48 protein-coding genes and 1 pseudogene (2 of these 49 only partly in view) are annotated in these 57,671 nt (G+C 54.0%); 30 read left to right on the top strand and 19 right to left on the bottom strand.

What is annotated here, in order from left to right; all coding sequences use genetic code 11:
- From A3224_RS13150 to A3224_RS13130, 5 genes are all read right to left on the bottom strand, one after another.
- A protein-coding gene (locus tag A3224_RS13150; protein ID WP_231902390.1) for a ferredoxin reductase family protein crosses the window boundary here: on the bottom strand, nucleotides 1–1,027 show its 5' portion. The gene continues 293 nt to the left of window position 1, outside the view; only the first 1,027 of its 1,320 coding nucleotides appear in the window; its start codon is at nucleotides 1,025–1,027; its stop codon lies off the left edge, out of view.
- Nucleotides 1,028–1,477: 450 nt separating this feature from the next.
- A complete protein-coding gene (locus tag A3224_RS13145) occupies nucleotides 1,478–2,362 on the bottom strand; it encodes a polyphosphate kinase 2 family protein (RefSeq protein WP_067155521.1) in 885 nt (294 codons plus the stop codon).
- Entirely contained in the window at nucleotides 2,359–4,920 is a 2,562-nt protein-coding gene (locus A3224_RS13140; RefSeq protein ID WP_231902389.1) for a plasma-membrane proton-efflux P-type ATPase, read from the bottom strand. The genes A3224_RS13145 and A3224_RS13140 overlap by 4 nt, the downstream gene beginning before the upstream one ends.
- A gap of 244 nt (nucleotides 4,921–5,164) precedes the next feature.
- Complete coding sequence (locus A3224_RS13135; protein ID WP_067155518.1) at nucleotides 5,165–6,877, bottom strand: SulP family inorganic anion transporter; 1,713 nt, start codon at nucleotides 6,875–6,877, stop codon at nucleotides 5,165–5,167.
- Between the two features lie 373 nt (nucleotides 6,878–7,250).
- A complete protein-coding gene (locus A3224_RS13130) occupies nucleotides 7,251–8,906 on the bottom strand; it encodes an alpha-amylase family glycosyl hydrolase (RefSeq protein ID WP_067155516.1) in 1,656 nt (551 codons plus the stop codon).
- Nucleotides 8,907–9,315: 409 nt separating this feature from the next.
- Here A3224_RS13130 and A3224_RS13125 point away from each other — a divergent pair, with 409 nt between their 5' ends.
- A complete protein-coding gene (locus tag A3224_RS13125) occupies nucleotides 9,316–10,479 on the top strand; it encodes a hypothetical protein (RefSeq protein WP_067155513.1) in 1,164 nt (387 codons plus the stop codon).
- 8 nt (nucleotides 10,480–10,487) lie between these two features.
- Nucleotides 10,488–11,390: a hypothetical protein gene (locus A3224_RS13120; RefSeq protein WP_156481488.1), complete on the top strand. Its 903-nt coding sequence runs from the start codon at nucleotides 10,488–10,490 to the stop codon at nucleotides 11,388–11,390.
- A 225-nt stretch (nucleotides 11,391–11,615) separates the two neighbouring features.
- Here A3224_RS13120 and A3224_RS13115 read toward each other — a convergent pair whose 3' ends face one another.
- Together A3224_RS13115 and malT are read right to left on the bottom strand one after the other, a co-directional pair.
- Nucleotides 11,616–13,517: a 3'-5' exonuclease gene (locus tag A3224_RS13115; RefSeq protein WP_067155508.1), complete on the bottom strand. Its 1,902-nt coding sequence runs from the start codon at nucleotides 13,515–13,517 to the stop codon at nucleotides 11,616–11,618.
- Nucleotides 13,518–14,651: 1,134 nt separating this feature from the next.
- Nucleotides 14,652–17,381, bottom strand: a complete 2,730-nt coding sequence (gene malT / locus A3224_RS13110; RefSeq protein WP_067155505.1) for an HTH-type transcriptional regulator MalT — start codon at nucleotides 17,379–17,381, stop codon at nucleotides 14,652–14,654.
- Nucleotides 17,382–17,639: 258 nt separating this feature from the next.
- Between malT and A3224_RS13105 the strand changes: the two genes are divergently transcribed.
- The 9 genes from A3224_RS13105 to A3224_RS13065 all read left to right on the top strand — a co-directional run bounded on the left by A3224_RS13105 (nucleotide 17,640) and on the right by A3224_RS13065 (nucleotide 24,188).
- The gene (locus A3224_RS13105; RefSeq protein WP_067155502.1) at nucleotides 17,640–18,533 is read left to right on the top strand and encodes a hypothetical protein; all 894 of its coding nucleotides are present in this window, start codon (nucleotides 17,640–17,642) and stop codon (nucleotides 18,531–18,533) included.
- Nucleotides 18,534–18,568: 35 nt separating this feature from the next.
- The gene (locus A3224_RS13100; protein WP_067155499.1) at nucleotides 18,569–19,219 is read left to right on the top strand and encodes an MBL fold metallo-hydrolase; all 651 of its coding nucleotides are present in this window, start codon (nucleotides 18,569–18,571) and stop codon (nucleotides 19,217–19,219) included.
- Between the two features lie 7 nt (nucleotides 19,220–19,226).
- Nucleotides 19,227–19,787, top strand: coding sequence for a DUF2799 domain-containing protein (locus tag A3224_RS13095; protein WP_067157997.1), 561 nt, complete (start codon nucleotides 19,227–19,229; stop codon nucleotides 19,785–19,787).
- A 58-nt stretch (nucleotides 19,788–19,845) separates the two neighbouring features.
- Nucleotides 19,846–20,271 carry a hotdog fold thioesterase gene (locus A3224_RS13090; RefSeq protein WP_067155496.1) on the top strand — a complete coding sequence of 142 codons (426 nt, stop codon included), beginning with the start codon at nucleotides 19,846–19,848 and terminating at the stop codon, nucleotides 20,269–20,271.
- Nucleotides 20,271–20,978 carry a M48 family metallopeptidase gene (locus tag A3224_RS13085; protein WP_067155494.1) on the top strand — a complete coding sequence of 236 codons (708 nt, stop codon included), beginning with the start codon at nucleotides 20,271–20,273 and terminating at the stop codon, nucleotides 20,976–20,978. The genes A3224_RS13090 and A3224_RS13085 overlap by 1 nt, the downstream gene beginning before the upstream one ends.
- A 42-nt stretch (nucleotides 20,979–21,020) precedes the next feature.
- The gene (gene rlmD, locus A3224_RS13080) at nucleotides 21,021–22,385 is read left to right on the top strand and encodes a 23S rRNA (uracil(1939)-C(5))-methyltransferase RlmD (protein WP_067155490.1); all 1,365 of its coding nucleotides are present in this window, start codon (nucleotides 21,021–21,023) and stop codon (nucleotides 22,383–22,385) included.
- 79 nt (nucleotides 22,386–22,464) lie between these two features.
- A complete protein-coding gene (locus A3224_RS13075) occupies nucleotides 22,465–22,833 on the top strand; it encodes a DUF2750 domain-containing protein (RefSeq protein ID WP_067155485.1) in 369 nt (122 codons plus the stop codon).
- A 59-nt stretch (nucleotides 22,834–22,892) separates the two neighbouring features.
- Complete coding sequence (locus A3224_RS13070; protein ID WP_067155482.1) at nucleotides 22,893–23,264, top strand: VOC family protein; 372 nt, start codon at nucleotides 22,893–22,895, stop codon at nucleotides 23,262–23,264.
- 12 nt (nucleotides 23,265–23,276) lie between these two features.
- Nucleotides 23,277–24,188 carry an SDR family oxidoreductase gene (locus A3224_RS13065; protein WP_082817526.1) on the top strand — a complete coding sequence of 304 codons (912 nt, stop codon included), beginning with the start codon at nucleotides 23,277–23,279 and terminating at the stop codon, nucleotides 24,186–24,188.
- Between the two features lie 344 nt (nucleotides 24,189–24,532).
- Here A3224_RS13065 and A3224_RS16970 read toward each other — a convergent pair whose 3' ends face one another.
- Nucleotides 24,533–24,784: a hypothetical protein gene (locus tag A3224_RS16970; protein WP_139223206.1), complete on the bottom strand. Its 252-nt coding sequence runs from the start codon at nucleotides 24,782–24,784 to the stop codon at nucleotides 24,533–24,535.
- Between A3224_RS16970 and A3224_RS13060 the strand changes: the two genes are divergently transcribed.
- A complete protein-coding gene (locus tag A3224_RS13060) occupies nucleotides 24,783–26,633 on the top strand; it encodes an SLC13 family permease (RefSeq protein ID WP_067155480.1) in 1,851 nt (616 codons plus the stop codon). The genes A3224_RS16970 and A3224_RS13060 overlap by 2 nt on opposite strands.
- A gap of 55 nt (nucleotides 26,634–26,688) precedes the next feature.
- Here A3224_RS13060 and A3224_RS13055 read toward each other — a convergent pair whose 3' ends face one another.
- Entirely contained in the window at nucleotides 26,689–27,135 is a 447-nt protein-coding gene (locus A3224_RS13055) for a CBS domain-containing protein (protein WP_231902388.1), read from the bottom strand.
- A 493-nt stretch (nucleotides 27,136–27,628) separates the two neighbouring features.
- On the opposite strand from A3224_RS13055, the gene A3224_RS13050 reads away from it, so the two are divergent.
- Nucleotides 27,629–28,102 carry a hypothetical protein gene (locus A3224_RS13050; RefSeq protein WP_067155475.1) on the top strand — a complete coding sequence of 158 codons (474 nt, stop codon included), beginning with the start codon at nucleotides 27,629–27,631 and terminating at the stop codon, nucleotides 28,100–28,102.
- Nucleotides 28,103–28,244: 142 nt separating this feature from the next.
- Nucleotides 28,245–28,796: a SixA phosphatase family protein gene (locus A3224_RS13045; protein WP_067155472.1), complete on the top strand. Its 552-nt coding sequence runs from the start codon at nucleotides 28,245–28,247 to the stop codon at nucleotides 28,794–28,796.
- Here A3224_RS13045 and cobB read toward each other — a convergent pair.
- The 3 genes from cobB to A3224_RS13030 all read right to left on the bottom strand — a co-directional run bounded on the left by cobB (nucleotide 28,732) and on the right by A3224_RS13030 (nucleotide 32,134).
- Nucleotides 28,732–29,469, bottom strand: coding sequence for a Sir2 family NAD+-dependent deacetylase (gene cobB, locus A3224_RS13040; RefSeq protein WP_067155470.1), 738 nt, complete (start codon nucleotides 29,467–29,469; stop codon nucleotides 28,732–28,734). The genes A3224_RS13045 and cobB overlap by 65 nt on opposite strands.
- Before the next feature lie 142 nt (nucleotides 29,470–29,611).
- Nucleotides 29,612–30,919 carry an NAD(P)/FAD-dependent oxidoreductase gene (locus A3224_RS13035; RefSeq protein WP_067155467.1) on the bottom strand — a complete coding sequence of 436 codons (1,308 nt, stop codon included), beginning with the start codon at nucleotides 30,917–30,919 and terminating at the stop codon, nucleotides 29,612–29,614.
- A gap of 72 nt (nucleotides 30,920–30,991) precedes the next feature.
- Nucleotides 30,992–32,134, bottom strand: a complete 1,143-nt coding sequence (locus tag A3224_RS13030; protein WP_067155464.1) for an FAD-dependent oxidoreductase — start codon at nucleotides 32,132–32,134, stop codon at nucleotides 30,992–30,994.
- A 971-nt stretch (nucleotides 32,135–33,105) separates the two neighbouring features.
- Here A3224_RS13030 and A3224_RS13025 point away from each other — a divergent pair.
- From A3224_RS13025 to A3224_RS12990, 10 genes are all read left to right on the top strand, one after another.
- Complete coding sequence (locus A3224_RS13025; protein WP_067157992.1) at nucleotides 33,106–33,552, top strand: hypothetical protein; 447 nt, start codon at nucleotides 33,106–33,108, stop codon at nucleotides 33,550–33,552.
- Nucleotides 33,553–33,730: 178 nt separating this feature from the next.
- Complete coding sequence (locus A3224_RS13020) at nucleotides 33,731–34,909, top strand: dsDNA nuclease domain-containing protein (RefSeq protein WP_067155461.1); 1,179 nt, start codon at nucleotides 33,731–33,733, stop codon at nucleotides 34,907–34,909.
- Nucleotides 34,909–35,388 (top strand): hypothetical protein, encoded by a 480-nt coding sequence (locus tag A3224_RS13015; RefSeq protein WP_067155458.1) that lies wholly within the window; start codon nucleotides 34,909–34,911, stop codon nucleotides 35,386–35,388. Before A3224_RS13020 ends, A3224_RS13015 begins: the two co-directional genes overlap by 1 nt.
- Entirely contained in the window at nucleotides 35,385–37,169 is a 1,785-nt protein-coding gene (locus A3224_RS13010; RefSeq protein ID WP_067155455.1) for an AAA family ATPase, read from the top strand. Before A3224_RS13015 ends, A3224_RS13010 begins: the two co-directional genes overlap by 4 nt.
- A gap of 197 nt (nucleotides 37,170–37,366) precedes the next feature.
- Complete coding sequence (locus A3224_RS16965; RefSeq protein WP_156481487.1) at nucleotides 37,367–37,672, top strand: hypothetical protein; 306 nt, start codon at nucleotides 37,367–37,369, stop codon at nucleotides 37,670–37,672.
- 87 nt (nucleotides 37,673–37,759) lie between these two features.
- On the top strand, nucleotides 37,760–38,002 hold the full coding sequence (locus A3224_RS13005) for a hypothetical protein (protein WP_156481486.1): 243 nt from the start codon (nucleotides 37,760–37,762) through the stop codon (nucleotides 38,000–38,002).
- Between the two features lie 145 nt (nucleotides 38,003–38,147).
- Entirely contained in the window at nucleotides 38,148–38,378 is a 231-nt protein-coding gene (locus A3224_RS16960) for a VOC family protein (protein WP_156481485.1), read from the top strand.
- A gap of 108 nt (nucleotides 38,379–38,486) precedes the next feature.
- The gene (locus A3224_RS13000) at nucleotides 38,487–38,975 is read left to right on the top strand and encodes a hypothetical protein (protein ID WP_156481484.1); all 489 of its coding nucleotides are present in this window, start codon (nucleotides 38,487–38,489) and stop codon (nucleotides 38,973–38,975) included.
- A gap of 406 nt (nucleotides 38,976–39,381) precedes the next feature.
- Nucleotides 39,382–39,699, top strand: a complete 318-nt coding sequence (locus tag A3224_RS12995; RefSeq protein ID WP_067155446.1) for a hypothetical protein — start codon at nucleotides 39,382–39,384, stop codon at nucleotides 39,697–39,699.
- A gap of 159 nt (nucleotides 39,700–39,858) precedes the next feature.
- Nucleotides 39,859–40,467 carry a hypothetical protein gene (locus A3224_RS12990; protein ID WP_067155443.1) on the top strand — a complete coding sequence of 203 codons (609 nt, stop codon included), beginning with the start codon at nucleotides 39,859–39,861 and terminating at the stop codon, nucleotides 40,465–40,467.
- Nucleotides 40,468–40,716: 249 nt separating this feature from the next.
- Here A3224_RS12990 and A3224_RS12985 read toward each other — a convergent pair.
- Nucleotides 40,717–41,705 (bottom strand): annotated as a pseudogene (locus A3224_RS12985) (transposase).
- A gap of 279 nt (nucleotides 41,706–41,984) precedes the next feature.
- On the opposite strand from A3224_RS12985, the gene A3224_RS12980 reads away from it, so the two are divergent.
- Together A3224_RS12980 and A3224_RS12975 are read left to right on the top strand one after the other, a co-directional pair.
- Entirely contained in the window at nucleotides 41,985–42,461 is a 477-nt protein-coding gene (locus A3224_RS12980) for a hypothetical protein (protein WP_082817524.1), read from the top strand.
- The gene (locus A3224_RS12975; protein WP_067155440.1) at nucleotides 42,458–42,724 is read left to right on the top strand and encodes a hypothetical protein; all 267 of its coding nucleotides are present in this window, start codon (nucleotides 42,458–42,460) and stop codon (nucleotides 42,722–42,724) included. Before A3224_RS12980 ends, A3224_RS12975 begins: the two co-directional genes overlap by 4 nt.
- 287 nt (nucleotides 42,725–43,011) lie before the next feature.
- Here A3224_RS12975 and A3224_RS12970 read toward each other — a convergent pair whose 3' ends face one another.
- A complete protein-coding gene (locus A3224_RS12970; RefSeq protein WP_197462989.1) occupies nucleotides 43,012–43,683 on the bottom strand; it encodes a hypothetical protein in 672 nt (223 codons plus the stop codon).
- Nucleotides 43,684–44,119: 436 nt separating this feature from the next.
- Between A3224_RS12970 and A3224_RS12965 the strand changes: the two genes are divergently transcribed.
- On the top strand, nucleotides 44,120–44,593 hold the full coding sequence (locus A3224_RS12965) for a hypothetical protein (protein ID WP_156481483.1): 474 nt from the start codon (nucleotides 44,120–44,122) through the stop codon (nucleotides 44,591–44,593).
- A gap of 192 nt (nucleotides 44,594–44,785) precedes the next feature.
- Here A3224_RS12965 and A3224_RS17560 read toward each other — a convergent pair whose 3' ends face one another.
- From A3224_RS17560 to A3224_RS12950, 3 genes are all read right to left on the bottom strand, one after another.
- Nucleotides 44,786–45,082 carry a hypothetical protein gene (locus tag A3224_RS17560; protein ID WP_067155433.1) on the bottom strand — a complete coding sequence of 99 codons (297 nt, stop codon included), beginning with the start codon at nucleotides 45,080–45,082 and terminating at the stop codon, nucleotides 44,786–44,788.
- A 13-nt stretch (nucleotides 45,083–45,095) separates the two neighbouring features.
- Nucleotides 45,096–45,494: a hypothetical protein gene (locus tag A3224_RS17555; protein WP_067155430.1), complete on the bottom strand. Its 399-nt coding sequence runs from the start codon at nucleotides 45,492–45,494 to the stop codon at nucleotides 45,096–45,098.
- 875 nt (nucleotides 45,495–46,369) lie between these two features.
- Nucleotides 46,370–46,951 carry a hypothetical protein gene (locus tag A3224_RS12950; RefSeq protein ID WP_067155428.1) on the bottom strand — a complete coding sequence of 194 codons (582 nt, stop codon included), beginning with the start codon at nucleotides 46,949–46,951 and terminating at the stop codon, nucleotides 46,370–46,372.
- 1,160 nt (nucleotides 46,952–48,111) lie between these two features.
- Between A3224_RS12950 and A3224_RS12940 the strand changes: the two genes are divergently transcribed.
- From A3224_RS12940 to A3224_RS12930, 3 genes are all read left to right on the top strand, one after another.
- Nucleotides 48,112–53,340 carry a DUF748 domain-containing protein gene (locus tag A3224_RS12940; RefSeq protein ID WP_067155422.1) on the top strand — a complete coding sequence of 1,743 codons (5,229 nt, stop codon included), beginning with the start codon at nucleotides 48,112–48,114 and terminating at the stop codon, nucleotides 53,338–53,340.
- 94 nt (nucleotides 53,341–53,434) lie between these two features.
- Entirely contained in the window at nucleotides 53,435–55,381 is a 1,947-nt protein-coding gene (locus A3224_RS12935; protein WP_067155419.1) for an aconitate hydratase, read from the top strand.
- Nucleotides 55,382–55,637: 256 nt separating this feature from the next.
- Complete coding sequence (locus tag A3224_RS12930; RefSeq protein ID WP_067155416.1) at nucleotides 55,638–56,249, top strand: hypothetical protein; 612 nt, start codon at nucleotides 55,638–55,640, stop codon at nucleotides 56,247–56,249.
- Nucleotides 56,250–56,556: 307 nt separating this feature from the next.
- Here A3224_RS12930 and A3224_RS12925 read toward each other — a convergent pair whose 3' ends face one another.
- Nucleotides 56,557–57,375 carry an ABC transporter permease gene (locus tag A3224_RS12925; RefSeq protein WP_067155413.1) on the bottom strand — a complete coding sequence of 273 codons (819 nt, stop codon included), beginning with the start codon at nucleotides 57,373–57,375 and terminating at the stop codon, nucleotides 56,557–56,559.
- Nucleotides 57,372–57,671, bottom strand: partial view of an ABC transporter ATP-binding protein gene (locus A3224_RS12920; RefSeq protein WP_067155409.1) — the 3' end only. 300 nt of this gene lie beyond the right edge of the window; the window shows 300 of its 600 coding nt (coding positions 301–600); the start codon falls outside the window, past its right edge; it ends in the stop codon at nucleotides 57,372–57,374. The genes A3224_RS12925 and A3224_RS12920 overlap by 4 nt, the downstream gene beginning before the upstream one ends.

Raw genomic sequence — 57,671 nt, 5'->3', positions numbered from 1 at the left:
ACTGTGCCAGATGTTTCATTTTCGCGATAAAGGGGGTAATCCCGATACCCGCTCCGATCCATATTTGCCGCGGTTGATCGTCATTAAAATCGAAGCAACCGTACGGGCCCTCCACGGATACAGGTGTGCCCACCTTCAATGACTGTCGCAATTGACTGGTCCAGTCTCCCAGCGATTTGACAATAAAGGTGAGACTAGGATCATCCGGGTTCCAGGCTGAAGCGATGGTGTAAGGATGCGCACCTTCAGTGGTTTTTGAAGTGACAAACGCAAACTGTCCGGGCGAGTGCCTCTTCCAGCCTTCGCTAAGTTGTATGCGCCCTTCGATAACCTTTACGCCGGGATAGGATTCGAGTGCACTGATATTTCCCTTAACGGTGCACTTTTTCCCGACCCTGCCAGCCAGTACCAGCAGAGCCGATATGGTGCCGCAAAGTAGCAACAATGCCGTGACCCAGCCGATGGGCTGGGACCAATATTCCGACTTGATCAGAACAAGACTGTGGTAAACCAGAACAAGATAAACAGCTGCCAGCCATTTGTGTGTTTTTCGAAACAGGTGATAGGGAAACCATTTAATCAGGGCCAGGGCAATCAAGAGTACCGCGGCATAAAATGCCCATTCGCCAACGGATTCGGCCGTTCCTCTTTGATCATGCAGCCACTGCTCCAGCTGCGAGAGCGCCTCGCCAGAAGGGCCATGGCGCTCCGGACGTTGCAGCCAGCCCCACCTGACCATCCACTTGGTACCTTGAGCCCACCACCAATGGAGTGTGGCAAAGATCAATGCGGTAATACCCAGCCATTTATGCAGGCGGTACATCTTGTCGAGCCCGTTTAATGGCTGTTCCATCCACTTCGGGCGCACTGCCAGCAGCATCGCCACACTCATTGAGCCTATGGCGATTATTCCAGAATACTGCGTGAATACGGTGCGGAAGGAAAAGTAGGAGAATGGAGTGGGAATGAAAGTATCTGCGAAAAGCCAGGCTCCGCTGAGTAACAGCAGGAGCAGCCAAAATGTCACCTTTATATACTTCAACTTAAAATGACCCTTCGGAGGAACCTCTGCTTGATTTGCTTGCTGGAGGTATAGCGACTTTGCGATCTGATAAGAAGCTCAGGTGATGGAATGGGCATTGCCTGAGTGTCCCGCAATTAACCGTGGCGTTCATGGGAATTCATCAGAGGTTCCTTAGACGCTCCCAAGACTAGCCGCTAATTGCGGGGTGTTACGGCTGGTGAGCTATAACACCTCGGTATTCTGTACCATTTATACAGGCTTGGCAAAGCGCAGTGGCGACTTGCCGGTCCCGGTATTTCCTCTGTTGCAAGAGGGCGGTTGAGAATACGAGTTTGACGAAAAAAATACCGGTAAAAAGAACTATTCTCATCCCGTTTTATCCCGTATTTGGAGAGAAACTCGGAAAATACGGGAACGAGAATCATTGTGTTGCAGCTATGGCAATTGCGTCGGTTATTTTTTCTTCTTCGGGCTCTTTTTTTCTCCGGAAATCAGTCCTTTCTTTTGTTCTCTCTGATCGAGAGAATGATATTTCTTTTTGATTTCGTCGATATTTTCCGTGGGCTTCGGGAATGCCATGTCCAGCGATTCCATTGCCTTTGCCACTATGTGGGAGATTGCCAGATTGCGGAACCATTTGTGATTCGACGGTATAACAAACCAGGGTGCGTAATCGGTGCTGCATTTTTCCAGCGCATCCTGGAATGCGCCGGTGTACGCATCCCAGTAGCAGGCTTCTGTATAGTCACTTTCGCTGATTTTCCAGTGACGGGTTGGATCGTCAATGCGCTTCTTGAAGCGCGCGAGCTGTTCTTTTGCGTCGATATGCAGATAAAACTTGAGAATCAGAGTGTTGTTGTCGGTGAGCAGTTTTTCGAAGTTGTTGATATGGTCGTAGCGCTTTGACCAGACCTCTTTTGGCACCATTTGGTGCACCCGCTGAACCAGCACATCCTCGTAGTGGGAGCGGTTGAAAATAGCCACATTGCCGCGCCGGGGCACAGCCTTGTGGCAGCGCCAGAGAAAATCGTGGTCCAACTCTTCCGCGGTGGGCTGCTTAAATCCGGTTACTGTACATCCCTGTGGGTTCATGGCACTGAGTACGTGATTGATAGTGCCGTCCTTGCCGGCGGCATCGCGCCCCTGGAGGCAGATCAGCAGGGAGTGCTTGTGTTCGGCGTACATCAGGTATTGCAAGTCGCGGATCTTGCGGTTGTAGTCTTGGATTTCTGGTAGCGCAGAGCGATGATTTTCGTGTTCACCCTTAAAGGATGCATCGATATTATCCAGATGAACTTTGCTTCCCGGTTTAACCCGGAATTTTTCATAGTAATTCATGATTTTTCACCGCGAGCGTAAGTGGACTTTTGTTGGTGCCGATAGAGAATTCGTTTCACCAGATCCAGGACAAACATCCAGGCAATCATATACAGCCACACCAGGCCGATAATGGCCCAGGGAATGGCGGGCACCAGCCAGCCGAAGCCGCACATCAGCACGGTCAGCACCTGGGTGCCGACGATAGCACCGAACAGCCGGGATGCCGGCCAGGGACGGGAGAAGAAAGCACCGCGGGCGCGCACGACAAACAGTAACAGGTGGCCGCCAGCCACTATCTGTAAAAACACTACTGTCTGAATTTGATCTTTTGAAAGCGGAATCCACGACTGCCACTGTGGATTGCCCAACCACTCCATGCCGATCAACAGCAGTCCCAGGGATTGCGCGATGGAAAACAGGCCGATAATGCTGGCCCCCAGCAGCAGCTGGCGCATCTGCCAGTGTACCGGTTTGGATGGCACAAGGGTGTTGTCGTAGGCGATGGTCATAATGGGGACGTCGTCCAGCAGGGCGATTAGGACAATCATAATTGGTGTGAGCGGAGGGAAGCCGAAAAAAACGGTGGCAAAGACAACCACCACCATAATGTCTAGGGTCATGGAAACCCGGAAGAGCACATAGTTAATGATGCGCTCAAAAATTTTGCGCGCTTCGTCGATGGCATCGATGACGGTGGAAAGCCCCGGTGCTGTCAAAATGATGGCGGCGGCTGCACGGGCTGCATCGGTCGCGCCGCTCACCGCAATGCCGCAGTCGGCCTGTTTTAGTGCGGGGGCATCGTTGACGCCGTCGCCGGTCATGGCGACCTGGTGCCCGCGTCCCTGCAGTGCTTTGACAATGGCGTATTTGTGTTCCGGGAATACCCGCCCGAATCCATCCGCCGTCTCCACACAATCGACCACTCTGGCCGGCAGGTGATTCATGTCCTGGTTTTTACTGAACAGATCGCCGGCGGCGCGAATGTTTGTCCCTATGCCCACCTGGGAGGCGATTTCTTTGCCGATGGCCACGTCGTCGCCGGTAATCATTTTCACCTGCAGCCCGTGATCGCGCGCTCTGGTGATTGTCTGGCGGGAGTCGTCCCGGGGAGGGTCTTCGAGGGAAAGGATGCCGAGAAAAGACCAGCTATGCCCCTGGTCTTCGGACCGGGCCACGCCGAGCGCGCGCAGTCCGCGCGCTGCCAGATCGCTGACACAGGCATCCGCCTTATCGGCCGTGTCCCCGGAAAGCTTGCACAGGGCGGCAATCGCCTGGGGCGCGCCTTTGGAAAAAAGCAGTGTCTTTCCGCTGCTGTCGGTGACCTGGGCCTGGGTGCGTTTGCTCACCGGATCGAAGGGCGTGAACTTGTCTGCGCGGTAAGTATCGAGGACTTTCTTGTCCCCCAGCCCGGCGAAGACAGCTTTGTCGATGGGATCGTCGGAATCCGGCTCGGACGCCAGTGCCGCGGCCTGAATCAATGTGGCCTTGTCCTCGGCGGCAAACAGTTGGGGATCGTGCAGGGTGAGTTGATTTTTGGTCAGGGTCCCTGTCTTGTCGGAACAGAGAATATCGACCCCGGCCAATTCCTCGATCGCTTCCAAACGCGAAACGATGGCTTTTTTCTTTGACAGCGTCAGTGCACCCAGGGCATTGGTGACAGTCATCACCGAGGGCATGGCCACGGGAATGGAAGCGATCAACAATACCAGCACCAGGCGCAATATGTCCAGCACATCGGACCAGTGCCAGTCTTTGGCGATGACAATATCCCGGTAGAGTTCACTGCCCACAAGAAACAACGCCAGAAACAGGCAGAGCGCGATAAGGAAGTCACCGATTTGTGTGACGGCTTTTTGCGAGTGAGACGGCCCCCTGCCTGCGCCCGCAACCAGTTTGGCGGTGCGCCCGAAAAAGGTATTCCGACCGGTGCCAATAACGACGGCGGTCATTTCTCCGCGTTTGGCGATACTGCCGGAGTAACCGAGATCGCCGATTTTTTTATTGACTGGCAGGGATTCTCCGGTGAGCGCCGCCTGGTCGATACTGATGGAGTCGCCGCCCACAAAGCGCACGTCCGCCGGTACTACCTGACCCAATTTTATGCGGACGATATCGCCGGGTACCACTTCGGCGGCGTCGATGGTGGTGAATTCGCCATCCCGCAGTACCTCCGCCTTCGGCGCCATGCCCGCCTTAAGTGCCGCCAGCGCGTTAGAGGCTTTGCGCTCCTGCCAGAAACCGGCGATCGCGTTGTACAGTAACAGCAAGCTGATAATGGCGAAGTCCGCCCAGTGGCCGATCAGTGCGGAAAGGAGTGCCGCAGCTTCGATCATCCAGGGTATAGGGCCCCAGAAAAAGCGCAAAAATTTGCGCAGTGCGCTCTCTTCTTTTTCGGTGATGGCGTTGCGGCCATACTTTTGCAACCTATTTGCGGCCTCGGTTTTGCTTAACCCTTTGGTGGAAGTTTTCAGGGTGGCATAGACGGAATTCAGATCCGCTTTTTCCAGATCGTCTCCACCTGCTTTGGATATCGTTGCCGTGGAAGCATTGCTCGATTGCTGCGATGTTTGTTGCACGTGAAATCCTTTTCTTGCCACAGTGTTACCGGGGCGGTTCCGGTGCGGGTTGTTGAAGGCCGCGCTGATGCGTTCGAGTGGTTGCCGTCGCTGCTTTCGGGGCACGCCATCACCTGAGCTTCCCATTTGGCAGAGGGGCTTCTACAGCGAACGAATCAGAGATCCATTAACAATCTAGCAGCTCGCCAGTCGCTGCAGCTGGTTCCATCGGCGTTCGCTTGGTGGAATATCAATGGCGGAGGCTTTACTCCGAGTGCGCGCTGCGCCCCTCTGCCTTTTTGGTGTCGGCGACTACAGCCTCCAAATTTTTGTAAAGGGCTTTGTCGTCAAAAAGCGCGCGAATTTGCGCCGGCGCGTTGGCGGAGGTGCCGCTCATGACCGCGGCAAATACCAGACGGATACCCCGGCGGGACAGGTATTTGTGCAATTCTCGCAGCGTCTCGGCAGCGGTAAAGTCAATATCATCCACTGCGGAGATTTCGATGCAGAAATAGTGTAGTGGCGGGTCGGCGCTGGTGGCCAGGTGGGTGACTTCGTCTGTCAGCAGCTGCGCATTGGCATAGTAAATACTGTGGGTGAAGCGGTAAATGATCAGGCCCGGTGCGGCCTGGGTGCCACTGCTGACCGGGCTGGCCTGCCAGCCGCCGGAAGCCGAGGGTCTCAGCAGCGCATTCCTGGGTTTATAACCGTGGCGGGTGTGCACAACCAGGGAAAGGGCCAGCGCAAGCATAATACCCTGCTCGACGCCGACCAGGATTACCGTCCCCGCCGTGGCCACCGCTACCCAGAACTCCGAGCGCCGCGCCGCGTAGATGGCGCGCATCCCGCGCAAATCGACCAGCTCCAGCCCAATAACAAAAACGACAGCCGCCAGTACCGCATCCGGCATATGGTGCAGTGTTTGGGTCATAAACAGCAGCACCATTAAGGTGATCATGCTGGTGACGACCATACTGAGCTGGGTTCGGCCACCGGCACTGTTCACGATTTGTGTTTTTGTGGGGCTGCCGTTTACGACGAAGCTGCTGCTCAATGCGGCGCCCAGGTTGGCAACGCAGAGCGCGCTGAGATCGGCATTTTCATCAAAGCGCTCGCCATAGCGGGTTGCATAGGCCCGCGCGGTGGCGGCACTTTGCGCGAGGATAACGATAAATATGGCGAATGCGGTCGGTGCAAGATCCACGATCAGCTGTGGGTGCCAATCGACCTTGGGCAGGCTCAGCTCCGGCAGCCCGGCAGGTAGCGTCCCCAGCACTGGTAGCTGCGTATCCAGATCCATTGCCCAGGTGGTTAGGGTGGCTGCCACTACTGCTATCAGGGCAGCGGGAATATGAGGCGAGCACTTTTTACAGCTTGCGATCAGCAAAAGCGCGCTCAGGCTAATGCCCAATGCATAGTAGTTGGGAGACTCCAACTGTTTCACGTATTGCCAGATATTCTCCCAGCCGCTGTATCCGGTTGGCTCCAATCCGAACATAGCCGGCAGCTGCCCCAGTGCCACCTGAATGCCGACGCCGGTAAGAAATCCGATCAGTACCGTGCGCGAAAGAAAATTGGCCAGAAAACCCAGCCGCACCCAGCGGGCCAGAAGCAGCAGCGCGGCGGCGAGTAAGGCGGTGAGCCCGGCCAGCGCGATATAGTGGTCAGTCTGAGGTGCCGCCAGTCCGGTGAGGCCGGCGGCGAGAATGGCTGCGGTCGCCGAATCTGCTCCAACCACCAGGTGGCGGGATGAACTCAGCAGCGCGTAGGCGAGTATGGGGATAAACAGCGTATAGATCCCGGTGACCACGGGCATACCGGCGATTTTCGCGTAACCCATCACTTCCGGTATCGCAAGCGCGGCGAGGGTGGCGCCAGCGAGAATTTCCCTCGGCAGCTGGCGCAGCGTCAACGGCAGAATCCCACGCAGCAGGGGCCGGGACTTGCGTAGAGTGGCGTGATCGGGTTGTTCGGACATCGTGACGCTGGCTGTGAAGGGACACCTGCAGCGGGTAAATGAACCGCATCCTTACAGCATAGCAACCGGGGCGGATGTGAAGCTCAGGTGATAGGACGGGCATTTCGAAACCGTCGGATACAGGGATGTATCCGTCGGAGCTACAGGGAAGTACTTGTGCGTTTTCGTAATGTCCGTCCTATTGCCTGAGCGCCCCGGAAGCTACCATAGTGTTCACGCGAATTAATCAGAGGCTCTAAAAAAAGGCCGGCACTAGGCCGGCACCGGAAGCAGACGTCGAAAGGAAAGACGTTCCAAAATCGTGTGACAAACGCTTACATATTTCGGGACAGGGCCCCTGAGCCGTTTTGCACTCAGCGGCGCTCAACAAAGTTTACTGTTTGCGCAGCAGTACTCGTGCTCCAGCGGGTGGCAGTGTTAGCTGTTCGCCGTTGCGCTCGCCGGCAAACAGCGTCGGTGTAATATCCTCCGCGCTGGAAAATTCGGACGGCAGTGCAAAAGTCTCCGCATCTTTGCCTAAATTCAGGGCAACGAGATATTCCCGCATTTCCCCCCGGCGGAAAAACACCAGCAAATCGTTTTGAGTGTCCACAATTTCCTGCGCGGCGGTTGCCAGTTCCGATGACTGGTTCTTGTGCCAGTCGAGCAGAGCGCGGAAACGGTTCAGCATCGATTGCGGATTTTTTTCCTGCAGGCTGACCGCCTTGTGGCAGTGCTCTTCTGGCACCGGTAGCCAGGGTTTCACCGCGGAAAAACCGGCATTGGGTTCGTCGCTGTTACTCCAGGGCATGGGGGTGCGGCAACCGTCGCGCCCTTTGAAGTCCGGCCATAGATTGATGCCATAGGGGTCCACCAGATCCTCAAAGGCGAGCTCCGCCTCTTCGAGACCCAGCTCCTCGCCCTGATACAGACAGACGCTGCCGCGCAGGGTCAGTTGCATCAGTAAAAACAGCGGCGCGCGGGCCATGGCCTGCTCGGTATCGAAACCTTTATTCCAGCGGGTAAAAGAACGGGGAACATCGTGGTTGCTGATGGACCAGCAGGGCCAGCCCTGTTCGATTACCTCGCGGTTCTTTTCCAGAGTGTCGCGCAGGAATTTAGCGCTGCTCTCCTCGGTCAACAGATCGAAGGAGTAGGCCATATTCAGGCGCTCGCCGGTGGTGTACTCCGCCATGATCTTGTGGGTGTTGTCATCGCCCACTTCGCCCATGGTCACGGTGCCGGGATACTGGTTCATCAGCTGGCGGACCCGCTGCAGGAACACCAGGTTTTCCGGTTGGGACTTGTCGTGAATGTGCCACTGATAGTTGTAGGTATTTACCGGCGGCAAGCCCTTCTCGTCCAGTTCCAGCGGGCGCGGCGGATTGTCGGCCAGGGACTGATCGTGGAAGGCGTGGTTGATGGCATCCAGGCGGAAGCCGTCCACGCCCCGGTCGAGCCAGAATTTCAGGTCGGACAGCAATTGTTCCTGAACTTCCGGATTGTGCAGATTCAGATCCGGCTGCTCTTTGAGGAAGTTGGTCAGATAGTATTGGCGGCGGCGGCTGCACCAGCGCCAGGCACTGCCGCCGAAATTGGACATCCAGTTATTGGGCGCGCTGCCATCCGGCTTGGGATCGGCCCACACGTACCAGTCCGCCTTGGGGTTGTCGCGGCTGGAACGGCTCTCCTCGAACCAGGGGTGCTGGTCGGAGGTGTGGCTGAGAATCTGGTCGATAATCACGCGCAGACCGCGCGCGTGCGCCGCTTCAATCAGGCGATCGAAATCGTCCAGTTTGCCGAAAATCGGGTCCACATCGCGGTAATCGGACACGTCGTAACCGAAGTCCGCCATCGGCGATTTGAAGAACGGGGAGATCCAAATGGCGTCCACCCCGAGGGACTGTACATAGTCGAGCTTCTCAGTGATGCCTGGCAGATCGCCGATGCCATCACCGTTAGCGTCGCAAAAACTGCGCGGGTAAATCTGGTAGATCACACCGCTGCGCCACCAGTCCCCGCTTTTGTCGCTGAAGGGCTTTCCGCTCATGCCTTGAGTCCGTTGGGTATTCATTAGGTTAGGGTGAGTATGGCGATGCTGGCTGGGTGCTGCCTCCTCCCCGGGCAGGGGGGAGGGAAAGGATTGGCCGGGTTGCTAATTAGTGGATTCAGGACTCTCCCGTATGAAATGGTGTGACCCAAAAGCATCAAATGGTCTCACAAGTTGGGATTGGTTAGGGCTGATATTTTGCATCATTGCGCCTGGTGCAAGCGGAAAGGGAGGGCAGGCAGGAGGTGCTCTTTGCGATGTAGTTTGCAGGTGAGTCGAGACATTTTTCACAGTTAATTGTGACTGGTACGTCTGCACTTTCAATAGTTCGGGCGGGGGCTTGAAGGGCTTTGGAAGGTCTCATTATGATCCTCGCCCGCACATGGAGTGACAAACAACAGGGAGTAAAATGAGCACTACACAGAACCTTCCTCTGATCGCCGGACAGCGTGCCGGCAAACCCATCCGCTGCATTACAAAACTCGAACCGGTTTTCCAGCGCCTGCAACAGGCAGCCCGCCGCAACCACTATTGGGCTACCATCGCCGTTAAGGAGCTCAATGCACTGACCACTGGCGTACTGGGCAAGAACAATGTCTACGTGCGCCCTGGCAAGTCGCGTACCAAGAACAGCAACGAACTGTATTACGTCTTTCTGCCGGGCCTTAAGGCCACAGTGGTGCGGTGGCCGGATGATCAGTTCTGTATTACTGAGTTGAACTTGGATGACAATTATTTTCGGGCGACGGAGTGGAGTGATGATGCTACTCGGATGGGGCTTTATCGAGCTCGTGAAGATCGGGATCGAAATGCATGGAATGTGGAATTAGTTCCGAATGGAAAGATCCATAAACAACCTGGGAGACTGATTGCGGTGGCTGATGCCCGCTATAAGCAGGCCAGTGACGCTGCCGCCGATGCAGTCCCCAGGGCTGTGGAATTGTTGGGAGTGGGGGCCGCACATGTGTCTGCTAATGGCGCAGACCTTCATTTTACACCGGGACAAAAAGCACTAGGGGGGCTGGTGTGTTACAACCCCTTGGCTGTGGATAAGGCCCGGAAATCTGCGGTTCTGCTGGCGAAAGCCATGGCGGATGCGCGGGATATCGAGGATGTAACCTGGATAGCAGACTCCGGTGGCTCTGCCGTTCTCACCCAGGCCATGCAGATACTGGCGGACAAGGGAATCACCCTGGAGAAGCACGGTGTGTATCTGTATAAGCCCCGTACCTCACCGGCAAGGGCTCTGCGCCTGGCGCATCAACTCAAGCTGCGTTTGAACCAGCGCTTTGCCGATACCGGTTACAGCGTACACGGCGCTCTTAGTCAGTACAGCGTAGCCGGTTTACGTCTGAAAAATAACAAAGATCCTTACAATAAGGGATATCACGCCAAGGCATGGTTAAATGGTGCTCAGAAGGTTGCTGCCCCGGCAGGTATACTGGCGGCCGCTATTGGCGGTCAAGCGGGGATGGCTATGGCCGCTATTGCAACGGCGATTACCGGAGCCGGGGTTTTACAGGATTTAGCGAAAGGTGCGACAGAGCGCTTTGGCTATAAGTTCAGAAGGTAGGGAGAAGCATGTTCAACTTTCTAAAATATCTCCCGTTGGAATGGCGTATTCGCGACGATAATTACTGTGTTCCCCGGGGGCCTTCTTTTTCTTTTGCATCAAAAGTCAGTTTTACGCTTGCCGGCAGTAGATTACAGTTACGTGCTCCGAGGCATAAGCCTCGGAGAAAATCAGTTAAGGAAAATAGAACACTGCCGAATTACGATGTTTTACTGGAGAACGATCTGGGATGGATTGGCTCCAAAGGTGTTATGGCCAATGATTACTGGGGCGCTATTGGACTATTTTCTCGCAAGTGGGCCTTTTATGGCCCCTGGATGACCGGCTGTAAAGGTGAGTTAAGTCTGAGTATTGCCGTAATTGGTCGTTTTGAAGAGCATGCTTTCCCTAATATTTCATTTTTCAATCCAAAAGCATTTGAAATGGTGCTGATGCATTATTTGAACGATCGCTATGGCCACAGGAATTGGGGGGAGGATTCTTCTCATATTCCGCGCTATAGCGGCCCGATAGACTGGCAGCGTCACCATCATCTCCCGGTTCCTAGTGCAAGCTTTAAAATTAGCCGTAGTGCTGATCCCACACAGTTGGTTAATCCCGATTGTCTTTTTATTTTTCCTATAACTAAAAAACATTTTATAGAGGTTTTCTTTAAACAAGATATTTATAGTTTTGATAAAGATCATAAGCCAACTTTTGATATATCCCCTATTCAGGAGCTACAGAAAAATATCTTTAACAGTATTAGCCTGGAGTTAGGACCGGAAACACAGGCGGCTTACGATAAAGTGAAAGCTGAAGTAGAGGATATGCAATTGAGCGAGGAATTTGCACCGCTGAAGTGGCCCACGAATGTGTATCCGCCGGAGCCAGTCAGTGAGATGCAGCAGCGGTTGCGGGCTGGGAGTTAAAAGGTTCTCTGATTAATACGCCTTATCTCGGTAAAATTTCCAGGGCCAAAGATAAGGCGTTCAGCTGCAGGTATGAATATTTCAAAATCATCGGATAAATGGCGGTAGCCGGTGGGGCTACCGGGACTTCGCGCACTTTTGGAATGCCCTGCCCATCCCGCTACTTGAGTACCCCGAAACTGGCTAGAGGCTGAAAATTCTATTGTGGAACGGTTCATGTTCCGACTACCCGCCAATCCGCTCTACAAACCAATTCTCTCCACTCCCTGTTAACAACAACTGCTTCCGAGCCCGTGTCATCCCCACATATAGCAGCTTTACTTCACTCTCCAGGTTTTCCTCGTCATCCTTCAATCCTCCCAACCCGGCCAGAACCACGGTATCGAACTCCAATCCCTTGCTGCTTTGCCGGGTAAGTAGGGCGATACGATCCGCATTAGCGTCATACGCTTTCTTGCTCGCACTGTCTTTCAACCAAGCGTGCGGGATCGCCACCGCTTTCAATACCCTTTGTAAGGTTTCGGCCTGTCGGGTGTAGCCGTAAATCACCGCGATGTTATTGAGCGGTTGGCCGTTCTGGTGCCATTTGCGGATGCAGCGGGCAATGTAATGGGCTTCGTCATTAAAGTTGTCAAACTTGCGGAATTCGGGCGCTGGGCCACTGGTGCCGGCCACTTCCGGGGCAATGAGGGGAATGTGGTCGTCGTCGGCGTCCTGCGCTTGCAAAAAGTCTTTGGCGAAATCGTAGGCGTAACTGAGGATTTCGCGGGTATTGCGGTAGTTGAGTTTTAAAATCGTGGTGCGGCCACGGGCCTGAATCCCGGCGCTGGACAGGGGGAACTTGAGGCTGCGTTTCTTATAGATGGATTGGGCATCGTCGTAGAGTAGCAGCAGGGAGTTGGTGTTCGGGTCAATCATCTGCACGATAAGGGCAAGCCAGTCCTGTTCGAAGTCGTGACCTTCATCGATCATCACTGCGCTGTACTGGGCGCGGGGGATCTGGCCTTTGTCCACGGCGTGTATCACGGTGTCCACCTGCCGTTCCCAGTATTGTCGGCCGGGCGTGGCGGGGAGGAGGTCCACGTTGTAGGTTTTCAGTTGGCGGCCGCACCATTCATGGAAGTGATGCACCTGCACTTTTTCCTCGATGCCCTTTTCGACAATAAAGCTGCGCAGCCGAGCGGCCAAGGTGATATTGAAGCACAGCACCAGGATCGGCTTGGTGACGGCCTGGGCCAGATGCTGACAGCGGTAGCAGAGAATCAGCGTCTTACCGGACCCGGCCACCCCGTGAATAACCCGGTGACCATCGCCCATGCTGCGAGCCAGTTGTTCCTGCTGTAGGTCCATGACGCGGACGATATCGGGAATGCTGTTGTAATCTGCTTTGTTCTTGGCCGCGCTCTTGTCATCCGCACTCGGTCCCGGCCCGTTTTCAGCATCCGCGTTCTCATCGCTATCGCCGTCATCAAACAGGCCTTTCTGCGGTGTATTGATGCGGATTTCCGGGAACAGATTCCAGCGGATGCGATCGATCTGCGGCAGGCTTAGTTTGTCCCCAAAGGTGTAGTCGAACATGCCCCACAGCCGCTCCTGAAACACTTCCGGGTCGGCGGTGGCAGTCATTTCATCCTTGCAGATCAGCCGGTGTGGCGGCAGCACCAGCTCCTGATCCTCCTCACTGATGGCTTCGTTCCACTGCTTGCGGGTAATGTTGGGAAACACCACCCCGTAGCCCCACGGGAAACAGAGCTTGCCTTTGTACTGTGAGGAGGTTTCTTGTAAGTGCTTATCGCGCTGCAGTTTGTTGATGGCGGTGAGAGCGTACTGGCGGGCCTGCTGCAGGGGATTGCTGACGGTCTTGAGACCATCCGGGGTGTGTATTTCCACATCACGTGGAGTGATTTGTTTGAGGGTATCCAGCTTCCAGTCCTTCACCTCCAGAAACAGCAGTCCGCGGCCAGGATGGAGAATGATGTAATCGGGATAACGCCGGTTCCGTCCCACTGGGGTGTCGTACCAGACGATGTAGTCGTCCTCCAGTAGGCTTTCTAACCGCTGCCCCAGGCGGCGCTCACCCGGCGTCATGCCGCGAAGGGTGCTGAGGTTTGGGATAATAGTGGCCATGGTGGATCATCCTCTTAATCTCACAAGCCAGAACTGGAAAACCCCCGATATTCCAGATGTCCAACGGCGTTATACTACCGAAATAATCCTTAATAAAGGACATCCATAAAATAGAAGGTGTAGAGCCAGCTCTTCTGTATAAATATTGGCGCAATCACAGAGCAATAAGTGTGCGAAGCACGTATTAGTATTGCTGGGGCGTTGCCAAGCATTTGACTTGATGAGAGTAACTGGCGGTTGAGAGCGCTATAGTCACTGAAATTGTTTAAGAAACCTCTGATTAATTCGCGTGAACACTATGGTAGGTTCCGGGGCGCTCAGGCAATAGGACGGATATTTCGAAAACGCACGAGTACTTCCCTGTAGCTCCGACTGATACATCCCTGTATCCGACGGTTTCGAAATGGCCAGCCTATCACCTGAGCTTCTCATCTGGCTCCAAAGAGTTTTAACCATCAGGAAGTGAATTAATCAGAGGTTCTTTAACTGTCAAAAGGAGCGACAAGTAACTGTTTTTTTAAATCAAAAAAAATCGTTGGATCTTCAGTAAAAAATATGAGGAAGTAGGTGATGAATCCGTGGATAGTTATCATTGGGGCGGTAGTTAGTTGGAACTATATTGATCTCAAGTCAGATTCAGAATTTAACAGCGTTTTTTGCCCTATTATTTTCGCCGTGTTCGTAATTGTCGGTCTTGTGAAGTTGATTAGGTCTAGTTTATCCGATAGTCATCGGGGTAGTGGCTCTAGTGGTGGTTCTAGTTCTAGCGGCGGCTTCTTTGATGGTGGTGACTGTGGCGGGGGCGGTGACTGTGGTGGGGGTGATTGATGAACTCCAGCATTATTTAACAGGCTGCTTGAATTTGTTAAGGAATCTCTGATTCATTCGGGTGGGCGCTGTAATTGATCCCGAGGTGTTCAGGTGGTCTGGAAGTATCTTCACCTTCAGGAAGCGAATTAATCAGAGGCACATTAAGGGCGGAAAAGTGACGCCTCCGTCGGAGCTACAGGGAAGTACTCGTGCGGTTTCGAAATATCCGTCCTATTGCCTGAGCGCCCCAAAACCTACCATAGTATTCACGCGGATTAATCAGAGGTTCCTTAAAGGTAAATACAGTCTTGTGAGGCAGTGTCCTCAAGGCTTGTCCTGCACCGAACGCAGCATCTGCTCCGCTAACGCAATAGCTTCCTGGCGGTCTTTTACGTCCAGCTTTTGGTAGAGGCTGCGAATGTGGGTTTTGATGGTGCTGGGCGCCACTTTGAAGTGACGGGCGATGCGCTCGTTGGAGAGGCCCGAGTGAATGGCGTTTAGCACTTGCCATTCCCGCGGGGTTAACGGTGAGTGACGCAGGAAGTCCGGCACTGCATCACTCTGCAGAATTTCTTTGATAATGGTTTCGTCCAGCTCGATGCGGATGCCGCCGTCGAGCTCCGGTTGCTGCTGGGCCAGTTTAATCAGTTCGCGGGCCCGATCGGCTTCCGCTTGGCTCAGCTCACCTTTTTCGTCTTCTGACTCCAGGGCCGCTTTTAAGATAACGATCAGCGGTTTGCCAATTTGCAGGAAGCTGGCACAGAAGCCGCGATCGACAGCAATGGCGAGCGCCTCGCGGATGGCTTTGACTGAGCCGTCGCGCTGCTCGCGCAGCCATAGCAGATGCGCTTCCAGCACCAGGTTGCGGAGGCAGTCGGTGACCAGTCCGCAGTCTTGCGCTACCTGTTGCAGGCGGGCGAGCAACCGCCCGGCATCGGACCAGCGGTGCAGTTCGATCATTGCGCGCACGTGGTTGCGCCCGTGGCATTGTTCGAAGTGGTTGCTGGGTCTGTCCACTACCGGCTCGGCCTGTTCCAGCCAGGCTCCAATGGCTTCTTGGTTGTTCAGGGCGCGCCAGGCGCGCATGCGCGCGGCGTCGGCGTTGGCCACCCAGTCGCGGTGGTAGCGCTCGCCGGTCATCAGGCGGTCAATGCGCGCCAGCCATTCCAGGGATTCTTCTTTTTCGCCGCGGGCTTGGGCCACTTTCAGCAGCAGGGTGTATTCCGGCAGCAGCCAGCGTTCGCCCACTTTGCGGTTGATGCGCATGCCGAGGCGGGCACAGGCGGCTGCGGCATCCAGGTCGCCCCGCTCCCATTCCAGGTGGCCGCGCAGGCGGCAGATAAATTCGGAGATGGGTTGGCCGCTGAGGTGGTGTTCCTGTATCAGCAGCTGGGCGCGCTCTTGCAGGGCTGTGGCTTTCTTTAGCAGGCCCTGGGCGATGGCGATCTCGGTCTGCTGGCAGATTGCCCAGGCGGCGCTGGGGTAGTCTTGTTCAGCCAAGGCCAGAGTTTCCACCTCGCGCATATGGGCGTCGGCTTTTTCCAGCTGTCCAAGACAGAAGTTGGTCTCCCCTGTAACCAGGAGGGCGGCGATGCGTTCGCCGGCCTGATTGTCGCGCAGGAGCTGCAAGGCTTCCTCCGCGTACTCCTTGGCCTGTAGTGTCCGGCCCCGGGCCACAGCAGCCTGGGCGCGAGCGGCGGCGAAGGCGCCCTCGTACTCGTGCCATTGGCCCGGGTCTTCACGCTGCAGCCAGCTCTCCGCGGCGGCGAGGAGTTTTTCGCAGCGGTTGTGTTCGAAGTTGTCCCGAGCCATACGCGCTGCCAGTAGGGTGAAGCGGGGGTTTTGTTGCAGCTCGTCTGCGCCGAGCCAGTCGAGGCAGTTTTTCACCACCCGGGCCTGCCCCTCGCGCAGCAGCTGTTCCCCGTGGGCTTCCAGCAGTTGCCGCAGGCGCGTCGGGTCTTCTGCCGCCAGCGCATGGTGCAGTGCTTCCTGCGGTTGCTCCAGCTGCTGCCAGGTATCGCAGGCGGTGCGGTGCAACGCCTGTAGGCGCGAGGGATCGGTGAGTTGGCGCTGAAGAAAGCGGGCGAATACGGGGTGGTAGCGGAACCACCGGCGGCTTGAGTCCTGCGCCTGCAGGAACAGGCCGCGCCGTGCTACCTGTTCCAGCAGCTGTTGGCCGCCTTCGAGCCCGCTCAGTTGTTCCGCCAGCCGGGCGTTGACGCGGTTCAGTATTGAGGTGCAGGCGAGCAGTTCGCGCAGTTGCGGTTCCAGCCGCTCTAGCACCTCTTCGGCCAGATAATCGAGGATGTGACTGTGGCCGCGCTCCAGCTCGCTTAGGTAGCGGTCCACTTCGTCGCGGTCGCGCACGGATAGGGCGAACAACTGTACCGCCGGTGGCCAGCCCTCGCTCAATTGATGCAACTGTTCGGCGCGGTCGCTGTCGAGGGGAAAAGGCAGGCGCTGCTCGAGCAGTTGGCTTATTTCCTCGGTGGTCAGTGCCAAATCGTTGCTGCTCAGTTCCAGCAGTCGGCCAGCTACCCGCAGTGAGGCCAGTCCCAGCGGCGGCTGACTGCGGCTGGTGAGCACCACGCCGATGCCGGCGGGGGCGTGGCGCAGTAGGAAGCGCGTGGTGTTGTGCACCACTTCGTTGTCGATCTGATGGTAGTCATCCAGCACAATGCGCAGTTCGCTGGGGAGGCCGCGCAGCTCCGCCAGCAGTTGGCTGATAACCAGCGATGGATCGGGGTTTCGTTGCGCCGCGAGCAGCTTGTGGGTTTCGGGCACGCCATTGCCAGTGGCGCGGTGTACGCTCTCCACCAGATAGCGGCAGAACTGGGCTGGTTGGTTGTCGCTCGTATCCAGGGAGTACCAGGCCACCGGGTTGTCCTGTCCCGCGGCCCAGGAAGAGACCAGAGTGGTTTTTCCATATCCCGCCGGCGCGGTCACCAGCAGCAGCTGGTCGCTGTGGCTGCCGTTCAGCAACGACAGTAGGCGCGGGCGCGCCAATGTGTGTTCCGGGCAGTCCGGCAGGCTGTATTTGGAGGTCAGTAGCATCGCTGCGGCGGGTTATCTTTTGGTTGTTTTTTGTGCAAGCAGGGCAGTGCACGTCTCAGGTGATGCAATGACAGGGTCGTTACACCCCCTTCTCAACGCATAGGCTACTGCCTTCTTCATAAATTTTCGACTGCAAAGCACTTTTTCAACCGCTCGGTAAATGTTAGTTTCGACGGATTCAGCGGTGCCCATTCACAAAAATGAGCGGCGCGTGAGGCGATTCTTACGCAACGCCGAAAAAATAATCAGGGGCTGAATATGGCCGATATAGTAATCCTGGCGGTGCCGGGTATGGGGGTGGCGGACGAGGAATTCGCCGAGCCGCTGTTCGCGGCGCTGCGCGAGGGACTGGGAGACGACTGGTCCCGCTTACATTGCGATACCGTTCTTTGCCAGGTTCACTTGCAAACAAATATCGAGCGGACCTTCGAGGGCATGCAAAAGCGCGATATGGATTTCCTGCGCGCGCGTAAGTTCATGCTCTACGGCATGGCGGAGAGCGCCGCGCAGCTGGGGGATATCCACCAGCGCGGCGGCAACTACGAAAAGGCCCAGCAGACGATCTATAACACGCTTGAGAGGGCGGCCAAGGCCGCCTCTGACAGCGCGCCGGTGGTACTGCTGACCCATTCGGTGGGCTGCGTCACTCTCTCCAACTATTTGTGGGATGCACAGAAAACCAGCCTGGGTCACGGCATCTGGCGCGATGGCGGCCCCCGCGGTGTACACAAGGGCTCGGCCCGGGATCTCTTCCTGCGTCTGAAAACGCTGAGCCATTGGTACACCCTGGGGGCCACCAATCCGCTCTGGTGCGCGGGTATGCCGCGGGATCAGATACAGGCGGTGACCTCGGCCACGCGCGGCTACAACTTCCGCTGGAAGAATTTCTACCACCCGGACGACCTGTTCGGCTGGCCTTTGAAGCCCCTCAGTCCCTCCTACAATCAGGCGGTTTACCGCGACTACGAAATCTGTCCACTGTCTGACTGGAGCGCGTCCCACTGGGGGCCACAGCTGGTTTCCCACAACGGCTACTGGCGCAGCGAAATGGTGTATCAACAGCTGCTGGAGGATTTGCGAGCGCTGCTGAAAAGTCACCGCGGCCGCCGCCCGGCGGCGCCGGTGCGGACTGCGGCGGCGGCCGCGCTATAATCCGCGGCACAATTTTCGAAGTATTGGTTTTTTGTATGTCGTTGCAATTCCATACGGTTCCGGTCACGCCTTTTCAGCAAAACTGCACCCTACTTTGGTGCGAGAACAGCAAACGGGCGGCGGTGGTTGACCCCGGTGGGGACCTGGAGAAGATTCTGGCCGCGGTGGATGAGCGCGGTTTGCAGTTGGAGAAAATTCTGCTGACCCATGGCCACCTGGACCACGTCGGCGGCACCGCCGCGCTGGCCCGGCAGTTGCAGTTGCCGGTGGAGGGGCCCCATCGCGACGATGAGTTTTGGATAGCCCAATTGCCGGTGCAGGCACAGATGTTTGGCTTTCCACCCGCCGAGACCTTTACCCCCGACCGCTGGCTGGCTCAGGGCGACACTGTAACCGTGGGTGAAGAAACACTGGAAGTGCATCATTGCCCCGGCCACACCCCGGGCCACGTTGTGTTTTTTCACCGCGCGGGCAAGCTGGCGCTGGTGGGGGATGTCCTCTTTGCCGGCTCTATCGGCCGTACGGATTTCCCCAGGGGCGACCACGACACCCTAATCCGTTCCATCACTGAAAAACTGTGGCCGCTGGGCGATGATGTGCGCTTTATCCCCGGTCACGGCCCAATGTCCTCCTTTGGCCAGGAGCGACAGAGCAATCCCTTTGTCGCTGACAAGCGCTTTGGTTGATTTTGCCATGAATCCCGCGAAGAGCCTTCTGTTACTCTTGACCGCGCTGCTCGCGGGCTGTGCCGTGATCTCTGAGGAGGCGTGTCAGGCCGGTCTCTGGTACGAGCGCGGTTTGCAGGACGGCGCCCGCGGGCGCGGCCAGTCGCTGGTCTACGATATCGCGCGGCAGTGCCGCGAGTACGGCGTGCGCGTGGATACGGAGGCCTGGCTGCGCGGCCACGAGGAAGGCGTGGCTTATTTCTGCACGCCAGAGAACGGATACCGCCAGGGGCGCCTCGGCAACAGCTACGAAGGCGTGTGCACCGGGCCCGGTGCGGATTTGTTTTTGGCGGAATACCATCGCGGTCTCGCCGATTACCAGGTGGAGATGGAGTACCTGCAGCTGGCCCGTCGCTACGATGACCTGAGGCGTCAGCTCATAGCGGTAAACGCCGCCTTGGCCAGCGCGGGGGAGGAAGAGCAAATCCGGGCGCTGCAATTGCACCGCAGCGCCCTCAGGCGGGAACTGGATCTGTTGGATCTCCAGCTGCGCGGCTTCGGTTTTGTCGGCTTCAGCCGTTTTTATTGACCCCATATTCGGGCGCCGGTAGATACCCCCCACGACATTTCAATCAGGAAGTAACTCAATGGCAATCTGGCACAGTAACCCCACTCCGGAGCAATTAAACGAAAATGCCGCCGGCTGTATGCCCGGTCATATCGGATTGAAAATTACCGAGGTGGGTGACGACTATCTGGTGGGAACCCTGCCGGTGGACCAGCGCACCCGACAGCCTTTCGGCATATTGCACGGTGGCGCCAATGTGGTATTGGCGGAGACCCTCGGTTCCATGGGGGCCAACCTTGTGGTGGACCCGGAAAAATACTATTGCGTCGGTCAGGAGATCAACGCCAATCACCTGCGCCCGGTGGCCGAGGGCGAAGTCACGGGTACGGCAAAACCCGTACATATTGGCCGCAGCAGCCAAGTGTGGGAAATCCGCATCACGGCTCCCAACGGCAAACTGAGCTGTATCTCCCGCATCACCATGGCGGTGGTTGCGCACGGCTAATGAGCGAGGCGCAGACCTATACCTACGAGGATATCGCCTACCGGCTGGTGCGTTCGCCCCGGCGCAAACGCCTGGGTTTGGTTCTGGTGCCGTCTGGTGTCGAAGTGCGTATTCCCGAGCGCTGTGCGGCGCGTTACGGCCACCAGTTTTTGCGGGACAATGCACACTGGGTACGCAGCCAACTGTCGCGCGCCCGTGAGCGTGCGGCCCAGGTCCCCGTCTACGAGTATGCCTTTGGCGAGCGTTTCCCCTGGCTGGGGCGCGCGTTGCCGCTGGAACGGGCTGGGGCCAGTAGTGCCAGCGGTATTGGCGCGGATGCCATAGCGCTCTATACCCGTCAGCGCCAGCCGGATAAGAGGCAAGTACAGGCGGCGTTGCAGCGGCTCTATCAGCGCGAAGCCCTGGCACTGCTTACGGAAAAGTCAGCGCGGTTGGCGGAGCGGCTTGGGCTCGCTTTTTCCTCGGTGCGCGTGCGCCGCACCAAGAGCAAGTGGGGCCATTGCACCAGTCGCGGCGAACTGCAGTACAACTGGCTAGTGTGCCAGGCCCCTGAGCCGGTGGTGGATTACCTGGTGGCACATGAGGTTTCACATCTGCGGCATCACAATCACAGCCGCGCTTTCTGGTCTCTGGTAGAGAGTGTCTGTCCGAGCTACAAAGTGCTGCGGCGCTGGTTGCGGGACAACGGCCATCGCCTCACCCTCTGATTTGTTTTTCTCCCAGCACAACCTGTTTTTCCCTGTAAGTTTATGGCTAAAAAGCCCCGTTTCTTTTCAGCGCCGAAACCCGCCAGAAAAAATCTGCCCGCGGGCGCCGAGGCGGAGATCGAAAAATTCAGCCACGACATGCGCGGTATTGCCCGGGTGAGCGGCAAGGCGGTATTTATCGATAATGCACTGCCGGGAGAAAAGGTGAAATTCCGCTATTCCGCGCGGCGCTCGAAGTTTGACGAGGGGGCGGCGCAGGAGGTGCTGCAACCATCCCCGCAGCGCTGCGAGCCGCGCTGTGTCCACGCGCATCTGTGCGGTGGCTGCTCGCTGCAGCATTTAGTGCCAGAGGCACAGATTGCAGCCAAACAGAAGGTGCTGCTGGATCAGCTGGCCCGCTTCGGTGGTATCGAGGTCCCGGAACTGCTGCCGCCCCTGGTGGCCGCTCCCTTCGGATACCGGCGCAGAGCGCGTATTGGCATCCGCATTGTCGGTAGGGGAGCAAAGAAGACGCTGGTGTTCGGATTCCGTCAGAAAGGTTCCAACGATTTGACGGAGATCGACGAATGCCCGGTGCTGCACCCGCTGATCGCGGCTCAGATACCGCGCTTGAAACAGCTGGTGGGCGAAAGTGATGGGCGCGCCTATTTTTCACAGCTGGAAGTGGTGGTTGGAGAAAGCGCCGCAGCCATTGTCCTGCGGCACCTGAAACCAGTGACGGCCGCGGACCGCGAGCGCTGGCTGGCGTTTGCCGCCGAGACCGGTATTCATCTGTACTTGCAGCCAAGGGACGCGGCCAGTGCCCACAAAATCTGGCCCGGCGATGGAGAAGATTATCTGACCTACGACTTGCCGGAATTTGATTTGACATTGCGCTTTCATCCGCTGGACTTTGTCCAGGTCAATGCCGTTATCAACCGGCAGATGGTGGCGCGGGCAGTGGAATTGCTGAATCCGCAGGCGGGTGAGCGACTGCTGGATCTGTTTTGCGGTCTCGGTAATTTCACTCTCCCTCTAGCGCGCCGCGCGGGCGCTGTAGTGGGGGTGGAAGGCGAGGGCGGACTCACGCAAAGAGGCGTGGATAACGCCGCTTTGAACGGACTGCGCAATGTTAGTTTTCACGCCTGTGATCTGACGCAGTCGATCGAGTCGCACCCATGGGCCGCCGGTGGTTTCGACGGTATTCTCCTCGACCCGCCGCGCAGTGGTGCCCTGGAAGTGGTGCGGCGTCTTGCGCGATTTGACGCCAAGCGAATCGTCTATGTGTCCTGCAATCCTGCCACTTTGGCCCGGGATGCCGGTGAGCTGAAATCTCTTGGCTATTCACTGGTTAAGGCGGGCGTTATGGATATGTTTCCGCACACAGATCACGTGGAATCCATCGCGCTTTTCAAAAAAACACGATGAACCCGATTGCGGCCGGTGAGGCCGTTGGTGCTCCTGTCAATCTGGCGTAAACTGCGCACAAATCCTGGAGAGTCCGCCCATGCAAATCGAACCACTGAGTGACGATTTCGAACATAACTGCGCGCGTTTTTTGCCGGAAGCGGCTGCGCAGGGCTGTGTCTGGGCGCTGGAGGGCAATGAAGGGTTTGCCCTGTGCGAGTCGGTCAAATACCCGCAGACAGAGGTGATGCCCTTCTGGTCCCAGCGCGAGTTTGCCGAAATACACGTCGAGGGGGATTGGGCCGAATACCAGGTGGTGCCTATCGACCTGGAAGAGTTTATGGACGACTGGCTCACTGGCATGCACGAAGATGTACTGCTGGTGGGTATCAACTGGAACCGCGAGCTCGAAGGTATCGAGATGGAGCCGCTGGATCTGCTCGAGCAGCTGGAACAGGAGCTGCGCTAACCTTTCCGCTTGCGGCTGTCTTGTGCGGACACCAGCGGCGGTATCGACAGGAGCCTGATATGGGGCAGTTTCTCGGTTTGCGCACTGTGATCTACGGGGTCACCAATATCGCTGAAGCAAAAGACTGGTACAGCCGCCTGCTGGAGCAGGAGCCCTATTTCGATTCCGAGTGTTATGTGGGCTTTAATGTCGGTGGCTACGAGTTGGGGCTGGACCCGGACGCGCGCAATGTGATCAGCCGCGCCGACGGTGTAGTGGCCTACTGGGGCGTGCGCGACATAGATGCCCAGGTAGAGCGCATCAACGCCCTGGGCGCGCGCCAGCACAGTGATATAGTGGACGTGGGCGAGGGCATACGCATGGCGACATTTCTCGACCCCTACGGCAATATTTTTGGCATTATCGAAAACCCTCACTTCAAAGCGGAGTAGCTGGAGTTCCCCGTGAACAAACCGCCGGCATCGAGGTTTCGCCCTTCAGATCGCTCGTTCGCCGCCGAGAGCCTGGCGAAAATCGGACGAGGTTATGTGGTGCCGGACCGCGTGGCACTGATTACCGGTTGTTCCAGCGGCATCGGGCGCGAGCTGGCGCTGGCGCTGCACCGCCGCGGCACCATCGTCATCGCCACCGCGCGGCGCCCGGAAAGCCTGCAGGAACTGGCGGACCTGGGCATTGCCACTGAGGCCCTGGATGTCAATTCCCAGGCGGATATCAACCGCGTGGTGCATGCGCTCAAGACCGCCTATGGACGCCTGGATATCCTTATCAATAACGCCGGTTTTGGCCAGATGGGGCCGTTGCTGGAGCTTGATACCCGAACCCTGGAAAACCAGTTTCGCACCAATGTGTTTGCCCCCATGGCGCTGATTCGCGCCTGTGCCCCCCTTATGAAATCTGAGCGCCGCGGCCTGATCTGTAATATCGGATCGGTATCCGGTGTCATGCCCACCCCGTTCTCCGGCGCCTACTGTGCCTCCAAGGCCGCACTGCACACTTTATCGGATGTGCTGCGCCTGGAACTGCGGCCTTTCGGCATCCGCGTGATGACGGTGCAGCCCGGCGCTATCGCCTCGGAGTTTGGCCGTCATGCGGAAGTTTCTCTGCGCGGCCTGCTGGCCCCGGACTCCTGGTACAAGCGGCAGGAGGAAGCAGTGCGCGCCCGTGCTCTGGCGTCGCAACAAAATGCCACTCTGGCGCGGGATATGGCGAAACGTCTGGTGGCGGAACTACTGAAAAAGCGTCCGCCGGCATTGGTGCGCATTGGCAACAAAAGCCGCCTGTTGCCCTGGATGGCCCGCTGGTTGCCGCGGCGGCTGCGAGACTGGCTGCTTGCGCGGCGATTCAAATTGCGCTGAGCATAGAGGCGTCCCAGCGCGCTTCACGGACTGCGGCTGCCAGCCAGCCCGGCACTTCGGCAAAACTTCCGCACAACACTACTTCTCCACTGCTCCACGTCATCAGGTACTCTTCGAGCAATCTGTTCACCACCGGGATATAGGCTTAGGGAGCACCTGATTAATCCGCGTGAGCACTATGGTAGGCTCTGGGACGCTCAGGCAATGGGGTGGATATTTCGAAAATGCACGAACACTTCCCCTAGCCCCGACGGATACATCCCTGTATCCGACAGTTCCTAAATATCCATCCTGTCCCCTGGGCTTCTCATCCGCCCCCAGAAAGTGAATTAATCAGAGGTTCCTTAGGCATGGCCTCCTGCTGTCGGCTGGCCTGCACCTCTATTGTCTCTACAATCAGCACCTGCAGCGCCTGATTGGTCGCCGCTTTCTACCAGCGGATAGTCGATGCCCTTCGCGCGCACATCGAGCAGCGGGATATTGTTGAGGAATAATTTTTTAGTAATCAGCGGTGTTCTGGCGCAACGTCCGTCTCTTGAATAAGCACCGCAGTGTAATCTGAATAACGGCGGTAAAGCAGGGGCGCTATTTTTCATGACAATGGATCAGCTGGCCATTCTTACTATTCTCGCGGTCACCATCGGTTTGTTTATCTGGGGACCCTGGCGTCATGACATGGTGGCATTGGCGTCGTTGCTGGCCTGCGTTTTTACTGGCCTGATTCAACCTGAAGATGCCTTTAAAGGGTTTGGTCATCCCGCTGTGGTAACCGTGGCCAGCGTGTTGATATTGAGCCGCGGGCTGCAGAATACCGGCGCCATGGACGCGCTGGCACATCGCGTGGTGCCCACGCGGGGTAGCGCCACTTTGTCGATCGCTGCTCTGACCGGACTCGGGGCTCTGATGTCGGGGTTTATGAACAATGTGGGTGCCATGGCGCTGTTGATGCCGGTGGCCTCCGAAGTGGCGGACAAGCAACAGCTGCCACCGGGTAAGGTGCTGATGCCGCTTTCTTTCGGCACCATCCTCGGCGGTATGACTACGTTGATCGGCACGCCGCCAAATCTGATTGTTTCCGGTTTCCGCGCCAGCGCCGGAGCCGGCAGTTACGGCATGTTCGATTTTACCCCCGTGGGTTTGGCGGTGGCCCTGGTGGGGGTGATGTTCGTATCCCTGATCGGCTGGCGCCTGGTGCCTGCTCGTACCCAGGCGGGGGCGGCGACTTTTGATACCGGCACTTATCTGACCGAAGCGCTGGTGGAAGAAAAGAGCGCTGCGGCGGACAAAAGTCTGCGTGAGATCATGCATATTTTGGAGCGTGAGGACGCCCAGGTGGTGGGCGTGGTACACAACAATGCGCGAGTGTCTCCAGCCATTCCCTGGCAGCGGGTACACGCCGGCGACATTCTGGTGCTGGAAGCAGAACCCGAAGCCCTGTCGACGGCGATTTCCAGTCTGGGGTTGAAATTGGCCGGGGAGCAGGAAAAAGAGGAAGAAAAAACTCGTGGGAAAGATGGCGCGGGGGACGGGCGCGAGCAGGAATCGCCCGCGCCGAAAAAAGAAAAGGAAAAGTCCGGCACAGTGCACGGCGATGTACAGCTGCGGGAGCTGGTAGTGATGCCGGACTCCTCGCTGGTGGGCCGCACGGCGCAGTTTCTGCGGCTGCCGACGCGCTACGAAATCAACCTGCTGGCCCTGTCGCGCCAGGGGCGTCGCTCGATTCGCCGGCTCAAATCCACGCCCTTGTTGGCCGGTGATGCGCTGCTGATGATGGGAACGGACGAGGCCCTCAGCACCTTTGCCCACGAGCAGGGCTGCGTACCGCTGGCCCAGCGGGATATCAGCATTCCCAATAAAGAAAAGGCCGCGGTGGCGCTAGTGGCCATGGCCATCGCTGTGGGCGGTGCCGCCTTCGGCTTGCTGCCCGCGGCCATTTCCTTCGCCACCTGCGCCCTGGCGTTTATGGTCTTGAAGGTGGTGCCGCTGCGGGGGTTTTACGAGTCTATCGACGGTTCGGTGATCGTTTTGCTGGGTACGCTTATCTCGGTTGCGGAAGTGATGGAATATACGGGGGCGGCGGACCTGATTGCCCAGGGAGTGCTCGATACGATCGCCCAGGGCAGTCCGGTGATTGCGCTGGTGATACTGCTGGTGGTGACCATGACCCTGTCGGATTTTATGAATAATGCGGCCACCGCGGCGGTGATGTGTTCCATCGCTCTGTCCACGGCGGCACAACTGAATGCCAATCCTGACAGCTTTCTGATGGCGGTCGCCATCGGCGCTTCCTGCGCCTTCCTGACCCCGGTGGGCCACCAGAACAATACCTTGATTCTGGGGCCGGGGGGATTCAAATTCGGCGATTACTGGCGAATGGGACTACCGATGGAGATTCTGGTCATTCTGGTCAGCGTTCCCGTGTTGCTGAAAGTGTGGCCCTTGTAATGCTGGTACTTCGCAAAAGGGAATCGAAGTGCCGTGTTGAAAGTGCCGTCCGCCCTCAGGCCACGGAATCGTCCACCGGCTGTGTCAGCTCCGCCAGATATTCGCCGCAGAAACGCAGGGCATCGGTCACCGTTACTATGCCCGCCAGCTCCCCTTCGCGCATCACCAATACCGAGCCTATGCCGGTTTCCGCCATTGCCAGCAGTATTTTGTCCAGCGGGTCGTGGATATCGGCGATATAGGGCCGGCGGGCGCAGAGATCGTGAACATACAGCTGTTGTTCTTCCAGACGATGACCCGGCGCCCGGGCGCGTTCAATATCCCGCCGGGAAATGACCGTTTCCAGGTCACCGTCGCGGGTGACCGGCAGGTGGTGCACCTGGTGTGCCTCCATCTGAGCCAGGGCTTCCTCCACGGGGGCGTTGATATCGATATGGTAGGGGAAAGGGGTCATCAGCGCCGCAAGAGTCGGCATATGATGAATATCTCGGGTCTTGGACATGGAACTGAATCCGCTTCTAGACTGTCATGAAATGATTATCTCGATCTTCCCGCCGTCATCGTTTAATCGAATATGACCGGGAATATGCATTGGTACAATATAGCAATAAGTTGTTGATATTTGCCGGTGAAGTCTTATTATTCGCGACCTCGGTCGATTAATATGAACGACATTGCGGTTTGGGCCCGTTTCTAGGCCCTTTTCCGGCTACTCTTATTTCCTGTACTGGCTATTATTGGCGCAGTGTCCGGCTGCGTTACGGCTGGCGGCAGGCAGGTATCGTCGTTTTGTAAACGCATTTTTGTGCCGCGCACTATCGTGTAATACAGTTATTCGCATCGATATATCGCGTAAGCGCTATTGAGTGAGTACAGGTTGCAACGCTGTTTATATCGGCCGGGCAGCGTATGTCACAAAGAGATCTATCGCAAACTCTGTGCTGATAACGGGCACTGGTTGTGTATTATCAATAACAGTTGTAGAGGTTTATTGAATGTTTCACGAGTACGAACAGATAGAACAGCAAATAGCTGAACACCAGGCCAAAATCGAGGAGCTGCAGCAGCAGATGGCGCTTGTGGAGCGCAAAAAACAGGGCGCAATTGCCTTTGATAAGGCACTGATCAACCTCGCTGCCGAGTACGATATGGTGGAAGAGGAATTCTTCGTTGTACGCGGCAAGGAAATCGTCGAGTGGCTGGTTAGCCAGTTAAACGACGAAAATGCTCCGGACTTTGTTCACACCCTGAAGTCCCGGGTTGCCCGCGTGCTGAAGAAGGAGAGCGATACCCCCCGCCGCACCCGCCGCGCCACGGCCAGCAAATCCAGCGAGCCGAAGTTGGAAACCGGCCACTACCGCAACCCCTATACCGGCGCCACTGTGGAAAAGAAAAAGCGTAATCCTAAACAGTTGAGTCAGTGGATTGAGGAGCACGGCCTGGAAACCGTAAAAGAGTGGAAAATCTAATTCCGCATTGATCGAATCCCGGTATCGAAAAATTCGTTACCGGGATTATTTTTCTCTTTATTTTCCTCCATCGGTTCACCGCTATCCATATCGGCGCCGTTTGTCACTTGTCAGGCCGCTGAATTAAACAGGATTCTCGTTGATGCTACGTCTTGTCAGTATTGTAATGGTGCTTCTTGTGGGCGCGCCCTGGTCTGCGGCTCAACAGCTGGCTGAACAGGTGGAGCCCCAGGTGATTTACCTGGTGCGCCATGCAGAGAAAAGTGCAAGCGGCGACCAGCGCGATCCCGCACTGGCCAAGCTGGGCCGGGAAAGAGCGCGACACCTGGCTTATGTTCTGGGCGATGCCCGTATTGAAAAGATATTTACAACGGACTACGCGCGTACCCGGCAGACCGTTGAGCCCCTGGCGAACCAATTGGGATTGACCCCAGAAGTCTACGATCCGCGTGTGCTGCGGGAATTTGCACAACAGCTGCTGCAAACCGGCGGGCGCAGCCTGGTGGTGGGGCACAGCAACACCACGCCGCAACTGGTTGCCCTGCTCGGAGGGGATGCCGGCGCGGCGATTGACGAAAAATCAGAATTTGATCGTTTGTATATCGTCATCCGCGACCGTGGCCATGTAACTACAATTCTGCAGCGCTATGGTCGCGAACCTGCCCTCCTAAAAGTTCGCGAACAAACTCCGTAACAACTTGCGAAGCCGGGCCGTGGCGGTGCTCGGCAAAGGCATCGCCGACACTGCTGCGCTCCAGGTTCAGTTCCACGCTGTGGGCGCCGGCCCTGTTGGCGCACTCGACAAAACCCGCCGCCGGATAGACATTGCCGGAGGTGCCGATGCTGACAAACAAATCGCAGTCTGCCAGCGCTGAATAAATCCGCTCCATTTCCAGTGGCATCTCCCCAAACCAGACAACGTGGGGTCGCAGCGTTCCGCTCCGTTTACAGCAGGGGCAGACCGCTTCCACGTGCAGGTCTTCGCGAATAGAAAAGCACTGGCCGCTGATAGCGCACCGGGCCTTCAGCAATTCACCGTGCATATGGATCAGGTTGCGGCTGCCGGCGCACTCGTGCAGATCATCGATATTCTGGGTTACCAGCAGAAAATCCCCGGGAAAATGTTTTTCCAGTTGCGCCAGGGCCCGATGCGCGGCGTTGGGGGTAATTTCCGGTGAAAGCAATTGCCTGCGGCGCTCGTTATAAAAGCGTTGTACCAGCTGCGGATTTTTCGCAAAAGCCTCTGGGGTGGCTACCTCTTCAAGGCGGTGGTTTTCCCACAGCCCGTCGGCACCGCGGAAAGTGCGGATACCGGACTCGGCGGATATACCGGCCCCCGTGAGTATTACGATACGGCTGTATTTCATTGGGGAATCTCTGATTAATTTATGTGAACGCCGGAATTGGTTCCGAGGTGCTCAGGCCTCGAAGTGTTTTTACCTGCCGGAAGCGTATTAATCAGCGCTTCCCTAGACCTTTTTCCTCATCCCTCCCTAGCCGGGAGGTTCCTCAATGCATTTTCAACGGCGGTTTGACAAAGCGGTTCGCTTTTCCCACCAGATAAATAAGCATGGCCTTGCTCCATCCATGTACCGCAGCCAGGTGCATGCGGTATAGCGAACGATAGGCCAGACCGGCAATCCGCCCCTCAATGGTGAGCCTGCCCTTGACCAGGGTTCCCATCAGGTTGCCCACCGCCGTGTGCTGGCTCAGAGATACCAGAGAGCCGCGGTCGCGGTAGCGGAATGGTTTTAACGGGCGACCTTCGATTTTCGCAAGCAGGTTATATTCGGCCACGCCCGCCATTTGCTGGGCTGCCTGGGCGCGTGGCGGCACTTTTTGCCCAACCGCGTCGATACAGTCGGCGCAGTCGCCAAGGGCGAAAATATTATCATCGTCTACCGACAGAAGATCTGGTTTAACCTTAATCTGATTGATTTGGTTGACGGTGAGGCCGTCCAGCTGGGCGAGGAAGTCGGGTGCCTTGACGCCAGCGGCCCAAACGCGGATGGTGGCCGCAATCTTATCGCCATTTTGAGTGATCAGTCCGTCGGCCGTGGCTTCCGCTACAGTGCAGCCGGTGAGTACACGCACTTCCAGCTTGCGCAGCTCGCGTTCCGCATTTTTACCCAGGCGGGGCGGCAGCGCCGGCAGCAGGTGTGGGCCCGCCTCAATCAGAGTGATATCCAGGGCGTTACGGCGGATATGGCCGTAGTTTCCCATTTGTCGGCAGGCTTCCACCAGTTCCGCAGACAGCTCCACACCAGTAGCGCCACCGCCGACGATAGCGATCTGCAATTTTTTTTCGGTGTGTGTTTCCAATTGCAGAAAGCGATCCAGTAACAGCCGATGGAAGCGCTGCGCCTGTACACTGCTGTCGAGAAACACACAGTGCTCGTGTACGCCGGGGGTGTGGAAATCATTGCTGCGGCTGCCGATACACAATACCAAGTAGTCGTACTCGAGTTCTCGCGCCGGCACCAGCTGCTGGCCTTTGTCGTCTTCGACTGGCGCCAAGTGAATCACCCGGCGCTCGCGGTCCAGCTTCTGCAGACTGCCTAGCTGAAAAATAAAACCGTGGCTGCGCGCATGTACCTGGTAATTGAGCGAGTCCAGGCTGGAATCGAGGGCGCCAGTTGCCACTTGGTGCAGCAGAGGTTTCCAGATGTGTGTGCGGTTCTTGTCGACCAAGGTGACCTGTGCGGCGGGGGATTTGCGTCGGCGTTTGAGGTAGGGGGTGAAACTGAAATAGCGCCCCAATCGTGTGGCCAGTTGCAGGCCCCCCGCACCGCCGCCAACAATGATAATCTTCTTCATACTCACTTCTTCCTCTGCTTTACAACAACAGCGCAGGCGCCTCGTATCTACTCTGTGCTTTAGCCGTAAGTGTCACGAGGGCAGTGGCAGCTGGCTAAAGCGCCGCATAAATTTTCGGTCGATATGGTGTTTCAAGTGCCACAGGCTGGTACCGGCCAGGGCGAAGCCGTTGCGCACCGCGATGGCGCGCTTGTCTCCGCAGGAGAGCAGGCTCAGGAAATGCTTCTGTGGGCGGAAATCCCGGAGTCTTTTACCAGACAGAGCTGCGCGCAGATTGTGGAAAAGCACCGGTCCCTGGCGCACTGCATAAACACCGGCCTTGGGCAGGGGATTGTCAGAGAAGCTGGCGACATCGCCCGCCGCAAAAATATTTGGGTAACCGGGAGCGCGCAACTTTTCATCCACCCGTATAAATCCCCGCTTGTCCAACGCCAGCCCGCAGTCCGCCAGCCAGGGGGGCGCGGCGGCGCTGGTGCACAGTAATACATGATCCAGCGCCAGTCGTTGTCCCTCGGTGCTGCGCACGCCAGATTCACTGATCTCCCCAACCGGCCAGTTGCGGTGTAGATGCACGCCGAGCCTGTTCAGCTCCCGCGCCACAAGATCGCGGGCTCGCGGCGGATAACCTTCCGGCACGCTGTCACCACTGTGGATTAAGTGTATCTGAACGCGGTGTGAACGATGTTGTGTTTTAAGCGCGTAGGCCATGGCCATTGCCACTTCACAGCCGCCGGCGCCGCCGCCGATTACCCCCAGTGCCAGGGATGTGGAGCTTTCACGCAGACGCTTTTGCAGCTGTTGCCAGTGGTGGTGGAACTGATCTATGGGCTTGACCGGAATCGCCAGCTCCGCTCCGGGCAAATCGCGTGCAGGCGTTGCGCCCACATCCAGAGACAGCAGGCCGTACTCCAAATCCGGATGCCCCTGCAAGAAGATCCGGCCCTCGCAGGGATCGATGCGGTGGGCGCGGGCCTGCACAAAGCGAGCACCGGCGGCGCGACAGAGACGCACCAGGTCGATATGGATTTCATCGGGCCGGTAATGCCCCGCAATGAGGCCCGGCAGCATACCGGAATAGGCGGTATCAACCTTGGGGGAGACCAGCGTCAGCCGCACACCGGGCAGAGGATCTTCCGCCCACATCCGCAGCACCACGGCATGAGCGTGGCCGCCGCCGACCAGGACGATATCGCGACAATTGGACTGCGCTTGCATAAGTTACCGCTGTATTAATTACAGGATCGTTTATGGCAAAACCAGTGATCGAGGGTGCCGCAGGAGCGGGATAAATGCCAGTGCTTAATTTAGTCGTTGCTGCGGTGGAATTCTTACGGAGGACTTCTGATGAATTTGCTTGCCGACAAATGGGTATATCACTCCTCCAAATTATGAGTGCCTATAAGCTAGGGAACCTCTGATTACTTCGCGTGAACACCATGGTGGGTTCCGGGGCGCTCAGGCAATAGCATGGATTTTTCGAAAACGCACAAGTACTTCTCTGTAGCTCCGGCGGATACATCCCTGTATCCGACGGTTTCGAAATATCCATCCTATCACCTGAGCTTCTCATCCGCCCACGAAGAATCTCTGCCACCAGAAAACGAATGAATCAGAGATGCCCTGGCTGATTATGTATGCCGCATCTCCTTTGACCAGCTCCCTGTGTCCATCGCAGCTACACAGGAATGCGCGGCGCACCCAGGAGAGACACAACAATAATAGAACGTAGTATCGAGAGAGATCAGTGCTTGGCACTGGTGTCTCATTTGGGTCATAGACATGCCTGTATATGTAAACAGTCTTGTCCGTGTAGTAATAAATATTGCAATATGACTGGCGTCAAAAGCGTTTTGCTTTGTGGGTGCTCACAAACTACCTGTTGCGGAGATAGTTATATCAAGTCCGTGCTCAGTAGCCAGTGGCTCTTGTTCACCGATGAGCCGCCGCTAAGTCGTTTACTTTAAAGGGTGTAGTGACAAAAATTGAGCCACATAAATAAAAAGATAACTGAGCGTCTGGCTCGTTTAACTCCTGAATTTAAATCGAGCTGTAGGTTATCTCATTGATTTTAACGGCGATTTTTCAGTATGTGGCATTAGGCGCTTGTGGGCAAGGGGCAGGGTGATATAGGGCCACTGGCTTTTGAATAAAACTGTTAGGCAGGCGCAACTGATATGGAGTCAGGAATGGAAAATGAACCTTCTTTGTCTGGCGAAGAGATAAAAGAACGAGTGCTGAAAAAATTCGAGGAATACAAAGGGCTGAGCCATTTAGAAAATTATGCAATGTTCATGGGGAAAGCCCAGCTCCTTGAAATGGCATTAAAGTCCTTACTTACAAGAAAGTACAATGTCCCGGAAGAGTCGATGGAAAGATGGACCTTGGGGCGCGTAAAAAATGAATTGAGAGATAAAGGGTTGCGTCCTGACTTCATCGCTTTTCTTGAGAGAGTGGTTGATCACAGGAACTATATTGCACATGAGTTTTTAGCTAACAACGCTATTACACGAAGCATGGCAAATTTTAGTGACCGAAAGCTATACGGAGATCTTTTCCGAGCAACTTATGAGCTTGAGCAGGTCATCATTCTTTATGATTGGTGCGAGGAGCACAATGGTTGGGATCAAAACTAAAATGCCTAACAATCGTAGGCACGGCGACGCCTTTTTCGTTGCGGCTTCGCCTTCACTACAAAGCCGCGCGTGCTGCGGGCGTTATACGGTGGTTACACTGAATTACTATCAAGAATCAATAAAAGGATCGGGAAGTGCGTATCATAAAGCGAAGAATTTTTCCTGAAGGAAGATAAGCGTGGCAGGAAAAAATAGCGGCAGTCCAAAGCTTCATGAGGTTGAGCCACGGGAGAACGTTGGAAGGGAAACCATTGCCCGTTATCAAGCTCAGTTTCGCGGAGCGGCTTTCGAGTGTTTGTCTTTGTTGGAGGATGAGGCGCTAGATCGGGTTTATTGTGATTACCAAGACGATTTCGTGTCTCGCCTCAATGTAGATGGGAACTATGTATATAATTTCTTTCAGGTCAAAACTAAGGGTAAGTTGAATTACCAATGGTCTGTAAATGATGTCTTAGGGATGAGGAAAGGTGCTAAGACATGCGAACCAGCCAAGATTGCTAATAGCTACGTTGGAAAGCTCCTTATCCACACTATCAGATTTGAGAACTCCTGTGGTAATGTTGTTTTTCTCACAAATATTCATTTGAACGACGATTTAGAAGGGCTGCGTGATGCAATACAGGACGATAGCGATAACAACTATTATAAATTACTGCTTGAAAATTTTAATGAAGCTTTAAGCCCAGAAACGCCAATAGAAGATCAAGATATTATAGAGCGTATTAAGAAGCTTCAGCTTAAATCAAATCTTGCATATTTGAATCCATATGATGATAAATTCTTCTCTGAAGCAAGAGAGACTATCTATAAATACAGCGAAATAGATTTGCAGCGTTCAGAGTGTGAGGAAATCCTTAACAGTCTTATATCCCTTGTTGAACGGAAATCGTTTGGAAAATTACTAGAGGAAATCGATGAAGAGGACCTCGATGATATAGCGGGCGTTAGTCTTTCCGAAATGCTCGATATTTTGAGTATATCCAAACCAGCATATAAGAGTTTAAGAGATGGCGGCGATTCACAAGCAATCAAGAATGCTTCGATTATTCATAGGATAATGAGTAAGGCTGGTGCGTCAGAACGAATGATAGAGTTCGTATCTGACTGCAAGGTGCGGTGGGATATATGGTTTAGGGATAAACGTCATACTATTCCAGAGTTCGATCTGAACTTTATTCTTGAAGAAATAGAGAAAAATGCTGATGAGTGGGTTAGATCTGGAGAAGAGCTGAAAATTCTTCAAGGTCGAATTGATAAAGTATTGTCAAAATTGGTTAACGAAGACTTGTCTGGCACTCTTGATCGTGAACTCCTTCTCGGCGCTGTTTTCTCATTTTTAGTTAGAGGAAACGCGTAATGGATTACGAAGAATTCTTCCAAGAAGCATCTGAAAGAGAAATTGTATTGCCTCTAGATGAATTCAGCGCTTCAGTAACTCATCGGCTTAGTAATGAGGCGCTGTTCCATCTTCCCTTACTCGCGATGACTATCCTCTTGTTGTCTAAAACACGCCGTAAGCCTAAGTCAGACGAACTAGGTCAGTTAATTGGTGAGTGTTTTGAGAGAACGTTTTCAGGCTTTAAAGGTTCATCCCAACACTTGGGATGGTCGGCAAATCTCAGGATGAGGACAGTTAAGGCGCTAACCTTTCTTGAGGCAGTAAGCCTTGTTGAGGTTGACCGCCATGATTCCCGCATTAAAGCTACTGAGTTTGGGAAAAAGGTCGTATCAAAAGCGGTAGATGCCCAATCAGACCTCGGTTATACGCTCCAGCTAATTGAAAGAAATTATTTTGACTTACAAATAGAAAAACAAATTGCAATGGATTTGGAATGAAACTCGTCAAATTAAAAATTCATCCTTCAGGAAAGGACGGCTGGGGTTCGAAGGACCTCGTGTTTGCTAGTGATATTACCCAGCTATATGGTCCGAACGGCGCAGGTAAAACGCCTGTCATTCATTCTATTGCCTTCGCACTTGGATACCCTGTTCGGTTCAGGGACGATATTATGGCGAAATGTTCGTTAGTGAGCTTGACTGTGGAGCATGAAGGGAGTTTCTTTACTTTCGAGAGGTCATTTTCTGATAAGTTTTACATAGAAGTTTCGGAAAAAGATTCCAAGGAAGCACGCATATTCTATAACGAACAAGAGATTTCTGAGTACCTATTTTCGAGGCTTGGGCTATCATCGCTCGCGTTGACGACCAATAATAATGAGCCTACTTATCCGTATATCTCAACATTCCTGCCGCTCTTTTATATTGACCAAGATGCTGGTTACACGAGTGCATACAAGTCGCCAGGTAGTTTCATAAAAGATCAATACGCGGAGATGATAAGGTTGGGGCTTGGAATTGCTCCAAAACACTCGTTCGAGGCTAAGCGTTTTCTCATAGAAAAGAAAAGAGAGCTTGATTTAGTAAATATTCAAATCGTCGATACTGAGGAATTCATACGTAAACTTGAAGAACAATCCGATATTGGCAACATTTCTGTTTCGGAGGTTGAGGAAGAGCTGGAGCAGTTGAGGGGCGAGTTCGAAGAGCTCCGTAATAGTTTTGATGCGACGAACGATGCCGATTATGTGCTACAAAGGCTAATTCGCGAGAAGCAGAATGAACGGCTTAATCTCTTGGCTTCAATCAAGAACCTAGAAAGCCGGATATCAGGATTCAATAAGATAAAGAACGAAATAGAGATCGAAATTAATACGTTGTCTCTTAACGAAGAGTCTAGACGGCTGTTCAGTTCTTTTAAAGAAATTTGTGCAGCACCAGGTTGTGGTCTTTTTACATCAAGTTCTGATTCCTACGGAAAAAATTTGCTTTATCTTCGTGATCAAATCAAAGACTTAGATAGAAACACAAAATTTCAAGAAATAAGGTTGGATGAATATACATCGAGCTTAAGAAAGATCGATGAGGAAATTGCGTCCCTTGAATCCAATTTAACGAAGGATGAGGAGAATTCTCAAACAACGTCTTTGATAGCTGCAATAAGTGCATTAACACGATCAATAATTGATCGCCAAAGCAAAAAGGATGTACTGGAAAGAATCGAATCCGAAAAGCATAATTACGTTCAGCTATTGAATAAGCGTAGAGGCCTTCAGGGCGATATCTCTTCTTTGGGAGGTGGAGCGGGTTCGGGTGATATCAGAATTCTCGAATTCAGAAACGCTTATCGTAAGAAGATTATCGAATGGCTTGATGTTCTCAGTACAAAGAACGTTTCTAGGGAAATTACGGTCGATTCTGATTTTAATGTTTTGTTTGGGGCGGAAAAATTATCCCAATTCAGTGGTAGTACACTTTTGCGAACAGTCCTTGCTCTCAGGGCTGCCTTCTTTGAACTGTTTGTTTCCATGGGGTGTACCTCCATAGAATTCCTGATATTTGATACGCCACGGCAGCATGATATTGAAACCAAAGATTTTGCAGCATTTATCACCAGATTAAAAAATATCTGCAAGGATAATCGAGCTCAGATAGTTTTCTCTACTACAGAGTATCGCTACAACCCAGTAGAAGGTGACATAGAGTGGCAGCCGGAGTTTTCTGGCTTTGAACAGCCAATGTACTTAGGAGTAATTGATAATAATCAAGTGCCTAGCTAGACCCTGTGACGGCAGAGTATGAAATTTTGAAGGTGGGAATACCATAAAAGTCGAATAAAATGTATGTCACCTTTTTGCCGGATGTGGGAATGGTCATGATGGTTCAGATTACGTATAACAAGCGCAAGCACACGGAACAATTTTCCGCTTCGCTGAAAATTGTCCGGTGTTGCGAGCGTTAGCAGCTAGATCTCGTGATGAAAAAAGAATTAGTATTTAGCTTTACTCTAGGTTGCTTATGCACACTTTTACTTTTTATTTTCATGGCAGGGCTCATCGAAATTCAGGAAAGTGGAGCCGGTAACGATATGAAGTTTTTTGCCCTAGATGACGGCGTCATTTGCTCCTTTCCTTTGCTGTCTGAAAGAAATTTAATAGATGAGCCATGTTCTTGCTGGTTTTTAGGGGAAGGCGAAGGCTTTAGAGGCTGGGGTAACGGCTGTAATGCGCTTCACTTAAGTAGTGAAGAGTTGGGTAAGCTACCCAAGTGTGGTGCCAGATAAGGCTGTTAACAGGTCAAAGCAATCGGACGCATCAGGGTTGCGCCGGTGTTTGAGGCATTAATCATTCTTAGTCTGGAGAGAGAATTCGTGGAAGAAGTAATTGGCAGTGTATTTAGATTTATCGGTCGATTGCTTGTTGAGATAGTCTTCACTGCTATCTTCGAGGTAATATTTCGATTTCCAGGAAACATTATCTGCAAGCCTTTCACGAAAGACGGTGAGGAACCAAATGGTTTTCTTGTGATGATTTCCAGTATTTTGTTTTGGGCGTTGGTTGTTGCTTTGGGCTACTTTGCATATCTTGCGCTTTCTAGTGACCCCAATGTTTAACAAACGCAAGCAGGATGCTACGGCCCTTCTGGCCTCCGCGGGACGCCCAATGCTATGCACGTTTTGTGCGGGTCGTTGCGCTCCCAATTTTGCACAAAACGTGCATAGCATTGGTCGCCAGTGTTGCGGGTGTTAAGAGGCAATAATGCCAAATATCAAAGTAGCACCATGTAGTGGTATATATGATGACCGTTTGCTGGTTGATAGGCTTGTTGAAATTGGTATATCTATTTCAGAGGCTAATGAAATGGCTGAGATCGTGGCATGTGAAATGGGCCATGGGTTTGGTTTGAGAGCCAAGACTGATGAACACGCAGAAAAATTGGTAAATGCACTTAGGGCTACAGGTCTTGAGGTAACGTGGGCTCATGGCTAAGTATATTCTTAACTGCCAAGCCGATCTTAACAAGCGCATGTTGTCGGACTGGCTTTACGCTACACTCCAAGCCAGCCGCGAATGCGAGCGTTATGTTCCTGAGGTGTCATGAGAAATTTAATACTTTTTTTAGCAATTTTTCCAATGTTTTCAGCTGCTTATGACACAACCAAATTGCATTCACATTATGTTTATGTGGAGGGCGTTCTCCCTGAACCATATAAGAGTATTTCTGTAAAAATAGATCTTGATCCGGAAGATGATGATCTAAAAGATATTGCTCTGAGCGTAGATGGGAAGTTGGTGAGTTTCTCGGAGTCAGAGAAGGCAAAGCTTACTGACCTTGATCTACAAACAATGGAAATTGAGCACGGTATCTTTAGTGCTCATGATAAAGAGATGGGTGATTTTCTCTATATAAAAATTGCAAAAGGAAAGAGAAAATCAATACAATGCAATTTTGATAAAGAAGATCTAAACCATGGGGTTTACGATGTCGCATTGATTCAGTACAACTTCGAAGACCCACCGATTGTGCGGTTGGATAGTCCGTACAAGTACTATCGGGACCGTTTCCTGTGGTGCTTCGAGGGATGAAAAACCATAACAATCAGCGGCAGAGCGACAGCCAACGCTACGCATCTTTTGTGTTACTCGCTGGCGCTCAAATATTAACACGAAAAGTGCTCCGCGCTGGACGTTATAAATCGAATGAGTAAAAAGAGCGTGAATAGGCTATCTGAGGAAGAAATCGCAAAGCGCTATCCGAATGAAAAATACATCAGAGATTACTCAGCAGTTTCACCATCCTTTCTGTTATGGCTCTCTGTCGGTCTACTTGTGCTCGTTTGCGCTCTTCAAGAGTTAGGTGTGTTAGATCCTCTTCTTGTTGAGGTTAAGGAGATATCTAGTTCAGGTAGGTTCGGAGTTCGGTGAAAATTTATAACAAAACCTGGCAATTCGCTCCGGGCCGACGGCCCTCCGAGAAACATCGTTAAGTTCCATGAGTTCCGAAGATCTAAAAAATCTAGCTACTGTCGGTTTTCTCGCTTTTGTGATCGCTCCACTTGTTGTGAGAAAATTGGCTCTAGACATTCTGTGTGCATTCTATGAACCAAATTATCCTGGCGACTACTGGCTAGATTATGTAGAAAAAGGCAAGTTTCATTCTTCTCACAGTGATTTTGAGAAAATTTTGATTAAAGTGTATCTTCGCCTAGACAAGATTTTGATAGAGAAGATCAAAAGTATTCCTATTCTAGTAGTCGTGTTTTCAGGTTTCTTGGCGCTGTGGTTAATCTGGAAGTTTGTAGGAACTTAACAATCACGGGCAGTGAAGCTGCGGCCCTTCGGGCCTCCGCGGGACGGCTTATCTTATGCACGTTTTACGCGGGTCGCTTCGCTCCCATTATTGCGCAAATCGCGCACAAAGTAAGCTGCCCCTGCCGGCGGCGTTACGCGTACAACGGATTTTATTTGCATGATTAAGCTGTTGATAAACAATTCGGATTCAGCCGAAATGAGCGAAACCTCTTTTGGTGGGAAGCCGGTCAAAAATATAGGTGAAGATTTTCATTGGCCTAAGTGTGCTTACTGCAAACTTCCAATGCAATTTTTGGCGAAGCTATCAATTGATGAAAAATTATATCAAATATTCATGTGCCAAAACGATCCCGGAATGTGTGAAGAATGGGATGCTAATGGCGGGAGCAATGCTGTAGTCGTAATAAAGCCCTTCGAACTTGAACTTGTCCAAGAACCATCAGAAGGTGAAACTCTAAGGGAAACAGAGCACTCAGCGCAGGTGGTTTCGGTCGATGGTGATAACTACGAAACAGCAAGAATTGAATGGGCAGAAAAGAATGGCGTTAGCCCTCGAGAGGTTTTAGGTCAAATTTCTGGTGAGCCCTCATGGATTCAGGGTAATGAAACACCAAATTGCACCACGTGTAATAAACCAATGGAATTTGTAGCTCAATTGGAGCAAGGGCCAGACTGGAAAACTGAAATGAACTTTGGAGGCGGCGGGGCGGCGTATTTGTTTCACTGTCGTTGTAATGATTCTGCAAAATTTTTATGGCAGTGCTAATACCAACACGTAACAAGATATTGGGCCATACGAGGAGGAACAAAATTGGAAAACAAAAAACAAAATTGGACACCCATCAATTGAAAATTTGATGGAAAGGCTCTGCATATTCGGTCCGCTGTTGCTAAGGCGTGCTATTTGGGTAAGTAGTCTCAGAGTCTTGTGTGGAATTGCGCCAAACCGTTTTGTTGTGGCGCAGCGGTCCTTCGTTGAAGTCCGCGATGGTGTTTTTCAAAGAAAGGAAAAACTTTAAGAAGTGATCAGCGGGGAGAGATAGCGCTCACAATCTCGGACTCCGTGGGCCCAGCGCTTGCCGAGCTGCTCGCAGACAGAGCGCACTGAATGGGCGGCACCAACCAGAGATTTGAAGCGGCTTTCGAAGTTACGGTTCAAGTAGAGCCAGTGTCGTGGATCGATCTGCATCCGGTCGAGAATCGGCGGCAGTTGCTCGTCGATCGCGCCGCGCTTGTCTTCACGAAGGCAACGGCCACTCCAATCTACTAGCTCCAGATAGTCCTGTAACTGAAACGGCAGTCCTATTGGCATAGGTTCTCGTGGGCTACCAGCGAAGGGAAAGAGCTGATGTGGCTGTTTGCCATCCCGAGCTGCTGATGTACGCCGTTGTATGGAAGTGTGGTCTGAGGTTTCGGGTGTATCAGCCATCTTGGCCCGGATTGGGTTCAGGTCCACATAGGCCATACAGGCCGCCAGAGCTCGCTCGTCGAGCAGTGCTTGGGATTTGAATCTACCTTCCCAAAAGCGACCGGTACAGCCATCTTCCCGATTGGCTTGCCGGGCAATGGATTCATTGAGCATCCGCATAAACCAACTGATATCCATCAGCCGTTCGCGCCATTCTGCAGCTACTTCCTCCAGCCGGGCCAGTTCCGCAGCGTACAAGGCTTCGTTGCGGGCAAAACGTTGGGAAAGAGGTGAACCTTTACAGAGTTGATGCCAGCGGTCCACCACCTCATGTAACGTCCAGCCTTTAGCTTGTGCTGCATTGATATGCAATACCACATGGTAGTGGTTCTCATAACTGCATAAGCGCAGATATCCAGCGCAAATGCCTCGGCCAATTCCAACAGCCGATCTTCGATCCACTGTCTCCGATGTTCGAAGCAGCGCCCGGTGCGCTCATCCCTGCCACACAGGAATGCACGGCGCACGCAGCGGGAGACGCAATGATAATAGGGTGTAGTTTCAAGAGAGATCAGGGATTTGCGCGGGCGTCCCATTTGGCTATTCACTAAGCTGTATAAATGAACAGTATTTTCTGTGAGATAAGAAATGTTGCAATATGACTGGCGTCGAAAGCTTTTTATTTTATAAGTTCCGATAAAACGGCGTTGTTTCTGCTATTTAAAAGATTGAACTTCTGTTTATTTTATGAGTATCCTTGAGTCGTGTGTTGCGAAGGTTGCTACGCGTCTATTTGTACGCACAAAGCGCACAAGGTAAACCATCTCTGCTTCAGGGCGTTAATATTTGATCCGTTGGAATTATAAGGAGATAGAGTGGAGCAGTTTAAAACAATGGAAGATCTAAGGGATGCGATAAAAAGGCTTAGCAAATGGTTTGCGAGGCCGATTGTGGAGGGCGAGCATCCAACGTTACATCTCAATCCAAATAGTACAAACCGAGAAGTCATAAATGGTATTCAAAGAGATGATTATATTTTTTCAGCTTGTGGGAACTGGATTGTTCCTTCTGCTGAACATGGACTATCATTTTCTGCACACTGGCAACATTTAAAGGGTATTCACCGGATGAAGTCTAAACGAAATCCGGGTAAAAGAGTTCATGTGTATTGGGTATTGGAAAAGGCTGATATCCCTGATGGTTTGGAGTTCATCGCAGATCCAAGAGATAGAAGGAAGCAGCATTACTTTCTTGCGGTAACAAAGAAAATGACCGTTTCAGAACTGCGCTCAAAACTTGAGTGGGTTGCTGATAGAATGTCAGTAATTAGAGATGCACAGGATGCGTTATGATTGAATTTAAAGATATAAGAGAGAAAGAAATTTTAATTCATTATGCTAATAAATTTGGAGATTCATGCATTGTTAAAATTATTGAGTCCGGTGTTAGCAGTAAAGAAGAGGCATCTGCTTTGGCAAAATTCTACTGGAAAGTAGTAGATGAAACTGTTGATAAAAAAGAGCTAGAGTATGTTTTGGAAAAAATATACACAACTTTGCACATTCATTGTGGTAACAATGGGTATTCAGACGTTTGGGATAGCGAGATACCTTGAGCGCAAACCTGTCCCTGTGGGTGCCGCAGGGTGGTAGTTGTTTATCGATTGTGCAAAATTGGACACCCACCAATTGAAAATGTGATGGGAAGGCTACTGCATATTTGGTCCGCTGTTACCAGGGTGTGCTATTTGGGTAAGCAGGCTCAGAGTCCTGTGTGGAATTGTGCCAAACCGTTTTGTTATGGCACAGCAGTCCTTCGCAGAATCCTGCGTGATGTTTTTCAAAGAAAGGAAAAGTTTTAGGAAGTGATCGGTGGGGATAAGTAGCGCTCACAGTCTCGGATTCAGTAGGCCCATCGTTTGCCGAGGTACTCGCACACAGAGCGCACAGAATGGGCCGCACCAACCAGAGATTTGAAGCGGCTTTCGAAGTTACGGTTCAAGTAGAGCCAGTGTCGTGGGTTGATCTGCATCCGGTCGAGAATCGGCGGCAGTTGCTCGTCGATCGCGCCTCGTTTGTCTTCACGCAGGCAGCGACCGCTCCAATCTACTAGCTCTAGATAGTCCTGTAACTGAAACGGCAGTCCTACAGGCATGGACTCTCGCGGATTGCCAACAAAGGGAAAGAGCTGCTGTGGCTGTTTGCCATCCCGAGCTGCTGATATACGCCGTTGTATGGAAGTGTGGTCTGAGGTTTCGGGTGTATCAGCCATTTTGGCTCGGATTGGATTCAAATCCACATAGGCCATACAGGCAGCCAGGGACCGCTCGTCGAGCAGTGCCTGGGATTTGAATCTACCTTCCCAGAAGCGACCGGTGCAGCCATCCTCCCGATTGGCTTGCCGGGCAATGGATTCATTGAGCATCCGCATAAACCAACTGATATCCATCAGCCGTTCGCGCCATTCTGCAGCTACTTCCTCCAGCCGAGCCAGTTCCGCAGGGTTCAAGGTTTCGTTGCGAGCATAACGTTGAGAGAGTGGAGAGCCTTTACAGAGCTGATGCCAGCGGTCCACCACCTCGCGCAGCGTCCAGGCTTCAGCTTGTGCGGCATTGATATGTCATCCACTGCCTTCGGTGCTCGAAAGCGCCCGGTGCGCTCATCCCGGCCACACAGGAATGTGCGGCGCACGCAGCGGGAGACGCAATGAGAATAGGGTGTAGTTTCAAGAGAGATAAGGGATTTGCGCGGGCGTCCCATTTTGGTTATCCATTTATATGTACGGATAAACAGTATTTTCTATGAGGTAGAGAATGTTGCAATATGGCTGGCGTTGAAAGCTTTTTGTTTTATGCACATAAAATAAGCACCGCTGAATGCGGAGTTAGCCATAAGAAATCATGAGACTGCTATTTGCACTAATATACATTGGGTTAGGAATGTGGATTTATTTTCTCGTAGGTGGAGAATATCTACATCCCTTCATTAGCATTGGAGTGTGGTTCGCTCTAATGTTTTCATCGGTAATTGTATTTAATGAAGGTATTCTTAAAAAGCTTAAAGGGCAATCAGAAGATGAATATCTAGATGAGATGCTAAAGAAAAATTTAGCTAAGAAAGAACATTACCGAGCCAGGAAAGCTATAACTTTTGAAGATTTGTCGACAGGCTGCCTATGCCACATTATCGAGATTGGAGTTGACAGCTCTATTTGTCTCTATGGACAATATTTATACGATTACGTTGAGATAGCTGATGATCCAGAACTTAATCAGCAACGGAAATTCCCAACGTCTCAGTTTGCCCTCATTCGCAAAAATAAAAATCATGAAATATTACGTATTGATATCGGGGATGAAGTGATAGAAGAAGTAAACGTAGAGAACCCAAAAATAGATAGGCTATATGAACTCGGAATTAAATTGGATGACGGTGAGCTAATCAAAAAAATACCTTTCTCTAGGATTTTAGAGGCGGTGGCATGAATGGTAAAAACAACAAAATTGGACACCCATAAATTGAAAATTTGATGGAAAGGCTCTGCATATTCGGTCCGCTTTTGCCAAGGGGGTAAGTAGTCTCAGAGTCTTGTGTGGAATTGCGCCAAACCGTTTTGTTGTGGCGCAATAGTCCTTCGTTGAAATCCGCGATGGTGCTTTTCAAAGAAAGGAAAAACTTTAAGAAGTGATCAGCGGGGAGAAATAGCGCTCACAATCTCGGACTCCGTGGGCCCAGCGCTTTCCGAGCTGCTCGCAGACAGAGCGCACTGAATGGGCGGCACCAACCAGAGACTTGAAGCGGCGTTCGAAGTTGCGGTTCAGGTAGAGCCAGTGTCGGGGGTCGATCTGCAGCCGATCGAGAATTGGTGGTAGTTGTTCATCGATAGTGCCGCGCTTGTCTTCACGCAGGCAGCGGCCACTCCAGTCCACTAGTTCGAGATAGTCCTGTAACTGAAACGGTAGTCCAACAGGCATGGGCTTTCGCGGACTACCAACAAAGGGGAAGAGCTGCATCCTGAGCTGCCGAAATACGCCGTTGTATGGAAGTGTGGTCTGAGTCTTCCGGTATCTCAGCCATCTTGGCCCGGATCGGGTTCAGATCCACATGGGCCATACAAGCCGCCAGAGCTCGCTCGTCGAGCAATGCCTGAGACTTGAATCGGCCCTCCCAGAAACGACCGGTGCAGCCATCTTCCTGATTGGCTTGCCGGGCAATGGATTCATTGAGCATTCGCATAAACCAACTGATATCCATCAGCCGTGCCCGCCATTCAGCAGCTATTTCCTCCAGCCTGACCAGTTCTGCAGCGTTCAAAGCTTCTTTGCGGGCAAAACGCTGGGAGAGTGGGGAGCAGGTCAGTGATCGGCGGGGAGAGATAGCGCTCACAGTCGCGGATTCCGTAGGTCCAGCGTTTTCCGAGTCGCTCACAAAAGAGCAAAAACCACGCGATTAGCCAGCCTTCATGGGGTGTCGAACCAATCGCTCCGGCTAGTACCGTAAGAAACGCAACTATCGCCTGTAACCTTGTGGTCGCAGCTTTCATGATCTAGGGCCTAGCATTGGCATAACGAGCTGGTTTGGAGCGGCAGCGGAAAAACCGTCCCGTTGATGCATTGATTATGACCGACTCCTTATACCAAGTAGAAATCTTGCTAAAACCACTAGTCCAGAACTAGGTAGCACTGTGAGAAAGAACCAAGTAGCCCAAATTCCAGACGCATATTCATAATTCAATTCACATTTAGCTGCATCAGGGTCAATGCAGAGTTCGCCCATCGCGTTGTGTTGAAGTCCCACGTAAAGTACAAGGCTAGCAATTAGAGCCGACACAATAACGCACACAAGTATTGATTTTTTCATGCCGCGCAACCTTGCTTTATACATGGCTTTTCTGTCATGAGCTTTGCTATTCGTGCGCCATATTCATTAACGTTCTCCCCACCGAGAAAATTGTATATTGTTGCCGCTTTTCTCGGTGTGGGGCCTTTGACACTAGCTGTTATACGCCAGAAGAATCACGCCAAATTCAATGTTATAGAAAGAGCATTTCAAGTTCTCTTTGGCGATTCCTAGGGGACCTCTGATTAATTTGTTCTTGGACGATAAAGGGACGTTTTTCCTAAATGAAAAGCTCAGATGATGGGATGAATATTTCGAAACTGTCAGATACATCCCTGTATCTGTCTGCGTCCCATCACCTGATTTTCACAGCTGTTCCCGAAGAACCCTTACCGCGAGGAAGCGAGTAAATCAGATGTTTTCTAGTGTGCGACTGAGGCTGGCCCGCCCAGGTACGCAAGGTCTGGCTGGAAGGTGACGCCGACAAGGCCCGCATCCTCTATCGCCTTCTTTATCTGGTCGGTGCAGAACACGTCGAGGTAACCGCAGGCCTTTGAGCGGAAAACCATCATTCCTTTCGGCAGCTTGTCTTCAAGGAATCCTAAGCTTTCCAGCTCCCCGAAATCGTTGAACACCGTAACTGCGTTGTCCACCGCGTTATGGTCTTCCGCGATAGTGAGCGGGTTAAATATGTACCCAGTTCCCCCCACGTAGGTGACTGGTAGGAACTCCCCGTCGTGCGCAAGGTAGTCGCTGAGTAGACTGTGCGCCTTTTCCGTGAGGAACAGGCGTCCGTATCGAGCAGCGATGTCAGGCACCAGTTCATTTGTGGTCTCGTCGTCTGGGCCGAAGTCCAAGTGCAAAGGGTCCTTCCAAACAGACGCGTAAGAAATCGGCGCCGGGTTTATATGAAACGGGTATTTTTTTCCTAACTTGGCGACCGCGTCGTTGGTCGACCTCGTGTAGACGAGGTAGCTGTCGTCGTTACAGATAAGGTGGATCATTATGGCTCCATAATGCGTAGGCGGATTGAACCGTTCTGTAGGCGAGTCTCCACCTGTCTTAGTGTCTGCAACAGATGTGCGCGGTCCATCTCATAGAACTTCTTCTGAGGCATGGCAAGAACCTTCTCCTTATGTCTTCCAATGACGGTCTAGATCTTACCCAGAGTCCGACGCAGGGACAACGACGCGTATAGCTTCGGCCAAAAATCTGAGAGCCCTTTCAATATATAGCCACCGTGCAGTGTTCCCTGTGGTCCCCTCGACTTGTCTGGAAAACCTCATGTCCTGGAGCTCACACGATGTAAGATCTGGCAGCAAGTCCTTTGAAATCATAATGGCTAGGGAATGCTGTGCACTCATTTCGTGTCCCTGAGTGGATGTTGAGCCTGCTTTAGGTGGGTACATCGGCTAGCCTAAGGCTATTCTGTCCGCAATGCCGTAGTTTGACTCCGCGCCCACTCTTGGTGTAGTCGCATCCGCTCTTCCCTACGTGACTTCGGGTCTACACTGGGTGGACACGACGACGAGAAAAGTTTGATATCGAGAGTGATTCACTTCGATTGGGTGCCAAGTTGGACCACGAAAACGAGCCAGCCACCACGGGAATTCGAGATACTTGACCAAAGGTCAAGGTACTATTAGGTAGGAAGCTACGCCCTCTCTTCGATCGGACTGATGGTGTGCAGGGGGGCAGTGCTCCTCTGGATAGGCATAAAGCGCTAAGCAATCCTTGCTTAATTCACTTCCCGGCAGCAAGGAGAATTAGAGGCAGAAAAGCACCTCAGTTGATCGAGTGGATATTTCGAAACACATGCGTACTTCCCTGTAGCTCCGCTGGAGAAATTCCTATATCTGGTGGCTGTCCATCACCTGATTTTCACATCTGTTCTCGAAGAGCCTTTATCGCCAGGAAGCAAATCAATCAGTGGTCCTCTACCTAAGCGCGTTTATCAAAAATCATCGCGCTTTTGGTGCCAACTATAAAGGGTGGCGTCCGATACGTTACCCCTGCGGCAATGGCTGAATAAATACACCAGCAGTCGCTCGATTATTCCAAAAGGCGTATTGCCGGGAAAGCTGAGTGGCGCTGGTCTTTAATTAGTGGGCATAGCTGTTGGCTCAGGTTTCGCTAAATTCATTGCTTGCGTCGTTTTCCGGTAATGCCACTGAATAATTCTCCGCCTCTCGACATAACCCGGCGCCTGCTTTGGTGGCTGGTGGCGATACTGCTGTTGCTGGGTATTGCCAATTTGGCCGCCGGAACGCTGCTGGCGGCGCAGGTTGAGCGCTGGCTGAAAGAGCGCGGCCTGGATGCGGAAATCGGGCATTTGCAGTTGTCTGTTGTGAATTTGCAGCTGGTGGTCAGTGATGTGCGCGCAAAAAATGACGGTGGTCGCGGTTTCCGCGCGCGGGAGTTGATGCTCGACTATAGCTGGTGGCAGTTATTGCGCGGTCGCATCCAGTTACAGCGGGCTTATCTGGACGGTGCCTATATGGATCTGGAATCCCGTTCGAGCGAAAGCGGCCGCCGCTGGGAAGTCGGCGGCTGGGCGCTGGGGCAGGGGCCGCGTCGAGACTGGGATTTCAGGTTGCTATTGGAGCAGGTGCGCATCCGCGACAGCACACTGTGCTACCGCCACCGTCCGGACTGGACCAGCCCCGGCTGTGTGGATTTCGGCGAACTACGGGTGCGGGATTTCCTGCTGGGATTGCAGCGGACAGGTGATGTGCCGCTGGATATTACCATCGGTGCGGACAAGCTCAATTTGCGCAATTTGCTTATTACGGAAAAAGCATCTGGGGCAGTTGATGCCACCTTAGTGGAATTGGCGCTGTCCGATGGATTATACCGCCGCCCCGGCAACCGTATCAGTGCCGATACCCTGAAGGCGCAGATGTTCGGCAGTTGTCCTCCCCAGCGTTGGGCCGATGCTTTACCGGCGCTGCAGCGGCTGGTAGGGCATTGCGGTGTTGCGCGGCGGTTGCAGTTAAAGGGGGATTTGCTGTTCAGTTTCGGCAAGAGCGGGGAGGTGCGCTGGCGCGCGGCCCAGGGGCAGGATATCGCGCTGCGCTACGCGAATCTGGTTTGGCACAACTGGCGTGCTCACAGGCTGGCGTTAAAAGAGTTTCACTACCGCCGCGCGCAGAAAACGCTGCGCTGGCAGAGCGCCGGTGCTTCTGATTTCGATTGGTGCCCGTCGGGCCTGCGCGATAAGCAGCATCACTACTGCAGCCGTGCCGGCACACTGACGCTGCCGGACCCGGTTACCTTTGACTGGCGCAAAAAAATCACAATCAGCACCGGGCCCAGTCGATTGAAGCGGGTACAGCTGCTGGATTTGGCGCAGAGTAGGGGCAATCCGTTCAGCGCGAATCTGGCATTGCTGGGGGCTCTGGAGTATCGGGGTGAGACAGGTATTTTGTCCATCGACGGCGTGGATCTGGAAAGCGCCTCCGGCTGTATTCCGGGGCAGTTGTGGCACCAGCCGGATTACTGTGTGCGTCTGGCGGGGCTGAGCGGTAGCGAGCAATTCCAGGTGCAGTTCGGTTCGCGTATAGTGCAACGTCCCTGGGGGTTTGCCAGTGGTCCCCTGCGCCTGTCGCAGTTTAGCATGGCAACGGAAGGGCGGCCGCAGCTGCAGCTGCGCAAACTGCATTGGCAGCGCATTAACCTCCTCGGTGCCGGGGCGCCCTTTTTGTTACAGGATTTTGCTTTGCAGTTCTTGTCCGGGTGTTTGCCCGATGGATTGCTGCCGGAAAAATTGCGCCCTCTTTGTGGGGAACTGGCGAACTTCAATGGCCGCGGTCATTTCGCCTGGCAGCGGGGCGAGGCGGGCTACCTGATCGCGGGCGAGCTGAGCCTCGGGCGGCTGCGACTTGCTGATCAACTGAGCGGCGGTGGTCTCCTGTTACAGAAGTTGCACACGGGCGAGGGTATTTTGCGCCGCAGTGCAGACAGCGACCACCCCTGGGTACAGCGGGGCCTTAGCGGTTCGGTGGATATCCCGGTTACCGCAGGCTATCACGAAAATACGCCGGAGGCGATAGAGGATGATTCCGGTGATGAAAAGGGGTTGTTGCCGGAAGAAATGGCGCAGCGGCGCGAAGATGTGCAGACCGGGGACCGGGAAGACGGTATACCGCCACCGGATATCGCCAGTCCCAACCTAAAACTGGACAGCACTTCCCTGAGCCGCCTGCAGGGATGTCTGCCAAAAAGCTGGGCGCGCTTGTTATTCAGCAATCCGCAGCAAATGCCCGGCTGTTTCGATTTGCGCAACTGGCGTCAGCGGGGCCCGCTGGTCGTTGCCTGGCAGGGCGGTATCGATTTTTCCGCGGCGCAGCTTTCCCTAGAAAAAGCCCGAGCCACGACACCCGCGGGAGCGGAGTTGCTGAATTTGTCCGGACTGCACTTGCCCGCCGCGCGGCTGCGCCACTTGCCGCCGCCCTATCGCAGTACTTTTGTTTCCCTGCCGGATTTTTCTCTGCAAGATTTCTATGGCTGCCTGCCGGTGGGTGTGAATGCGGCGGTGTTCGATATCCGCTGTGCGGAACTGCACAATCTGCACGCGGGCAAGCGCTTTGAATTGACTGTGGGCCGGCGAAAAGTTTCTGCGCATATGAGTGGCAGCCGGGCGCAGTGGATACTGCTGGCCGAAGAGGGCGAACACCCCATTTTCGAGCTGCAAAAACTGTCGGCGCCGCAACTGGAGGTAGAGTGGCAGCGCGGTGCCAACAGACCGGGAAAACTGGCGTTGAAAGATTTCTACGCGGCACAGCTGCACGCCTGTCTGCCGCGGGAATGGCAACTGCGCAGTGATTTGCCGCGCTGTATTTCCACGGCGGAATTGCACACGATCGGAGAGCGCGGCCTGGCCGTCGCTGAAACACTTTTTAAATCTTCCCCCATTGCAAAACCCCTGTGGCGTTTCCAATCCCTGCGCCTTGCCGGGCTGTCTCTCAGCGCGGATACGCTGGATCTACTGAATTTGCAGCTTCAGGGTCTGCGCTTCTGCGGTCTTGCGGATTTGCTGCCACAAACTGCGCGGCAGTTGGGCATTGCCGACTGCGTAAGTGCGCAACAAATCCATCTTCCGGGCACTAACCGTATCGGTTTGACACCACAGGCACCGCGGATCGCACTGGGACCGCTGGTATCGCAACCCATTACGCTGGGGGAAGGGAAAACGGAAAATACGGGCACCGGCCTCAAACGGCTCAGCTGGAAACAGTTGCGCTGGGAAGGCGGACAGGTGCTCTGGACCACAGACCTGGAAGCTGTGGGGATGAGAGGTTGCGTTGCGGGCAGTGCTGCTGCGGTGGCGGAGGGGAGGGCAGATTTTTGCTGGCGTCTGCAGCAGCTCCGCCTGCCGGGTGGACAGAGGATATCCCTGTCCAGCCCCTTCTCTACGGATGGCTCCATTGAAGCTCTGGGGCTCAGCATCGACAGGGGCAGCGGTGATCCCTTGCAAATTGCGCGTATTCAATTGGACCAGCCCTCCTACGGCGGCGCTTCCGTGGGCAAACTGTCCGGTGCCAGTGGTTGCCTGACGGCCGGCACTCTGGGCGATAACCGCCTGGCGCCCTGCTATCGATTGGGACGGGTAAGCATTCAGGGAATCGATAGGGTCGATACGTCGTCCGGCAAGGTCACTTTACTGCGCGGTGTTGCTATCGAAGGCGTGGAACTGAAGCAGGGGGATTATCCCCAGGGATTGCCGGCACAACTGTTGCAGCTGGAGCAGTTGCACACGGAGGAATTGCGTCTCGGCAGTGGTGAGATCGCTGTGCGTCAGCTGCGGTTGCAGGGCGCCGCCGGCTGCGTGCCGCCGGGTTATGTGGAAAGGCTAAACCACTGCCTGACACTCGATGCTGTTGATGTCAGCGGCAGCTATCGTTTCTCTACGCGACAATTGGCGCTGGCACAATTACAGCTGCACAAGGTACAGCTGCTGACCGGAACGGGGCGCAGCCTGGTGCGCGGTGACAGCGTATCGGTGGAACAGCTGTTGAGTGGAGAATCGGAGTTCCGTTTTCTGCGTGCCGAGGCGGAAGGGTTTGCCATTTTCGATCGGCGCGAGGGGGCACCGGAATACGAGCGCCACTCTGTTATCGGCCGTCTGGCTGGCATGAGTGTTGCGCAATTGCATTACGACAGGCGCGGCAACCGCCTGGAAATCGAAAAAGTGGATGCACTGCGACCGCGCCTGATCGTTATGCGCGACCGCTCCGGCGAATACCCGCTGGCGCGGGATGTGGATGTGCTGACAGGCACACAGCCGCAGGAAAAACCCTTGATCCGCGCCGCAGACGCCATTACTGAAGGGATGAAAGTGCGCTATCACATCCGCGAGCTGGACGTGCGCCACGGTACCTTCACTTGGGTGGACCGCCAGGGCCAATATCGCGCGCGCTTGCCGATACGGGCAATTTATTTAACCCTGCGCAATGTCAGCAATTTGCCGCTTCACCCTCCGGCAACGGTATTGTTCAACGGCCGCCCCGGCGGTTTCGGTGAAATTCAACTGGCGGGCACCATCCGCTACCTCGAAACCAAAAAGTGGAACGCCGATCTGACCGGTTATATCGAAAATACCAACCTGATCCCCGCGACGCCTTATATGGCCAAGTTGCTCGGCTACAAGATTCTGCAGGGGCAGCTGGACGCGCGCCTGGATATCCGTATACGGGAGAACAAGGTAAACGCCTTTGCGGATATGAAATTGAATAAGATCAAGGTCCGCCGTGTGCAAGAGAAGGATAAGCTTCCGGTGAAGTCTTCCATTATCCCGCTGGATATTGCGCTGCTGCTGTTAAAAGACGGCCAGGGCAATGTGCGATTCGATATGCCGGTAAGCGGCGATCTCTATGATCCGAAATTTTCCTTCAGTTTTATCTTCAGTCATCTATTGCAGCGGGCAATTATTGAATCCTTGTTTGCTTATTTCACACCGGTTGGCTTCTATACTTTGGCGAAATTCGCTTGGGGGCGTTTCCGTGCGGTCAGATTCGAGCCGATTTTTTTCGAGCCCGGCAAGAGTGAGCTCGACGCCACAGCCTGGGAGCAGCTGCGGGAAATGGTTGTAAGGCTGCGCGAGCGCCCGGACGCGCGCCCCGGCATCTGTGGCATTGCCAATGCCCGCGATTGGTATGCGCTTTATCCGGATTCCACGCCGGGGCTGGGCGGCAGCCGCAAAGCGAGGGAAAAGTTCTACCGGAATCCACCGTTGAAGTTATTTGAGGAGTTTGAACGTCTGGCGCAGGAGCGCAGCCGCAAGATAGAGCGCTTCCTGATAGACGAGGGAATAGGCGCCCAAGAGCTGATTCCCTGTGCGCCCGACTACAATGGACGTGATTTCGACGAACCGCGGGTGGAATTTTCGCGGTAGCGAGCCAGCGGAACCTGTGGTTCATCCGCTTCCCGGCGCTCAGGTTTTTTTCGGACCGGATAAGGCGCTGTAAACACTAAGGAAGGTGAATATTATGGCAATGAACCTCGCCCAAAAGCTGATCCAGAGCCATCTTGTCAGCGGCTCCCTGGAAGCGGGCAGCACGATCGCACTGAAGATCGACCAGACGCTCACCCAGGACGCCACCGGCACTATGGTGATGCTGGAATTTGAGGCCCTGGGCCTGCCGCGGGTAAAAACGGAAATATCCGCCCAGTATGTTGACCACAACTTGTTGCAGACGGATTTTAAGAACGCCGACGATCACTTGTTCTTGCAGAGTGCCTGTCGGAAATATGGTCTCTGGTATTCGCGGCCGGGAAACGGCGTCAGTCACCCGGTGCATATGTCCTGCTTCGGCATCCCCGGAAAAACCTTATTGGGGTCCGACAGCCACACCTGTGCCGCCGGATCTATGGGCATGCTCGCCATAGGTGCCGGCGGGCTGCAGGTTGCCATGGCGATGGCCGGCCTGCCTTTCGCGATTAAGATGCCGAAAATTCTCGGCGTAAAGCTGGTTGGTGAACTGCCGCCGTGGGTCAGCGCCAAGGATATTATTCTGGAAATGCTGCGCCGCTATACGGTTAAGGGGTGCGTGAACACGATTGTTGAATATCACGGCCCCGGCCTGAAACAGCTCACGGCGATGGATCGCCACGTGATTGCCAATATGGGCCAGGAAATGGGGGCTACCGCCAGCGTCTTTCCCGCCGACGAAGCGGTGCAGGCCTTTCTGAAACAGCAGCAGCGCGAAGTGGACTTTGTTCCACTGCAGGCAGACGAGGGCGCAACCTACGACGAAGAGGACACTATCGACTTGTCCAAACTGCAGCCGTTGATCGCCTGTCCATCCAGCCCGGACAAGGTGGTGCCGGTGCGGGAAGTGGCGGGGCGGCCAATCTACCAGAGCTATATCGGCTCGTCCGCCAATCCGGGACTGCGGGACTTTGTCATACCCGCGCGTATGGTCGCCGGCAGGCGGGTGGATAACAGTGTGTCATTTGATATCAACCCCACATCGCGCCAGTTGCTGGAGGAAATCAGCCGCAGCGGGGATTTGGCGACACTGCTGGAAGCCGGTGCCAGATTGCATCAAACCGGCTGCGGCGGTTGCATCGGCATGGGGCAGGCGCCCGCCAGCGGCCGTATCAGCCTGCGCACCGTGCCGCGCAACTTCCCCGGGCGCTCCGGTACCGAGGAGGATCAGGTTTACCTGTGCAGCCCGGAAGTGGCCACTGCCAGTGCGCTGACGGGAAAGATTACCGATCCCCGCGACCTGGATATGGATTACCCGGAATTCACCGAACCGGAACAGTTGTCCGATATGCGCCCGCTGCTGCAGCCGCCCCAGGAAATCCCCGTTGAGGTGGAGCTGGTCAAGGGGCCCAATATCAAACCCTTGCCGGATTTTGAAAAGCTGCCGGAAGTATTGAAGGGGCCGCTGCTGCTCAAAGCGGGGGACAATGTGTCCACCGACGAAATACTCCCCGCCGGTGCCGAAATACTCCCCCTGCGCTCCAATATCCCCGCCATCAGCCGCTATGCTTTTTGCCGCGTCGACGAAAATTTCTATCAGCGTGCTATGGATCTAAACGGGGATTGCTTCGTGGTGGGCGGTGATAACTACGGCCAGGGCTCCAGCCGCGAACACGCAGCCATAGCGCCCCGCTACCTGGGGGTTCGCTGTGTGATCGCCAAAAGCATGGCCCGCATCCACCGTCGAAATCTGATCAACTTTGGCATCTTGCCACTGCTCTTCGATGATCCCGCGGATTACGACAAATTGGCGCAGGATGCCGAATTGGAAATTGACGCTCCCATGAAACAGCTGAAACCCGGTCAGCCGGTAAATATAAAAAACAACACTTCCGGGGAAACGATAGCACTTCGCCATGACCTTTCCCCCGAGGAGATAGAAACCATAAAGGCCGGTGGTTTAATCAATGAAGTGAGAGAAAAGCATCTTTTGACGGGGGTGTAACAATACTTGGGTGCTTCCGGAGGCGTCGTGTGAAAGTTGCGGTGGCTCCGGGGTACTCACGGGGTTGTTATTCAAAAATATACGAACAAGTTTCTGCATCTTGTGTTTGCGAAATACCAGCTCAGTTTTTTTGAGTGCTCTTGAACGTACTGCTGTACCTGCATAAGTTCATCAAAAATTTTTAAACCCAGTTGAAATTAATTGTGCATAAGTTTTTAATCCGCCCTCCTTTTTTAGTTGGTAAAGGAATGAAAACATGTACAAGTATAAAAAGCTGGTGCTTGGGCTGGTTTTGGGGGCCATATCGACAGCTGCTGCCGCGCAAGAGCAGGTCGAGGAAGGTGCCGAATACCGGGGAAGCTGGGGGATAAGCGCTGAGTTTATTAATTTCAATACCGATGTGGCTACGGTTAACGGTATTGCTGACAGCGGTATTGGCCTAGGAGGTAGCTACAGTGGTGAAAAGGGGCTGTTTAACTTTACGATTGGGGCCTCTTTGTTTTATGTCGATGATAAAGCCGAATTTTCCCAGAGAGTGCAGAACTCGTGGACAGATGATGAGTACACGGAGGACTCAAGTATCGATGCAGTCTCCCTGTATTTAGATGGTGGTATTTTGTATCCGCTCAGTGAGGGCGTCTCGCTGGGGATGAATGTTGGCTATCGCTATTTTGATATCGATCGCAGTATTGCCAATTGCAGCAACTGTTATAGCGAAGAAATTCAGATTGAGAGTGACACTTATTTGAAGCCTTTCGCGCGCTTTACCTTCAACGATAGATTTTCCGGTACCCTGGCATACTTTAGCTATACCGGCGACAAAGGTGCGGAGAATTCTGTACAGTTTGAGGTTAACTTCAACTGGTAATAATCTATTGTGGCGGCCACGTGCCGCCACTTCTTAGGCCCAGAAGCTCACCGTATTCTTATCCGTTTGTGCGTTTATTTAAGGAACCTCTGATTAATTCGCGTGGACACAATGGTAGGTTCCGGGGCGCTCAGGCAATAGGGCGGATATTTCGAAAACGCACGAGTACTTCCCTGTAGCTCCGCCGGATACCTCCTTGTATCCGAAGGTTTCGGAATATCCGTCCTATCACCTGAGCTTTACATCCGCCCCCGAAGAACCTCTGCCGCCAGGGAATGAATTAATCAGAGGTTCCTTAGCATAAATTTTACGTAAATAAACGATCGCGCCCAGCTGTTGTCAGCCGATCCACCCGCAACCGTTCCCGCCTGTCAAACAGCCGCCGCGAACAGAGCGCCACCGCGGCAAAGGTACCGAACCCGGTACCGGCGGCGATGGTGAACATAATCAGGATCTGGTATTTAACCGCCAGTGCCGGCGGGCTGCCGGCGAGTATCTGGCCGGTCATCATGCCGGGGAGGGAGACGATGCCAGCGGCGGCCATGGCGTTAATGATCGGCATCAGCCCCGCGCGCATGGCTTCGCGGCGGAAGTCGCCGCAGGCTTCTGACCAGGTCTCCCCCAGCATCAGTCGGTTTTCAATAATATTGCGGGAACGCCGCGCGCTTTCAGTGAGCCGGTCCAGTCCGAGCGCGACGCCGGTCATGGTATTGCCCAGCAGCATACCCAGGAGCGGTATCGCATACTGGGGTTGATACCAGGGCTCGGGGCCGATGACCGCAACCAGTGTCAGCACAGTGACGCTGAAGGCGGAGATAAACATCGATAGTGTGCCTATGGCAAAACTCCAGCCGCCACGAAGCCGATATTTCTGCCGCGCGACAACTTCGCGGCCTGCGAGCAGCAGCATGGCCAGTCCCATCAGCGCCACCCAAAAGAGGCTGCCCACTGCGAAGAGCGCTTCCAGTACCAGTCCGATCAGCGCCAATTGAATGGCGGTGCGCAGCGCGGCGATCAGCAGGGATTTTCCCACGCCCAGGTGCGCCGCGAAGGTGCAGGCGGCCAGTGCCATCACCAGACAGGAGGCCAGCGCCAGCTGCCACCAGGACAGGGCGATTGCATTCATTCCTGCAGCTCCAGCAGTTTCGAACCCTCGATGCAAAAGTGCCGCTTGGCCACCCGCCGGATTTGCTCTCGGCTGTGGGCTACCCACAGCACTGGGCGGTTTTGTGCGTGGATTACGGATATCAGCCAATCTTCCACTTGCCGGGTGGTCTTCTCGTCCAGATTGGCGGTGGGCTCATCGAGTAATAGCACATCGGGTTCGCGGGACAGGGCTCGAATCAGTGCCAGGCGTTGCTTTTCCCCGGAAGATAGTCGGGAGACGGACCATTCGCTCACGTCCTCGTCGAAACCCAGAGC

Origin of the sequence: Microbulbifer thermotolerans, from assembly GCF_001617625.1 — a bacterium.
In the GTDB taxonomy this organism is placed as follows: domain Bacteria; phylum Pseudomonadota; class Gammaproteobacteria; order Pseudomonadales; family Cellvibrionaceae; genus Microbulbifer; species Microbulbifer thermotolerans.
Note: the sequence above shows the minus strand (reverse complement) of the source record. Positions and strands in the feature narration are given on the sequence as shown.

Bases quoted from the DNA above. Each gene is read 5' to 3' on its own strand.
- A3224_RS13145 (WP_067155521.1), bottom strand. From the start codon at position 2,362: ATGAATTACTATGAAAAATTCCGGGTTAAACCGGGAAGCAAAGTTCAT.
- A3224_RS13135 (WP_067155518.1), bottom strand. From the start codon at position 6,877: ATGTCCGAACAACCCGATCACGCCACTCTACGCAAGTCCCGGCCCCTG.
- A3224_RS13130 (WP_067155516.1), bottom strand. From the start codon at position 8,906: ATGAGCGGAAAGCCCTTCAGCGACAAAAGCGGGGACTGGTGGCGCAGC.
- A3224_RS13125 (WP_067155513.1), top strand. From the start codon at position 9,316: ATGAGCACTACACAGAACCTTCCTCTGATCGCCGGACAGCGTGCCGGC.
- A3224_RS13120 (WP_156481488.1), top strand. From the start codon at position 10,488: ATGTTCAACTTTCTAAAATATCTCCCGTTGGAATGGCGTATTCGCGAC.
- A3224_RS13115 (WP_067155508.1), bottom strand. From the start codon at position 13,517: ATGGCCACTATTATCCCAAACCTCAGCACCCTTCGCGGCATGACGCCG.
- malT (WP_067155505.1), bottom strand. From the start codon at position 17,381: ATGCTACTGACCTCCAAATACAGCCTGCCGGACTGCCCGGAACACACA.
- A3224_RS13105 (WP_067155502.1), top strand. From the start codon at position 17,640: ATGGCCGATATAGTAATCCTGGCGGTGCCGGGTATGGGGGTGGCGGAC.
- A3224_RS13100 (WP_067155499.1), top strand. From the start codon at position 18,569: ATGTCGTTGCAATTCCATACGGTTCCGGTCACGCCTTTTCAGCAAAAC.
- A3224_RS13095 (WP_067157997.1), top strand. From the start codon at position 19,227: ATGAATCCCGCGAAGAGCCTTCTGTTACTCTTGACCGCGCTGCTCGCG.
- A3224_RS13090 (WP_067155496.1), top strand. From the start codon at position 19,846: ATGGCAATCTGGCACAGTAACCCCACTCCGGAGCAATTAAACGAAAAT.
- A3224_RS13085 (WP_067155494.1), top strand. From the start codon at position 20,271: ATGAGCGAGGCGCAGACCTATACCTACGAGGATATCGCCTACCGGCTG.
- rlmD (WP_067155490.1), top strand. From the start codon at position 21,021: ATGGCTAAAAAGCCCCGTTTCTTTTCAGCGCCGAAACCCGCCAGAAAA.
- A3224_RS13075 (WP_067155485.1), top strand. From the start codon at position 22,465: ATGCAAATCGAACCACTGAGTGACGATTTCGAACATAACTGCGCGCGT.
- A3224_RS13070 (WP_067155482.1), top strand. From the start codon at position 22,893: ATGGGGCAGTTTCTCGGTTTGCGCACTGTGATCTACGGGGTCACCAAT.
- A3224_RS13060 (WP_067155480.1), top strand. From the start codon at position 24,783: ATGACAATGGATCAGCTGGCCATTCTTACTATTCTCGCGGTCACCATC.
- A3224_RS16970 (WP_139223206.1), bottom strand. From the start codon at position 24,784: ATGAAAAATAGCGCCCCTGCTTTACCGCCGTTATTCAGATTACACTGC.
- A3224_RS13055 (WP_231902388.1), bottom strand. From the start codon at position 27,135: ATGTCCAAGACCCGAGATATTCATCATATGCCGACTCTTGCGGCGCTG.
- A3224_RS13050 (WP_067155475.1), top strand. From the start codon at position 27,629: ATGTTTCACGAGTACGAACAGATAGAACAGCAAATAGCTGAACACCAG.
- A3224_RS13045 (WP_067155472.1), top strand. From the start codon at position 28,245: ATGCTACGTCTTGTCAGTATTGTAATGGTGCTTCTTGTGGGCGCGCCC.
- cobB (WP_067155470.1), bottom strand. From the start codon at position 29,469: ATGAAATACAGCCGTATCGTAATACTCACGGGGGCCGGTATATCCGCC.
- A3224_RS13035 (WP_067155467.1), bottom strand. From the start codon at position 30,919: ATGAAGAAGATTATCATTGTTGGCGGCGGTGCGGGGGGCCTGCAACTG.
- A3224_RS13030 (WP_067155464.1), bottom strand. From the start codon at position 32,134: ATGCAAGCGCAGTCCAATTGTCGCGATATCGTCCTGGTCGGCGGCGGC.
- A3224_RS13025 (WP_067157992.1), top strand. From the start codon at position 33,106: ATGGAAAATGAACCTTCTTTGTCTGGCGAAGAGATAAAAGAACGAGTG.
- A3224_RS13015 (WP_067155458.1), top strand. From the start codon at position 34,909: ATGGATTACGAAGAATTCTTCCAAGAAGCATCTGAAAGAGAAATTGTA.
- A3224_RS13010 (WP_067155455.1), top strand. From the start codon at position 35,385: ATGAAACTCGTCAAATTAAAAATTCATCCTTCAGGAAAGGACGGCTGG.
- A3224_RS16965 (WP_156481487.1), top strand. From the start codon at position 37,367: ATGAAAAAAGAATTAGTATTTAGCTTTACTCTAGGTTGCTTATGCACA.
- A3224_RS16960 (WP_156481485.1), top strand. From the start codon at position 38,148: ATGCCAAATATCAAAGTAGCACCATGTAGTGGTATATATGATGACCGT.
- A3224_RS13000 (WP_156481484.1), top strand. From the start codon at position 38,487: ATGAGAAATTTAATACTTTTTTTAGCAATTTTTCCAATGTTTTCAGCT.
- A3224_RS12995 (WP_067155446.1), top strand. From the start codon at position 39,382: ATGAGTTCCGAAGATCTAAAAAATCTAGCTACTGTCGGTTTTCTCGCT.
- A3224_RS12990 (WP_067155443.1), top strand. From the start codon at position 39,859: ATGATTAAGCTGTTGATAAACAATTCGGATTCAGCCGAAATGAGCGAA.
- A3224_RS12975 (WP_067155440.1), top strand. From the start codon at position 42,458: ATGATTGAATTTAAAGATATAAGAGAGAAAGAAATTTTAATTCATTAT.
- A3224_RS12965 (WP_156481483.1), top strand. From the start codon at position 44,120: ATGTTTTCATCGGTAATTGTATTTAATGAAGGTATTCTTAAAAAGCTT.
- A3224_RS17560 (WP_067155433.1), bottom strand. From the start codon at position 45,082: ATGCCTGTTGGACTACCGTTTCAGTTACAGGACTATCTCGAACTAGTG.
- A3224_RS12950 (WP_067155428.1), bottom strand. From the start codon at position 46,951: ATGATCCACCTTATCTGTAACGACGACAGCTACCTCGTCTACACGAGG.
- A3224_RS12940 (WP_067155422.1), top strand. From the start codon at position 48,112: ATGCCACTGAATAATTCTCCGCCTCTCGACATAACCCGGCGCCTGCTT.
- A3224_RS12935 (WP_067155419.1), top strand. From the start codon at position 53,435: ATGGCAATGAACCTCGCCCAAAAGCTGATCCAGAGCCATCTTGTCAGC.
- A3224_RS12930 (WP_067155416.1), top strand. From the start codon at position 55,638: ATGTACAAGTATAAAAAGCTGGTGCTTGGGCTGGTTTTGGGGGCCATA.
- A3224_RS12925 (WP_067155413.1), bottom strand. From the start codon at position 57,375: ATGAATGCAATCGCCCTGTCCTGGTGGCAGCTGGCGCTGGCCTCCTGT.